58 protein-coding genes, 8 tRNA genes and 1 rRNA gene (2 of these 67 running past the window's edge) are annotated in these 57671 nt (G+C 42.0%); 21 read left to right on the forward strand and 46 right to left on the reverse strand.

Annotated features, from left to right (window positions below; translation table 11 throughout):
• The 8 genes from PHH40_02500 to PHH40_02535 all read right to left on the reverse strand — a co-directional run.
• Positions 1–154, reverse strand: partial view of a hypothetical protein gene (locus tag PHH40_02500; protein ID MDD2766618.1) — the 5' portion only. The gene continues 47 nt to the left of window position 1, outside the view; 154 of the gene's 201 nt are visible here — the first part of the coding sequence; its start codon is at positions 152–154; the stop codon falls past the left edge of the window.
• A 22-nt stretch (positions 155–176) separates the two neighbouring features.
• Positions 177–1736, reverse strand: a complete 1560-nt coding sequence (locus tag PHH40_02505) for an NADH-quinone oxidoreductase subunit C (GenBank protein MDD2766619.1) — start codon at positions 1734–1736, stop codon at positions 177–179.
• 10 nt (positions 1737–1746) lie between these two features.
• Positions 1747–3198: a proton-conducting transporter membrane subunit gene (locus tag PHH40_02510; protein MDD2766620.1), complete on the reverse strand. Its 1452-nt coding sequence runs from the start codon at positions 3196–3198 to the stop codon at positions 1747–1749.
• Between the two features lie 3 nt (positions 3199–3201).
• Positions 3202–3849 carry a hypothetical protein gene (locus PHH40_02515; GenBank protein ID MDD2766621.1) on the reverse strand — a complete coding sequence of 216 codons (648 nt, stop codon included), beginning with the start codon at positions 3847–3849 and terminating at the stop codon, positions 3202–3204.
• Entirely contained in the window at positions 3846–4778 is a 933-nt protein-coding gene (locus tag PHH40_02520) for an NADH-quinone oxidoreductase subunit H (GenBank protein ID MDD2766622.1), read from the reverse strand. Before PHH40_02520 ends, PHH40_02515 begins: the two co-directional genes overlap by 4 nt.
• A gap of 3 nt (positions 4779–4781) precedes the next feature.
• Positions 4782–6833, reverse strand: coding sequence for a proton-conducting transporter membrane subunit (locus PHH40_02525; protein ID MDD2766623.1), 2052 nt, complete (start codon positions 6831–6833; stop codon positions 4782–4784).
• 12 nt (positions 6834–6845) lie between these two features.
• Positions 6846–7385: an NADH-quinone oxidoreductase subunit B family protein gene (locus PHH40_02530; GenBank protein MDD2766624.1), complete on the reverse strand. Its 540-nt coding sequence runs from the start codon at positions 7383–7385 to the stop codon at positions 6846–6848.
• A 156-nt stretch (positions 7386–7541) separates the two neighbouring features.
• A tRNA-Ser gene (locus tag PHH40_02535) sits at positions 7542–7628 on the reverse strand.
• A gap of 193 nt (positions 7629–7821) precedes the next feature.
• On the opposite strand from PHH40_02535, the gene PHH40_02540 reads away from it, so the two are divergent.
• From PHH40_02540 to PHH40_02555, 4 genes are all read left to right on the forward strand, one after another.
• Positions 7822–8340 carry a hypothetical protein gene (locus tag PHH40_02540; GenBank protein ID MDD2766625.1) on the forward strand — a complete coding sequence of 173 codons (519 nt, stop codon included), beginning with the start codon at positions 7822–7824 and terminating at the stop codon, positions 8338–8340.
• A gap of 101 nt (positions 8341–8441) precedes the next feature.
• A tRNA-Arg gene (locus tag PHH40_02545) sits at positions 8442–8514 on the forward strand.
• Positions 8515–8928: 414 nt separating this feature from the next.
• On the forward strand, positions 8929–9168 hold the full coding sequence (locus tag PHH40_02550) for a hypothetical protein (GenBank protein MDD2766626.1): 240 nt from the start codon (positions 8929–8931) through the stop codon (positions 9166–9168).
• Positions 9169–9264: 96 nt separating this feature from the next.
• Positions 9265–9639, forward strand: a complete 375-nt coding sequence (locus PHH40_02555; GenBank protein ID MDD2766627.1) for a hypothetical protein — start codon at positions 9265–9267, stop codon at positions 9637–9639.
• A 184-nt stretch (positions 9640–9823) separates the two neighbouring features.
• Here PHH40_02555 and PHH40_02560 read toward each other — a convergent pair.
• Both PHH40_02560 and PHH40_02565 read right to left on the reverse strand, forming a co-directional pair.
• Positions 9824–9895: transfer RNA gene (locus PHH40_02560), tRNA-Arg, on the reverse strand.
• Between the two features lie 14 nt (positions 9896–9909).
• Positions 9910–10758: an aminotransferase class IV gene (locus PHH40_02565; protein ID MDD2766628.1), complete on the reverse strand. Its 849-nt coding sequence runs from the start codon at positions 10756–10758 to the stop codon at positions 9910–9912.
• 220 nt (positions 10759–10978) lie between these two features.
• Between PHH40_02565 and PHH40_02570 the strand changes: the two genes are divergently transcribed.
• Both PHH40_02570 and recG read left to right on the forward strand, forming a co-directional pair.
• Positions 10979–11329, forward strand: a complete 351-nt coding sequence (locus PHH40_02570) for a hypothetical protein (protein MDD2766629.1) — start codon at positions 10979–10981, stop codon at positions 11327–11329.
• Between the two features lie 142 nt (positions 11330–11471).
• A complete protein-coding gene (gene recG, locus PHH40_02575; protein ID MDD2766630.1) occupies positions 11472–13595 on the forward strand; it encodes an ATP-dependent DNA helicase RecG in 2124 nt (707 codons plus the stop codon).
• A gap of 170 nt (positions 13596–13765) precedes the next feature.
• On the opposite strand, the gene PHH40_02580 is transcribed toward recG, so the two are convergent.
• The gene (locus PHH40_02580; protein MDD2766631.1) at positions 13766–14146 is read right to left on the reverse strand and encodes a hypothetical protein; all 381 of its coding nucleotides are present in this window, start codon (positions 14144–14146) and stop codon (positions 13766–13768) included.
• A 16-nt stretch (positions 14147–14162) separates the two neighbouring features.
• Positions 14163–15872, reverse strand: coding sequence for a glycosyltransferase family 2 protein (locus PHH40_02585; protein MDD2766632.1), 1710 nt, complete (start codon positions 15870–15872; stop codon positions 14163–14165).
• Positions 15873–16057: 185 nt separating this feature from the next.
• Here PHH40_02585 and PHH40_02590 point away from each other — a divergent pair, with 185 nt between their 5' ends.
• The gene (locus PHH40_02590) at positions 16058–17329 is read left to right on the forward strand and encodes a family 1 glycosylhydrolase (GenBank protein MDD2766633.1); all 1272 of its coding nucleotides are present in this window, start codon (positions 16058–16060) and stop codon (positions 17327–17329) included.
• A 50-nt stretch (positions 17330–17379) separates the two neighbouring features.
• Here PHH40_02590 and PHH40_02595 read toward each other — a convergent pair whose 3' ends face one another.
• The gene (locus PHH40_02595; GenBank protein MDD2766634.1) at positions 17380–17655 is read right to left on the reverse strand and encodes a hypothetical protein; all 276 of its coding nucleotides are present in this window, start codon (positions 17653–17655) and stop codon (positions 17380–17382) included.
• 257 nt (positions 17656–17912) lie between these two features.
• Between PHH40_02595 and PHH40_02600 the strand changes: the two genes are divergently transcribed.
• The gene (locus tag PHH40_02600; GenBank protein ID MDD2766635.1) at positions 17913–18059 is read left to right on the forward strand and encodes a GIY-YIG nuclease family protein; all 147 of its coding nucleotides are present in this window, start codon (positions 17913–17915) and stop codon (positions 18057–18059) included.
• A 97-nt stretch (positions 18060–18156) separates the two neighbouring features.
• Positions 18157–18228: transfer RNA gene (locus PHH40_02605), tRNA-Glu, on the forward strand.
• 183 nt (positions 18229–18411) lie between these two features.
• Here PHH40_02605 and PHH40_02610 read toward each other — a convergent pair.
• Positions 18412–19014, reverse strand: coding sequence for an RNA polymerase sigma factor (locus PHH40_02610; GenBank protein MDD2766636.1), 603 nt, complete (start codon positions 19012–19014; stop codon positions 18412–18414).
• A 40-nt stretch (positions 19015–19054) separates the two neighbouring features.
• Here PHH40_02610 and PHH40_02615 point away from each other — a divergent pair, with 40 nt between their 5' ends.
• The 10 genes from PHH40_02615 (at position 19055) to PHH40_02660 (ending at position 27994) form a co-directional block, all read left to right on the forward strand.
• A complete protein-coding gene (locus tag PHH40_02615) occupies positions 19055–20245 on the forward strand; it encodes a tRNA (adenosine(37)-N6)-threonylcarbamoyltransferase complex transferase subunit TsaD (GenBank protein ID MDD2766637.1) in 1191 nt (396 codons plus the stop codon).
• The gene (locus PHH40_02620) at positions 20242–20979 is read left to right on the forward strand and encodes a coenzyme F420-0:L-glutamate ligase (GenBank protein ID MDD2766638.1); all 738 of its coding nucleotides are present in this window, start codon (positions 20242–20244) and stop codon (positions 20977–20979) included. Before PHH40_02615 ends, PHH40_02620 begins: the two co-directional genes overlap by 4 nt.
• A 56-nt stretch (positions 20980–21035) precedes the next feature.
• Positions 21036–23654 carry a valine--tRNA ligase gene (locus PHH40_02625; protein ID MDD2766639.1) on the forward strand — a complete coding sequence of 873 codons (2619 nt, stop codon included), beginning with the start codon at positions 21036–21038 and terminating at the stop codon, positions 23652–23654.
• A gap of 1 nt (position 23655) precedes the next feature.
• Positions 23656–24150, forward strand: a complete 495-nt coding sequence (locus PHH40_02630) for a hypothetical protein (GenBank protein ID MDD2766640.1) — start codon at positions 23656–23658, stop codon at positions 24148–24150.
• 96 nt (positions 24151–24246) lie between these two features.
• Entirely contained in the window at positions 24247–24783 is a 537-nt protein-coding gene (locus tag PHH40_02635) for an Hsp20/alpha crystallin family protein (GenBank protein ID MDD2766641.1), read from the forward strand.
• 9 nt (positions 24784–24792) lie between these two features.
• On the forward strand, positions 24793–26142 hold the full coding sequence (locus tag PHH40_02640) for a VanW family protein (GenBank protein MDD2766642.1): 1350 nt from the start codon (positions 24793–24795) through the stop codon (positions 26140–26142).
• A gap of 95 nt (positions 26143–26237) precedes the next feature.
• A tRNA-Lys gene (locus tag PHH40_02645) sits at positions 26238–26310 on the forward strand.
• Between the two features lie 33 nt (positions 26311–26343).
• Positions 26344–26416, forward strand: a tRNA-Arg gene (locus PHH40_02650).
• A 100-nt stretch (positions 26417–26516) separates the two neighbouring features.
• Positions 26517–26587: transfer RNA gene (locus tag PHH40_02655), tRNA-His, on the forward strand.
• 234 nt (positions 26588–26821) lie between these two features.
• The gene (locus PHH40_02660; protein ID MDD2766643.1) at positions 26822–27994 is read left to right on the forward strand and encodes a PilT/PilU family type 4a pilus ATPase; all 1173 of its coding nucleotides are present in this window, start codon (positions 26822–26824) and stop codon (positions 27992–27994) included.
• 71 nt (positions 27995–28065) lie between these two features.
• On the opposite strand, the gene PHH40_02665 is transcribed toward PHH40_02660, so the two are convergent.
• From PHH40_02665 to PHH40_02765, 21 genes are all read right to left on the reverse strand, one after another.
• A complete protein-coding gene (locus PHH40_02665; protein MDD2766644.1) occupies positions 28066–28872 on the reverse strand; it encodes an SIMPL domain-containing protein in 807 nt (268 codons plus the stop codon).
• Positions 28873–29320: 448 nt separating this feature from the next.
• A tRNA-Arg gene (locus PHH40_02670) sits at positions 29321–29394 on the reverse strand.
• A 172-nt stretch (positions 29395–29566) separates the two neighbouring features.
• Entirely contained in the window at positions 29567–30091 is a 525-nt protein-coding gene (locus tag PHH40_02675; protein MDD2766645.1) for a M23 family metallopeptidase, read from the reverse strand.
• Between the two features lie 96 nt (positions 30092–30187).
• A complete protein-coding gene (locus PHH40_02680; protein MDD2766646.1) occupies positions 30188–30706 on the reverse strand; it encodes a disulfide bond formation protein B in 519 nt (172 codons plus the stop codon).
• Positions 30707–30732: 26 nt separating this feature from the next.
• A complete protein-coding gene (gene lexA, locus PHH40_02685) occupies positions 30733–31386 on the reverse strand; it encodes a transcriptional repressor LexA (protein MDD2766647.1) in 654 nt (217 codons plus the stop codon).
• A gap of 118 nt (positions 31387–31504) precedes the next feature.
• Positions 31505–33655 carry a hypothetical protein gene (locus PHH40_02690; protein ID MDD2766648.1) on the reverse strand — a complete coding sequence of 717 codons (2151 nt, stop codon included), beginning with the start codon at positions 33653–33655 and terminating at the stop codon, positions 31505–31507.
• A gap of 46 nt (positions 33656–33701) precedes the next feature.
• A complete protein-coding gene (locus PHH40_02695) occupies positions 33702–34226 on the reverse strand; it encodes a hypothetical protein (protein ID MDD2766649.1) in 525 nt (174 codons plus the stop codon).
• Between the two features lie 152 nt (positions 34227–34378).
• Positions 34379–36025, reverse strand: coding sequence for a SulP family inorganic anion transporter (locus tag PHH40_02700; GenBank protein ID MDD2766650.1), 1647 nt, complete (start codon positions 36023–36025; stop codon positions 34379–34381).
• A 133-nt stretch (positions 36026–36158) separates the two neighbouring features.
• A complete protein-coding gene (locus PHH40_02705) occupies positions 36159–37031 on the reverse strand; it encodes an FAD:protein FMN transferase (protein ID MDD2766651.1) in 873 nt (290 codons plus the stop codon).
• Positions 37032–37044: 13 nt separating this feature from the next.
• Positions 37045–37485 carry an FMN-binding protein gene (locus PHH40_02710; protein MDD2766652.1) on the reverse strand — a complete coding sequence of 147 codons (441 nt, stop codon included), beginning with the start codon at positions 37483–37485 and terminating at the stop codon, positions 37045–37047.
• Between the two features lie 96 nt (positions 37486–37581).
• On the reverse strand, positions 37582–37884 hold the full coding sequence (locus PHH40_02715) for a hypothetical protein (GenBank protein MDD2766653.1): 303 nt from the start codon (positions 37882–37884) through the stop codon (positions 37582–37584).
• Positions 37881–38351 carry a hypothetical protein gene (locus PHH40_02720; protein ID MDD2766654.1) on the reverse strand — a complete coding sequence of 157 codons (471 nt, stop codon included), beginning with the start codon at positions 38349–38351 and terminating at the stop codon, positions 37881–37883. The genes PHH40_02715 and PHH40_02720 overlap by 4 nt, the downstream gene beginning before the upstream one ends.
• Positions 38352–38500: 149 nt before the next feature.
• Positions 38501–39400: a DUF2892 domain-containing protein gene (locus PHH40_02725; GenBank protein ID MDD2766655.1), complete on the reverse strand. Its 900-nt coding sequence runs from the start codon at positions 39398–39400 to the stop codon at positions 38501–38503.
• Between the two features lie 45 nt (positions 39401–39445).
• A complete protein-coding gene (locus PHH40_02730) occupies positions 39446–39943 on the reverse strand; it encodes a hypothetical protein (protein ID MDD2766656.1) in 498 nt (165 codons plus the stop codon).
• Entirely contained in the window at positions 39928–40470 is a 543-nt protein-coding gene (locus PHH40_02735; protein ID MDD2766657.1) for a sigma-70 family RNA polymerase sigma factor, read from the reverse strand. Before PHH40_02735 ends, PHH40_02730 begins: the two co-directional genes overlap by 16 nt.
• 76 nt (positions 40471–40546) lie before the next feature.
• Positions 40547–40915: a hypothetical protein gene (locus PHH40_02740; GenBank protein ID MDD2766658.1), complete on the reverse strand. Its 369-nt coding sequence runs from the start codon at positions 40913–40915 to the stop codon at positions 40547–40549.
• Between the two features lie 466 nt (positions 40916–41381).
• Complete coding sequence (locus tag PHH40_02745; GenBank protein MDD2766659.1) at positions 41382–42299, reverse strand: hypothetical protein; 918 nt, start codon at positions 42297–42299, stop codon at positions 41382–41384.
• 490 nt (positions 42300–42789) lie between these two features.
• Positions 42790–43197 (reverse strand): type II toxin-antitoxin system PemK/MazF family toxin, encoded by a 408-nt coding sequence (locus PHH40_02750; protein ID MDD2766660.1) that lies wholly within the window; start codon positions 43195–43197, stop codon positions 42790–42792.
• A 463-nt stretch (positions 43198–43660) separates the two neighbouring features.
• Entirely contained in the window at positions 43661–46030 is a 2370-nt protein-coding gene (locus PHH40_02755; GenBank protein MDD2766661.1) for a hypothetical protein, read from the reverse strand.
• 473 nt (positions 46031–46503) lie between these two features.
• Positions 46504–48000: ribosomal RNA gene (locus PHH40_02760) — 16S ribosomal RNA — on the reverse strand.
• A gap of 520 nt (positions 48001–48520) precedes the next feature.
• Positions 48521–49024: a hypothetical protein gene (locus PHH40_02765; GenBank protein MDD2766662.1), complete on the reverse strand. Its 504-nt coding sequence runs from the start codon at positions 49022–49024 to the stop codon at positions 48521–48523.
• A 138-nt stretch (positions 49025–49162) separates the two neighbouring features.
• Here PHH40_02765 and PHH40_02770 point away from each other — a divergent pair, with 138 nt between their 5' ends.
• Together PHH40_02770 and PHH40_02775 are read left to right on the forward strand one after the other, a co-directional pair.
• Positions 49163–50638, forward strand: a complete 1476-nt coding sequence (locus tag PHH40_02770; GenBank protein MDD2766663.1) for a PEGA domain-containing protein — start codon at positions 49163–49165, stop codon at positions 50636–50638.
• Positions 50639–50670: 32 nt separating this feature from the next.
• Positions 50671–51789: an HD domain-containing protein gene (locus PHH40_02775; GenBank protein ID MDD2766664.1), complete on the forward strand. Its 1119-nt coding sequence runs from the start codon at positions 50671–50673 to the stop codon at positions 51787–51789.
• 64 nt (positions 51790–51853) lie between these two features.
• Here the strand turns inward: PHH40_02775 and PHH40_02780 are convergent, their stop codons facing one another.
• The 11 genes from PHH40_02780 to uppS all read right to left on the reverse strand — a co-directional run.
• Positions 51854–52276: a hypothetical protein gene (locus tag PHH40_02780; protein MDD2766665.1), complete on the reverse strand. Its 423-nt coding sequence runs from the start codon at positions 52274–52276 to the stop codon at positions 51854–51856.
• 415 nt (positions 52277–52691) lie between these two features.
• Entirely contained in the window at positions 52692–53108 is a 417-nt protein-coding gene (gene rpsI / locus PHH40_02785) for a 30S ribosomal protein S9 (GenBank protein MDD2766666.1), read from the reverse strand.
• 120 nt (positions 53109–53228) lie between these two features.
• Positions 53229–53645: a 50S ribosomal protein L13 gene (gene rplM, locus PHH40_02790; GenBank protein ID MDD2766667.1), complete on the reverse strand. Its 417-nt coding sequence runs from the start codon at positions 53643–53645 to the stop codon at positions 53229–53231.
• A 9-nt stretch (positions 53646–53654) separates the two neighbouring features.
• A complete protein-coding gene (rplQ, locus tag PHH40_02795; GenBank protein MDD2766668.1) occupies positions 53655–54020 on the reverse strand; it encodes a 50S ribosomal protein L17 in 366 nt (121 codons plus the stop codon).
• 25 nt (positions 54021–54045) lie between these two features.
• Entirely contained in the window at positions 54046–54828 is a 783-nt protein-coding gene (rpoA, locus tag PHH40_02800; protein MDD2766669.1) for a DNA-directed RNA polymerase subunit alpha, read from the reverse strand.
• A gap of 91 nt (positions 54829–54919) precedes the next feature.
• Positions 54920–55552 carry a 30S ribosomal protein S4 gene (gene rpsD, locus PHH40_02805; protein MDD2766670.1) on the reverse strand — a complete coding sequence of 211 codons (633 nt, stop codon included), beginning with the start codon at positions 55550–55552 and terminating at the stop codon, positions 54920–54922.
• A gap of 31 nt (positions 55553–55583) precedes the next feature.
• Positions 55584–55967, reverse strand: a complete 384-nt coding sequence (gene rpsK / locus PHH40_02810; GenBank protein ID MDD2766671.1) for a 30S ribosomal protein S11 — start codon at positions 55965–55967, stop codon at positions 55584–55586.
• Positions 55968–56068: 101 nt separating this feature from the next.
• A complete protein-coding gene (gene rpsM, locus PHH40_02815; GenBank protein MDD2766672.1) occupies positions 56069–56458 on the reverse strand; it encodes a 30S ribosomal protein S13 in 390 nt (129 codons plus the stop codon).
• An 86-nt stretch (positions 56459–56544) separates the two neighbouring features.
• Complete coding sequence (gene rpmJ, locus PHH40_02820) at positions 56545–56658, reverse strand: 50S ribosomal protein L36 (protein ID MDD2766673.1); 114 nt, start codon at positions 56656–56658, stop codon at positions 56545–56547.
• Between the two features lie 30 nt (positions 56659–56688).
• Complete coding sequence (gene infA / locus PHH40_02825) at positions 56689–56910, reverse strand: translation initiation factor IF-1 (GenBank protein MDD2766674.1); 222 nt, start codon at positions 56908–56910, stop codon at positions 56689–56691.
• Positions 56911–57109: 199 nt separating this feature from the next.
• On the reverse strand, positions 57110–57671 hold the 3' portion of the coding sequence (uppS, locus tag PHH40_02830; protein MDD2766675.1) for a polyprenyl diphosphate synthase. Its footprint extends 167 nt past the window's final position; 562 of the gene's 729 nt are visible here — the last part of the coding sequence; the start codon falls outside the window, past its right edge; its stop codon occupies positions 57110–57112.

Consider the following 57671-nt stretch of genomic DNA (forward strand, 5'->3'; position numbering starts at 1 on the left):
TCAAAGCAATGACAGCCTGTTCTAGCGTCTCCCCTGCCTGCACCGTCATTTCTATCGTATCATCATTGATTTTCTTCACACCAAAACGTGCGATAAGTTCCTCGGTCGATGAAGAGAGAGGTGTGATGAGATCAAAAAGGAATGTTTTTTTCATACGCGTTCTCCTATTATAGACACTACAAATCATTTCCCGAATAGGAAAGATTGAAACTTTTGTTGATAAGTGGGAAATCTGGAACAACATTGTCGAAACCAGCACTCCGAAGAGCATTCCAGTTCACAAACGACGGGTCCCGAGGAAACACACGACTCACTCGTCCGTCACTATCAGTGGTGATGAAATACATAATCTCTCCTCGCCAACCCTCTACCGCACTCAGTGCAAGAGCGTTCTTCTGAAGAACAATCGGCTCTGTGACATCCGCACGAATCAGTCCGAGAGGAAGAGTTTCGAGAAGAGAGGTAATAATATGGAACGATGTGTATACTTCTTTCACGCGTATATGGAATCGAGCGAATGCGTCACCCTCTGATTCGATAGGGATATCACCAAGAGAAACCATAGTGTATCCTGCATACGGATAGTCCCATCGTGTGTCTTGTACGATACCGCTCGCTCGTCCTGCAACACCGATGATACCCATATCGCTCGCTACATCACTGACGAGTGTGCCGGTCTCTCTCATACGATTGAGAAGTGATGTACTGTTCTCTGCGACATCAATAATCTCTGTAAAATCTCGTTTAAGAGACTGTATCTCTTCTCCGAGCAGATGCTGTTGTTCTGGTGTCATGTCCCGAGTCACACCACCGACGACATTGACCCCGCGAAGAAACCGGCTTCCTGTCAATCGTTCATTGATACGAAGCACTGTCTCTCGAATCCTCGCACCCTGAGCCCCACCAAAATTAAATCCTGTATCCATCATCATCGCTCCGATATCTCCGAAATGATTCGCGAGTCGTTCGAGCTCTGCATAGATCACTCGAAGGGCGAGACCGCGTATTGGTACGGATATCGCTCCCAGTTGCTCGATTGCCTGACAGAATGCAAATGAATGAGAAAAAGAACTGTCTCCAGATATTTTTTCAGAAAGACGTACCTGATCACTCATTGACAACGCTTCGAACAATTTCTCAGTGCCTTTGTGAGTAAATCCAAGACGAGCTTCAAGAAGAACAATACTCTCCCCTGCTACACTAAAACGGAAATGTCCCGGCTCGATAATCCCCGCATGAATCGGACCAACGGGAATTTCATAAATACCCTCTCCGGATACTTCCTGAAAATCGTATCTCCCACTCACTCTCTCTGGTCTCGTCTGCATATCAAAATCCAGGCGGAGCGGGAATACGTCCTCTGGCCAATGCTCATGCAAGATGAGTGATCGCAGATCGGGATGATCGACTGGGGTCAGTCCAAAAAAAGTATGTACACGTCGTTCATAATTCCATGCCGAATGAATGAATGGTGCGAGTGAAGGAAAATCCGTGGTATCACGGAGGAGAGTCGAAAGAACAACAAAGGAATGCTGTTTTGCATCACCAAAGACATACCAAAGATTGAAACCGTTTTGTGTTTCACGTTCGTCCGTAGCAGTCATCAGTTTGAATACGAGATGATCTTTTTCTACAAGATCAATCGCTGTTTGTACGATATCAACAACCGGTACTTCTACAACAGTCATCGTACCAACAGTCATTGTTTTGAAATTTTTCGAAAATGAATAGGTCATAGAAAGTGTGTTAGTAATGAGCTACGACATCATCTATCAGTGTCTGGAGAAATGTCGGAAGCGTAAAACTCAAGACAATAATGAGAATCACGAAAAAAATCTGAGGAATAACAAGCCAGATATTTTTTTCTCCATGTTCTTGATCTCCTTCTTGCTCTGTACTCTCGGAAAGAAACATCGCAGTAATGTGCCGAAGGAAACCAATGAACACAAGTGTCATAAAGAAAATAGCAGAAAAAGTAACATACGGATGTTCTGCAATACCTGCAGAAAGAATATAAATCTTGCTCAAGAATATCCCAAACGGCGGTGTCCCTGTCACGATAAGAAAACCAAGGATGAAAAGCACACTCGTGACAGGGATGACGCGCAAGGCATTCTTTACATTACCTATTTTTGCCGATCCATACGTAAGGAGGAGATTGCCTGCAGAGAAAAACATCACGACTTTCACACAGGAATGATAGATCATGTGAAGCACTGCACCGAGCACTCCGAGTCCCCCGAAACCAAAACCAAGAGCGATGATACCAGCGTTTTCGATACTCGAATAGGCGAGAAGACGTTTGTAATTTCTCGCGTTGAACATGATAAGTGCAGCGACAACAATAGAGAGGAGACCAAAGACAAGGAAGAGTTGATGAGAGAATGACTGTCCGACAACAGCATCGGTGATTCTCTGAAATCGAAGAATAACAAAAAATGCGACTGGGAGGAGCGCTCCAGCAAGCAATGCCCCGAGTGGTGCAGGAGCTTTACTATACGCATCTGGCTTCCACGTGTGCATCGGAGCGAGTCCTACTTTGGTTCCATAACCGATGAGCACAAAAACAAAAGCGATCTTGGCAATAAGCGGATCGAGATGATCGGTATTTGAAAGGAGATCACTCCACCCAATAAAACCGCCATTAAGTGTCGATGGAACAGATGTGAAATAGAGCATCGTCCCAAAAAATCCGAGGAGGAGACCAACAGCATTGATAATGAGATATTTCCAAGCACCTTCGATAGATGATGGTTTGTTATAAAAACTGATGAGAAATGCTGTCGAGAGTGTCGTCGCTTCGATAGCGATCCAAGCAAAGATAGGACTCGTGGCTGTCGTTGCTAGATACATCGCCACAAGAAAGACAAAGAGAAGTACAAAATATTCCTTCACTCGTGTGAAACCGACAATCCCCTTCTTGGTTTCTTGATTGAAATAGGCAACCGAATAGAGAGATGTCGCACATCCAATACAACCGATAATAAGGATGATGATCGCTCCAAGGGCGTCCACCGAAAAGAAGAGAGAAGATGTATAGATACCCTCATTCGCAACCGAGAGAGCAATAAGGAAAGAATACACCAATACAACGACGCTCGAAAAAATAGAAAGGAGTTCGATGACACGTCGATTCTTGATCAAGACAAGAAGAAGAGAAGTAATAAAAAGTGTCGAAAGAAGAAGTATGAGGTACATAGATTAATCTGTTAAATTTTTCATAGTCGTTACATCGTGTGATCGAAAGTGTTTGTAAATCATCGAAACAAAGACCGTCGCGATCATAATCCACACAAAAATATTAAAGAGTATTCCTATCTGCAAGTTCGGAGATTGTTCAAGTCCGGCAAAAATGATGAATACGACGATACTGTTTTCGAGAGACAATATGCTCAGGATTTGAGAGAGAGCTTCTTTGCGATTGACGATGAGGAAGAGTGCAATGAAAATTGACGAAAGTGTGAGAGAAAGCAAGACTTGATGTTCTGGGACGATATGTGTGAGAGGAAGGAACTTGTTCGAGTGTGCCATAAATGTCAGTACGGCAATCAAGATGAGAGTGATAGGCATATTCAAATAGGTATTCACCGAAAAAGAAAGATTGTTTTTTCGTATCAGTCGGAAGAAGAACATCGGTGCAAGTACTACTTTGATCACAAAAGTAAAAAGCACCATCAGAAGAATAGAAGCATTTCCTGTCTCGAGAAAAGAAGAGAAGAAAAGAAGAGCGAGGACGAATGATTGTACACCAAATGCAACCACTGCGACAAAATTCTTTTTTGTCAGATGCATTACGACGAGTGTGAGAAATATCACATCAACAAGAAATTGGAGAAAAAGTATACTCATAAAGAATGGACGAGGCCGATAGCCACAGCGTTAAGGATGAACGATGCTACGAGGAGATCAGGGAGACGGAAAAATCGAAACTTCGCCATACTTGATTCTATCAGAGCGATGACAATACAAAATACAAACAATTTCAGAAGGAGCGCTCCAATACCGATCAGAAGAGCGCTCATCGACACGCTCGAAGAGAGACCGATAGGAAAGAAAATATTCGCCCCAAGGGCAAAGAACACGACAAGCTTGTTCGCTGATGCCCATTCCATCAGTGCGAGACGTTTACCTGAATATTCGAGAATCATTGCCTCGTGAATCATCGTAAGCTCGAGATGCGTCGCAGGATTGTCGAATGGAAAACGTGCCGTCTCTGCAAGGAGAACAATGAAAAATCCTGAGAATGCAAGTACAACAGGAATAAAGTATTGTCCATTATGAAAAAGCGGATGAGAGGCGATATCAAAAAGATCAGTCGTCCCCGCCATGAGTGCGAGTGTCAAAAGTGAGAAAATAAATCCCCCTTCAGCGAGAGCTGAAAGAGTCATCTCGCGACTCGAGCCAAACCCTCCGAAAGCTCCTCCAATATCCATACCAGAAAGAGCGAGGAAGAACGTTCCGAGAGCGAGTGCGTAGACAATTACAAGTGCATCACTTGTAAGAGAGAGTCCTGACACAAGAGAGAAGAGAGGTATGTTCCAACCGACAAAGATCGTCACAGTAAAGACGATGAATGGTGCAACAAAAAATATCCATGAAGCATCTCTACTCACACGTTCATCTTTGTGGAACAGCTTCCAGAGGTCTCGATATGGCTGTACGATACTGGCGCCCTGTCTGTTTTGCAACCTCGCCTTGATTTTTTTGATCACACCGACACACAGAGGTGAAACCACTGGAACAAACAAACCTTGAAGAAGAAAAAGAAAGAATGTCATAGGTTAGAGCACAACAAATAAAGAAAGAATCAACGCAAGAAAAATATATGAAATATACATATTGATATTGCCTCCCTGAATAGTTTTGGAACGGAGAGATGCTTCGTCAATCATTTTCTGAAGCGGTTGATAGAAATGCGTCAGATAAATATTACCGACACTCATCGTCACTGTTCGAGATTTCGGTATATAACGACTCTTGGCGTCATGGTATTTGACTGTTTGTTGGATACTTGGCTTCAAAACATTTTTGAACACAAGAATGATCGAGCGAGCAAAACCAGTCGTCGTAATCTCCATCCGCGTATCGAGATGTGTCCCACAGTCCCATGTGTCCCCAAATGATATTTTCTGAGTGCTATTGATACCGAATCGTACAAGAAGAAAAACTCCAAAAAGAATAATCGCCAAAAAAGAAAATATTGCTGGTGCTGATACGAGAGCAAATCCGTCAGTCAATTGAAGTGTCTGCATAGACGATACAGAGACAAACACTTTCACATTGTGAAAAATATCAAGACGCTGTCCGACGAAAGCAATCGTTTCTGTCACGAACCCCGCAAAAAGACCGAAAAGTATGGAGAGGAATGCGAGTCCTCCCATCGCGAGACGCATCGAGAGTACTGACTCTTTTACGTGCATCACTTCTTTACTTCGAGGTCGGGCGAGAAATATCCCTGCGAATGCTTTCACAAAACATGTGAGTGCGAGACCTCCTGTGAAAGCAAGTGATCCCGCTGCCAGCACGAAAATAAATTGGAGAGAAAAAGAAAGTGTCGCAATCCCCTGAAACAATGATTGGAACGTCAACCATTCACTGAAAAATCCATTGAAGGGAGGGAGGGCAGATATCGCCATCGAACCAATAAGAAAGAAGAGTGCTGTCTGTGGCATGTACCGGATGAGCCCTCCATATTCTTCCATATTCTTCGTGTGCATCTGATCAATGACCGAACCAGCACCGAGGAAAAGGAGGGATTTGAAAAGTGCATGATTGATCGTATGGAACAGTCCTGCAATCAGTCCAAGGAGGGCGAGTGATTTCATATCGAGAGCATAGAACGTGATCGAACTTCCGATACCGAGTAAGATGATTCCAATATTTTCGATACTATGATATGCGAGAAGTCTTTTGATATCATGTTCGGTTAGTGCATAGAGCACACCAAGGATCGATGACACCATACCGATCACGAGTACGACCTCTCCCCACCAGAGAGGTACTGGTGCGAGCACATCGAGGAAGAGACGAATCATCATATAAATACCTGTCTTGATCATCACGCCCGACATCATCGCGGACACATGAGAGGGAGCGGCTGGGTGTGCGGCAGGGAGCCAGATGTGAAACGGGATAATACCCGCCTTGGTCCCAAACCCGATAAGAGCACAGGCAAACATCGCATTCTGAATCATCTGTGGTATGAGTGCATGATGCAGTTTGATCACGTCAAACTGAAATGATCCAGTATATTTGTACGCCATGAGAAAAAACGCAATGATGAATGCGGTGCCGACATACGTCATAATGAGATACAAAAATCCTGCTTTCACATTGCTCGCATCACGACGATCATACACCACGAGAAAATATGATGCGATGGACATTGTCTCCCATGCAATGAGAAAGAAGAGCGCATTGGAGGTCGTCACGACGAGAAGCAAACTTCCCAGAAGAATATGGTAGAGAAATCCAAGTACTCCGATACTGTATTTTCCATAATAATGCTTCACATACCCGAATCCATAGAGGGAGCAGAAGAAACCAACGAGAGAAATAGCAAATATGAAAAAAGCTGACAACATATCAATACGAAGAGAGAACTGCAAAAATACAAATGATGTCTGAAAAAGTGAAAACGACATTTCTCGTCCTTGTATCAACATTAGAAGAGAAAAAATAATTCCCACGAGAGAACCGAACAAAGCAAAAAAACTACTCCAAACATTGGCCCATGTATCATGATTGCGAAACACAAGTGATCCGATCGCTCCCACAGCAAAAACAGAAAGTAATACGAGGAATCCTGCTTGCGATGAAATGAAGGCAATCATAATATGTCTGAATTATTTCGATGATTCATGCTCTATTGTCTGTAGAATATTGAGGAGAGCACACAAAATTTTCTTGGGTGATGGCGGATCCCCAGGAATATGATAGTTCACAGGTATTACAGCATCCACACCTCCGACCACGGCATACGAGTTGCGGAATATCCCACCAGAGAGAGCGTCGTCCCCTACTGCCACGACGATTTTTGGATCTGGAGTAGCATCGTATGCGGACTTCACTGCCTCAGCCATATTGCGTGTGATCGGACCAGTCACGAGAAGCATATCAGCATGTCGTGGAGACGCGACAAAATGAATGCCGAATCGTTCGACATCATAGAAACTATTCGAGAGTGCGACGAGCTCCTGTTCACACGCATTGTCCGAACCTCCATCCACCTGTCGTATAGCGAGTGATCCTCCGAAGAGTCGTTTCACAGAATTTTGTATTTGTTCACCGACGACGACAATATCTGCATCCTCGAGATCTGTTCGATCATCGATAGCAATAATATTGTTTTTGGTACGAAATATTTTCAAGAAAAGATTCATCATATCTGTTTGTCATTCTTATCCCTATTCAATCAAAACGACAAAGAAGTCTGCCTCTAGAGTATAAACGGATTTTTATTTTTTTCAAAGAAGTTGATATTTCTCTCAATTCCACTGCGGAAGCGGTGAGATTTGTTTTATTTTCTTATCCAGTCAAAGCGGAAGCGGTGAGATTCGAACTCACGATACCCTTCCGGGTATGATAGTTTTCAAGACTATTGCCTTCAACCGCTCGGCCACGCTTCCGCTTTGACAAGATATAATTTAGTTTTTCAGCCAGAGGCTGATCAGCCCTGGGCTGGGACCACGCTTCCAGATTTTATTCTTTTCTTATGGTAGCAAGTGATCGCATATTTGTACAGATAGGATCTCATTTACCCATTCGATCAGCATCCTCTCAGAACTGTGCTATACTGAGAGTAAATAATTTCAATTTTCTATGCAATATTCATCCTCATCACAGTCTCGAGAAGAAAAACCTGTTTCTTCGGCATATGGTCAAGTCCTCCTCCACTGGAGATCTCCCGAGCATGAGCCACTTGATCTCGGACCACGCTCCTCTATCGTAGTCACTGTTCTTCTCGTCTGTATTATTGCCTACGCTCTCTATACCAATAGTCCACTGATGGCTATTACCTTTATCTTGATCGGTATCGTCGGGTACCTGATGCTCTATCGAGAACCGAGTATTCTCGACTTCATGCTCACAAGTAAAGGCATCATCGCTGGGAAAGAATTTTATGAGTATGATACTCTTGAATCTTTCTTCCTTTACACAGAACCTCCTTTCGAAAATATATTAAGCATTCAAACAGAAGGAAAACTCGTTCCATACGTCCACATTCCCGTAATGAATGTCGATACAGACAAATTGCGAGATATTCTCGATGAGTTTGTTCCCGAAGAAAAGCACGAACCCGGACTAGTTGACACATTGGAGAAATTACTGCATATTTAGAGGTACTTTCCTCCTGTATCCAAAAGGAAGGTATATGTGTTTTTGCGCTTGTTCCGTTCCATCCGCCAGCTGGCGGAGGCGGATCAGTGGATAGTAAATATGCGCTTGTAGCTCAGTGGATAGAGCATCTGGTTGCGGTCCAGAGGGTCGCAGGTTCGATTCCTGCCAAGCGCACATTAAGTGAAACGAAATGGGAGATTGGAATAAGCCAACTGCTTGGCTTATGGAAGGAATCGAACGCCGGAATGATATTCCGTCAGCAGACGAAATCATGAGGCGATGCCCAGACAAACTTTTGTGTCGACAAAAGTTTAGTCGAGGGAGTTTCCTGCTAAGCTCTAACAATAAAATCTGTCAGGAAATTTACTTGTGACAGATTCCTGCCAAGCGCACATCATAATAAGAAAGAACTCAAGCTGGGTTCTTTTTTATAATGCATCCTCAATCATACAAGATAAACGTTTCTCATTATACTTGACTTTTGATACCGCCTATACCATAGTAATGACGTATCAGAATCACAAGAAACTGTTACTTTTTACGATAATAATGTCGTAGAAAATTGTACCTTTACAAGGAGTAGAAATAATGAAAGATTTCTTTTATCGTACAGCCTCCTACGCCGTCGCGTCCTGCGCTGGATTTACTGTTGTCAACTTTGGTGTTCAGTTTTTGGCCGATATTCCCCAATGGAACGTGGCCATCCATCTTACTCTCTTTGAATTTTTCATTACCGTCATGGTATGGACCATATTGGTGGTGTTGAAAATTTTCTGGCAGCCATCCAATGAGTATCCATCACCCGATGAATACCCGATGGAGCGTTAAAAAGAATATGGTAAGAAAACTTGCATTCTGACTGTGCTTTGGTGCGAATTGTTGTCTAGCAATCCGTTTATGTAAACAAATTCTTCTAGGAGATTTATGATGGTTTTCCTCGTCTTTGCTCTCTTTATCATCATGGGGCTATTCTTTGGTTCTTTGCCGTTGTTTGGCCCAATTATTCTTGGGTTTTTAGCTAGTTCTATTAATTCGCGTTTCAAACAAAAGTCACGAGATGAAGGGATTTCAAAACAATATATTCAGCTTATTTTGATGGTAAGTATCATCTGTTTCTTTATCGGAGTCTCGATTGGAAGCTTTTTTGCATTCGGTGACGAGAGTGTGGAGATGGGTTTGGACAAGATGGAGATGGTGTATTGGCAAGGAGGATTATTTCTTCTCGTGTACTTCTTTGCACGCATACGTGTCCGCGATCGTGTCTACAAGATGAGTAACGGATGGAATAAGGAAGGTTGAATTATTTCATATTCAGAAAACTATCCTTGCGATTGAGGTTATCATGCCTCGCACTCGAGCCACCTGCAGAATTTACTTCTGCTCGGGGCTCTGTTTTTTTAATATTGAAATTGCCAAGCGCACATCATAATAAGAAAGAATCCATCTCGGGTTCTTTTTTTTCTTTTCCAGATTGTATTAACAGTGTCCTCGCGTGGAATCGAACCACGATCTTCTCCTTCGGAGGGAGATGTCCTATCCGTTGAACTACGAGGACGGGATTTTTCTTTTTTAATAACGCTCTACAAACTCCTCAAAAGCGGTAATCAGCCTCTGTGTCATCTCTCCTGGCCTTCCATCACCGATGGTCATTTCATCGACTCTCACAACAGGGACGATGTGTTTGCTACTGCTTGTGATAAACACTTCATCTGCCGACAAGAGTTCTTGGAGAGTAATATTCCTTTTCTCAACAACAATACCACATTGTTCCGCGATATGGAGTGTCAATTTCTGGGTGATTCCCCGCAAGACATTGTCCCACGTTGTTACGAGCACATTCCCTTTCACCATAAAAATATTGCTCTGTGTCGCTTCTGATATGAAACCGTTCGTCACATAGAGTTCTTCGAAAGCGTTATTCTTTTCTCGTCTTGCAAGATCGCGTATCGCCATCACGTGATTGGCAAGCTTCACCTGTGGCAATATTCTCTCGAATGACAGGGTGATGATTTTCACGCCATCGGTATAGATGTTCGGTAAATAGATATGAGTTTCTTCAATACACACGAGGAATGTTTCTCGACCCTTCTCAGGGGTAAATGCATCCTGACTCGGTCCGCCTGAAAGCACGGTACGGAGAGACTGTTTCAGAGCGCTCGGATTTTTTTCGATAAGTGTATCGAGGATTGCATTGTAAGATTCTCGATCTACAGGAAGAGTGAGATGGAGAGCTTCAGCTGAACGACAGAGCCGTTCATAATGATCCTCCCACAAAAAAGGCTTGCCATGCTCTACCGGCATCACATCAAATACCGCATATCCACGAAGAAATCCGAGATCATATGGAGGAATCGCTATCTCTCGCAGTGGCATATAGACACCATTTATATACCCTATTTTTTCCAATACTGTGTCCATTTCTTTTTTTATTACTCAACTCTTTCGTCCATTATAGAGAGAAGTGAGAAGAAAGCCAAATATTCAAACAATATGGCAAAAAAGGAATACCCTCTTTTCAAAAATACATCCTAAAGAAATCAAAAAAATTCTTGACTTTTATATGATATTCTGGCAGTATATATAGGTTGTTTAAAAAAAGAGGTGAGAGAGAAACTCCATATAAACATAAGGAGTTCAAATGATAGTATCGGCAACAGGTCTATGGCTTCGCCCGTCAGAAGGCGTCGTCGCATGGGTAATTTGTGAAGAAGGTATCGACCTCAAAGAGGAAGATACCCTGCGTGCGATGTTGGAGAACTTTTACACCAAGAAGAATCCTCCATTTGCACGTCTCGCAATCCGGGTCGAAGGGAAGAAAATTTTTTTCCGCTCGAAACCGAATTGCAAACGACCTCCCAACGATGAAGAGGTGATTGCGCTCCTCAAGGCAATCAACTGTTATCCGCGGGAGACTCTGACAAGAGCTCAACTCAAAAAGGGCCTTAGTCAGGTGGATCTCACTCCATCTGGTTCGTTGGTAATCGCGTAAGTTTTCTTTTTTTGGTTTCTCATTTCACCTCCTTGGTCTCCTAGCTAGAGATCTTCAAGCCTAGAGTGTCACGTACATTCTAGGCTTGTTTTTTATCCTGAGTACGACTTTCCAAACAGACAATGAGTGATATACTGACACTATGTTTACTTTTGATACACCACTCTCACATATTCCTACCATCAAGGAACAGTCACTCGAAAAACTCAAACGTCTCGGGATTTTTACCGTGTCCGATATGCTCTACCATTTCCCAAGTCGCTACGAAGACTATTCGCACATCACGCCAATAGATTCTCTTGCATCCGACGCGAAATGTACCATAGAAGGAACAGTGCTCCATATCGAAGCTGGACAAACCTGGAAGAAGAAAATGTTTCTCACTGAAGTGACACTCGGAGACGAAAGTGGTCAGGTACGGCTCATCTGGTTCAATCAGCGTTTCGTCGCCCAGACACTGAGAGACGGTGCTCTTATCCGTGTTTCAGGAAAAGTCAGTATTGATAGCAAAGGTCTCGTCATGACCAACCCTGCATTCGAACGGGCCTCGCGTGAAGCGACCCATACCGGACGCCTCGTCCCTATTTACCCAGAGACAGCAGGGCTCACTTCTCGATTTTTTCGTTGGCAACTCGCTGGTATTTTTCAGAAGCTAGCTCTCTTTCCAGATCCGATACCAGAAGACATCCTCACAAAACTTCATCTCCCCTCTCTCAAACAGGCTCTTTTCTACATTCATTTTCCAAAAGATGAAAATCAATCCCTCATCGCTTTAAAACGTTTTGCTTTTGATGAAATGTTCTTCATCCAACTCAAATCCCTCGAACTCAAAGCGCTCTTTGAAACGGCAAAAGGAACACCTATTCCTTATGATGAATCCTCTCTCAAACAATTCATCGCATCATTTCCTTTCCGTCTCACGACAGCTCAAGAAAAAGCTTCTCAGGAAATCCTTCTCGATCTCAGTAAAACACACCCAATGAACAGACTCCTCAATGGAGATGTGGGGAGTGGAAAAACAATCGTGGCAGCCATCGCTTCGTTTGTCACAACAGAGGGTGGGTATCAGACTGCCATCCTCGCACCGACTGAGATATTGGCACGTCAGCATTTTGAGAGTCTCTCACGTATTTTCTCACATACTGGTCATACTCTTGCGCTCTTGACGGGGAGCTATCACATACTCGGAAGAGAGACGGTCAAAAAGCAAACACTCATCCAAGCAATCCACGCAGGTATCCCCTCTCTTGTTATTGGGACACACGCTATCCTCCAGCAAGACGTCGTCTTTCACAATCTCGCACTCATCGTCGTGGACGAACAACATCGATTTGGTGTGTCTCAGAGAGCACGTCTCCAGGAACTTTCTTTCAATAGTCATGATGGATCGACAGAACATATTCCGCATTTCCTTAGCATGACAGCTACTCCTATTCCTCGCACACTCACGTTGGCTTTTTTTGGCAATCTCGATCTCTCGCTTCTCGATGAACTTCCGAAAAATCGCAAACCAATTATCACCAAAATTGCTCGCACTGGAAGTGATCGAGAAAAAGTCTACACATTTGTACAGAGTGAAGTCATGAAGGGTCGTCAGGTATTTGTCATCTTTCCGCTTGTCGAAGAATCACTCGCTCTCAAAGATATCAAGGCGGCCGTCGCAGAGCACAAGCATCTTGCAGAAACTGTCTTCCCACATCTCTCTATCGGGCTCATCCATGGAAAACTCAAGGCCAAAGAGAAAGAAGAAATCATGCAAGATTTTCATGAAAAGAAATATGATATATTGGTCGCTACAGCGGTGGTCGAAGTCGGTATCGATATTCCCAATGCGAGTGTTATCATCATTGAAGAAGCTGAACGATTCGGTCTTGCACAACTCCATCAATTCCGTGGACGTGTCGGTCGTGGAGAACATCAGTCTTACTGTTTTCTCTTTCCTCACGAGCAAGCGAGTTCTATCAGTGAACCTGCCCGAAACGCTTCGCTTAACGATGCGGGCGGGCGACTGAAAATACTCGAAAAATCGACGAGTGGATTCGAGATTGCTGAAGCCGATCTCGGTGTGCGCGGTCCTGGAGCTTTCTTTGGTACGCGTCAGTCAGGTCTCCCTGATATCACGATGGAGAGCCTCACGAATATCAAACTTATCACCATCGCCCGTGATGAAGCACAAAATATCCTTTCCCAAGATCCGAAACTTGTTTCACATCCTCTTCTCAAAGAAGCTCTGAAAAAATTCGAAGAAAGAATTCATCTGGAATAACAGAGAAAACTGAAAAGATCTGATTGTTTTATTTAATCAGATCTTTATTGCAACAGATTGCAAAACTATAAAATACATTCCTTCATTTCTAGCCACTCGATTTCAGACATTAATCATTTTACGAATATGAACTTCAAATTCTAAAGCGAAATTATGCATTTTTTCTTAACTTAATTGCATAAATTTGCAGTTTTTCTAGGAATTACGACAGTATCGAATTGATTTCTAAACTCAGTAGTAAGATTTGCCGATTCATGGGCAAGATTGATAGCTTTTGAATATTCTCCATCTTTAAACGCTTTTTCTGATTGATCATATATATCATTCGCTTGCATAAATTGACGACCGTCATTTAATTTTGCATATGTACTCACATCTAAACAACTTTTAAATTCATCAAGATAATCCTTTGTTACATCAATGAGATTGAACGTAGCATCAATGTTTGCACGAGCTTCAGTTTTTTGTTTTTGAATATATTGACTCCACAAAAAACCAAACACACTAAAAACAATAAGTACAGAAAATATAATTATAAATATTTTTTTCATAAATAAAATTAATTTTTTAATTCTTTCTCATTTTCTCCGTTACCCAAAACTCGCCAAAATATTTTCCAAGGAGAATACGTGTCTGTGAATCAATAGCTGGGAAAGCAGAAAGAAATCCGACAATCGGAATGAGTATCCACTGAAACAACATCAGGAAATAACGAGACCAATGATACCGTTTCGGCCTGGGCGGGAGAGAGAGAAGTGACATCGGGATAGAAATGCAGAGCCCCATCATACCAAGTGTCATAAGTGTTTTGGTGATAAATGGCAGATTGTGAGCGAGAACACTTTCACGAAAGAGCGCCCCACCAAATACGAGAGGCAACCAACCAAGAAATGTCAGAATGAAAGAGGTTGTCGCCCATGAATAATGACCTTCGAGCATCTCAAATGTCACACGCATTTTCGTCCATACAGGAATGAGTTTGTCTGGCCAGATAGCACGCATCGTCACAGGAAAATTCTCGATACCATACGCCCAACGACGTTTCTGCTTGTACTGATTCACCAGTGTCTTCCAATATGTCTCAGCCAGCACTGCATCAAGAGAAATCGGAAGATGGATCGGTTGAACACGATAATCGCCATGGAAATATGCGAGACATTTCCAATAAATCACCGAGTCTTCACTGATCATATTGACTGGCCAAAATCCTACTTTCACAAGAGTATCAAAAGGCTCTGAATGCGATGAGAATGTCACCATTTCCTGACGGGTGCTCTGATAGAGGTGCCAGAATGATGATCCTGTCACAACGAGACGGACAAACGCATTCGTATCCCAGAGATTGTTATGATACATCGGGAGTGGCTGATAAGCTCTCTGGAGACGCTTGGGATCGATGATATATTCGTATGTCAGAGCCGCAAAATATTCCGGATGAGCGACACTATCGCAATCAAAATTTGAGAAAATAACTTTCTTATAATCGATATTTCGTGCATCGAGATATTTCATCAGTTCCCTCGCTGCAAAACGCGCGTTTGATGCTTTGCATTTCATCTCACCGCCTTCGACAATATGCGTTGTTACAATAAAATCACGGAAAATGCCATCGAATTTTTTCTTCAAATATTCCACTTTTGGCAGACGTGTCTCTGGATTTTCCCTTTCCTCTGTTGCAAGAAGTATGATCATTTGTTCTTTCGGAAAGTTACTCTCCACGAGTGACTGTATGGCTGGCTCAATAATATCCGCAGGCTCCCCTGCTGTCGGTAAGAGCACGACATGGAGTACTTCTCGCCAATCCATTATCTGATCTGTGAGAGGAATAAGAGACTTCGTTTCTCTCAAGATTTTTTTGGTACGACGAATTTCTTTACGAACAATATGTCGCTCACGAATATGAAACAAAGATATCTCTTTCAAACTCTCGCGCAAATGTACAAGACGATCTTCGAGAAGAGTGACATATGCCTCTGGATGTTCGATATTCTGACAACGCTCCCACCAATTGATACGTTTCCCCTCCACTACATCACGTTGTCCTGAAAGAGAAAAGATGGAGATATAGAACGCCTTGTGGATCCAATAGATATCAAAAACAATCACGGCAATAGCCGCCCAAATAGGAAGAAAAAATGAGAGTGCGACCATGCCGAGGAGAGTTGTCCATGTGAGAAGGCCTGGGATCATTTCTATCGCTCGCTGGACTCGACGTTTTTTTGGATCCGTTGTTTTGGGATCAGGAAAAACAAACGTTGGAAAAGTTGTCTCTGACATTGTTGTAATAGTTAATCAAATACTTTCTTTATAGTATAACACCTCTTCTCTCTTTCTGTGAGAAGTATGCTATACTACCAGAAACAAGCCATTCTGGCAATATTTAGATTCCTTTCTGAACATTCTTTCTCTTCTTGTTTTCTAGCTCTCATCACTTATCTTGCATCCATTATCATAATTTTCTTATGACCAAACTCACTTTTCCATCAGGTTTTCTCTGGGGTGCATCTACCGCCTCTCATCAAGTGGAAGGAAACAATACCAATGACTGGTCCGAGTGGGAGAAAAAGAATGCTCATCGTCTTGTACAAGAATCGAGACAATCTTTCATCACTAACCCACATTGGAAACAATTCAAACAAGAAGCAATCAATCCGCAAAATTATATTTCAGGAACTGCCTGTGATCACTACGCACGATTCGAAAGTGATTTCGATCTCATACAAGAGCTCGGTATGAATGCACATCGATTTTCTCTTGAATGGTCTCGTATCGAACCAAGTGAGGGTGTTTTTGATGAGCACGAGATAGAACATTACCGCACAGTACTTTCTGCCTTGCATAAACGAGGTATCACGCCTTTTGTCACGCTCTGGCACTGGACACTTCCTCTCTGGCTCGCCAAGCAAGGCGGGGTCGCCAATAAACGTTTTCCATTTTATTTTGCACGCTACACCAAGAAAATTATGCAGACACTTGGTGAGGATATCCCTTTTTGGATTACACTAAACGAACCAGATGTCGTCTCTGGGCACGCCTATCTGAAAGGCGCTTGGCCACCACAGAAAAAAAATCTCTTGTTATATTATCGTGTACTTCGTCATCTCGTCAGTGCTCATAAAGAAAGTTATACTCTTATCAAAAAATCTTTCCCTCATGCACAAGTTGGTATTGCCAAACACAATATTTGGTTTGAGGCAGTGGGCAATACATATATCAATCGTCTCCTCAAGAAAATTGCTGATTTCTTTTGGAATGATTGGTTTTTAAGGCAGATACAGAATGAACAAGATTTCATCGGTCTCAATCATTACAATCACCATCGTATCAACAATGGTTTTAACAAAAATGAAAATAAAATTCAAACTGATTTCGGTTGGGAATTCTACCCCGAGTCCCTCTATCATGCAGTCATCGAACTCAAAAAATATTACAAACCAATCTATATCACCGAGCACGGCATCGCAGATAGCTCCGATATGCTCCGTCCACGTTTTTTGAAGGAGTCTCTCACAGCTCTGCATCGTGCTATCGCAGACGGTGCTGATGTCAGAGGATACCTTCACTGGTCGCTCTTGGATAATTTTGAATGGGACAAAGGCTACTGGCTCCGGTTTGGTCTCATCGCTGTCGATTTCACCACACAAATTCGTACGCCTCGTGAAAGTGCGATTCTCTATGCTGATATATGCAAGAGTAATACACTCGAAACCGAAATAACAAAAGAAGAAAATTAAAATGAGGGACTTCCGAAGAAATACCCTCATTCATTGTGTTGCATTGCAACTTAGACTGATTCCAATGCCTGCTTGGACTGATCATTCGGTTGGGCTTTTTCTGCATCTATCTTGGACTGGGCAAGGCCGAGAGTTGTGAGTGAGAAACATTTTTCAGAATCTACCTTTACCAGACCAAAAGTGATCAATGTCTTCATATCACTGCCGATCAAACTTGGCGCATACCCCTTGTCGAAACGCTCGTTGAGCGCGTTTGTCAAAGGAACAACACTCATCGGTCTTTCGGACAAAAGAACCAGAATACGAAAACGGCGACTCGTTGACATCTTTATTACCTCTTTCTTGTGTAAAAAAACTCCAATGTTTTCCGAAAAGAAAACTCTTACAGTATACAGAATATGCTTCTTTTTGCAAAAACTTGATTTTTTTGTGCTTTCTGATAGACTCTCTATGCAGGTTGACCTGCTTTTTCTTTGTTCCACAAAAATCGAGAATATGGCCTCATCGTCTATCGGTTAGGACACCAGGTTTTTCACCCAAAGGGTGACCACCCTCTGGGTGGCATCTTCACGAGATCAAACTTATGTTCTATGTGTATGTTCTCAAAAGTACGCTAAAAGACTATCATTATATTGGTAGTACAACAGATTTACAAAAAAGAGTACAGGAACACAATCAAGGAAAGACGAAATCGATAAAACATCTTATTCCTTTTGAGCTTCAATACTAAGAAGCTTACAAGAGTAAGACTCTCGCAAGAAAAAGAGAGATAGAACTAAAGAACAACAGTTTCAAAAAGAAAGAATTATTCGACCGAATATAATTATGGCCTCATCGTCTATCGGTTAGGACACCAGGTTTTCATCCTGGGAAGAGGGGTTCGACTCCCCTTGAGGCTACACATGTATCAATAAAAACGCCCTCCACAAGGAGTGGTGTTTTTTGTTGGTATTTTTATCCAAGGGGAGGAGAAGGGCGTGAGTAGAAAATGAGCGAGCGTAATTTTCTGTGTGTAGCGCCCAGGCTTTTTGTCGGAGCAAAAAGGACCCCCTTTGGGCCTACTATCAAGAAACTCTCATTATTTACGGTGAGAGTTTTTTCTTCTCTAGAATATCGAGAAGTTTTTTCTTGGATCGAGAAAGCCTACTCGCGATGGTGTTTTCAGGGACAGCAAGAACATGACTCATCTCAGCATATGATTTTTCGAGATAATATCGGAGCTTGAGTAAACGTCGATCTTTTTCCGAAAGCATATTGAGCGCCTGTCGGACCGCGATGCGTGCCTCATCTCTCATCAGTGTTTCAAATGGTGTTCCACTATCATCTACCATCTTGAGTCTATCTTGAGTATCGACAAGGGATTCTTGGTCGATGAGATGAAGGTAGCTCTGTTTCCTCAAATAATTCATTGCTTCATTGTGGGCGATACGATACAACCACGGAGAGAGTTTTCGATCCGCATCAAAATCTTCGAGATGAGCAAATGCTTTGGAAAAAATATTTTGGAGAAGGTCTGCGATCTCATCATTCTTTCCGATGAGGTATCGGAGATACACTAGAAGTTTTTTCTCATAACGAAGAACTATTTCCCCAAAATATTTCTTATCTCCATTCAATACAAACCTCACCAACTCTTCATCGGTTTTTTCTTCTTTTGATTTGTTCTGAGACTTGCGCTTTATCATAGGCTTGATACAGTTATAGTATACTCTCATCAGAAATACTATGCATATACTCAGTATTGAAACATCCTGCGACGATACGGCTGTCGCTCTTCTCGACTGGAATGGACGTGATGCAACAGTCCTCGCTCATACGGTCTCTTCGCAGATCGCTCTCCATACACAGTGGGGCGGAGTTGTTCCTGCTCTCGCATCGCGAGAACATATGAAAAATATTGTACCTGTCATTGAAGAAACCTTCAGTAAATCTCATCTGACAAAAAATGATATCGATCTCATCGCTGTGACTGAAGGTCCTGGACTGATGCCGGCACTACTCATCGGTGTCAGTGCTGCCAAGACACTCGCTCTCGTCTGGAACAAACCCCTCATCGGCATCCACCATATCGAGGGGCATATCTATGCGAATTTTTTGGGAAAAAATATCGCAATACCTAATACCAAATACCTAATATCTAATGAATCTCCAAATTCTTCTCATTCTAAAAATCAAGCATCACTTATCAAGCATCAAGCATCCACTTTCCCTCTCATTGCGCTTGTGGTCTCTGGAGGACACACACAACTTGTACTGATGCAGAAACATTTCGATTATACAATTCTCGGTGAGACAGAAGATGATGCTGCTGGCGAAGCCTTCGACAAGGTGGCCAGACTCCTCGGACTCCCTTATCCCGGAGGTCCTGAAGTTTCTCGGAGGGCAGATACTTTCAGAAAAAGTCATACAAAGGAAGAGATAGAACCTCTCACAAAAAAATTTCCCCGACCGATGATAACGGCAGACAATTTTGATTTTTCTTTTTCGGGACTGAAAACTGCGGTACTCTATTATGTAAAGAAGCATGAAACAGAAATGCGAAATGAATCATTCATTGATGAAACTTGTCATGAATTTCAAGAAGCTGTCGTCGATGTCCTCGTTGCCAAGACAAAAAAAGCTCTCACAATGTATTCTCCCAAAACATTTGTTATCGCTGGAGGTGTTTCTGCTAACGTCCGTCTCCGTGAACAACTTAAGCAAACCATCGATTCCATTAATTTAGCGGTTGAACCGCTAAGTGAAAAAATTACCTTTCTGACGCCAGAATTTGCTTATTCACTCGACAACGCCGTAATGATTGGTGTCGCTGCTGCCTTCCGTTATGAACGAATGAGTGATGAACAAAAAGAGGCACTCATCCACACCTCACTCACCCTTGATCCCGATGCCAATTTGCCTTTACGAAATCTATGATTATCACTCCCATCAGAACTGAGAAGATTCTTCCAAAACAAATATCACTTATCGAACTTCTCGATAAAAATATCAAAAAATTTCCCGAGAATTCTCTTCTTGTGATTACTTCGAAAATAGTAGCGCTCTGTGAAGGAAGAACGCTGTCTCGAGAATCAATCGTTGATGAGACTCTACTTAGTAAAGAAGCTGATTACTATCTCCCGAAAAAAGAAAGTCGCTATGGCATTCCCCTCACTATCAAAGACAATACCTTTATTGCAAGAGCGGGTATCGATGGTTCGAACACTGGTGATATGTATTCCCTCCTTCCACAGGATAGCTATCGTACCAGTCGGAAAATCCGTACCTATCTCTGTACACGGTTCGGAATAAAAAACGCCGGCGTAATCATCGTCGACAGTCATTCTACTCCACTCCGCCGTGGCACAACCGGAGTCGCTATCGGCTGGAGCGGTTTCCGTGGAATCAAAAATTATGAGAATACTCCTGATATATTCGGGAAACATTTCACGACACATGCGAATCACGTCGATGCTCTCGCCAGCGCTGCCGTACTCACTATGGGAGAGGGTAATGAACAGACTCCTCTGGCACTCATTGAGAAAATAGATTTTATAGATTTTCACAAAACTTCTCCAACAAAGAAAGAACTCATTTTCTTCAAGCCATCATTTGAGAATGATCTCTTTGCTCCACTCTTTCATTTCAAACGATTGAGGAAAGGAAAATAAAGAGCAAAAATATTTTGCTTGAAATAAAGGGAATAAGGTGATATTCTAGGGAGTATATGGAAGAAAAACAGATCTCTACAGCATACAATGCAAACGAATGGGAAAATAACCTCTACGCCCTCTGGGAAGAGAGTGGTTTTTTTCGGCCTGAGACCGATCAGCCTTTGACTGACAATCCTCATGCAGAGGAACGCTACTGCAATATCCTTCCGCCACCCAATGCCAATGGAGAACTTCATCTCGGTCATGCTTCTGGTTATACCATCATGGACATTTTCGGACGTTTCGAGCGGATGAAAGGAAAAAGGGTATTACTTCTTCCAGGAAAAGATCATGCGGGTATCCAAACACAAGTCGTCTTCGAAAAAAAATTGAAGAACGAACAAAATATCACTCGCTATGATCTCGGCCGAGAAAAATTTTATGAGGCTACCTATGATTTCTGTATTGATCGAGCAGACTATATGCGTTCTCAAGAAAAACGCATCGGCCTTTCTGCTGATTGGGAACGAGAAACATTTACTCTTGATAAAGAAGTATCCAAGCGAGCCACAGAAACATTCGTCCAAATGTATAATGATGGGATGATTTATCGCGGAGAACGCATCATCAATTGGTGTACTCGTTGTGCAACAGCACTCTCTGATGTCGAAGTCATCCACAAAGACATACCAGGAAAATTGTATTCTCTTAAATATCCCCTGAAAGATTCAAAGGAATATATTGTCGTCGCTACTACACGTCCAGAAACGATGCTCGGTGACACAGCTATTGCTGTCCATCCAGATGATACACGCTATAGTACATTCGTAGGAAAAACTGTCCTCCTTCCTTTGGTAAATCGTGAGATTCCTATCGTTGCAAGTGCTCGTATTGATAAAGATTTTGGCACAGGCGCAGTAAAAATAACTCCTGCTCACGATCCTCTCGACTGGGAAATTGGTAAGGATCATTCACTAGACGTCTTGCAAGTCATCGATGAGAAAGCAACTATAACCAGTATTGGCGGAATATACGCTGGGCTCTCAGTAACAGAAGCACGTGTAAAAATTCTCTCAGACCTCAATGATCTTCATCTCCTCGAAGGTGAGCAAGACCATACTATCAGTCTCTCTCAATGCGAACGTTGTAAGACATCTATTGAACCGCTCGTTTCCAAACAATGGTTTATCAATGTTGATGCTCCAAAGTATTCACTCAAGAAAGAATCTATCAAAGCGCTCAAAAGTAATACTATTGTTTTCCACCCAGAAAACATGAAGGATCAAATGATACATTGGCTCGAGAATCTCCATGACTGGTGTATCTCTCGTCAACTCTGGTGGGGACATCGCATACCCGTCTGGTACAGGGGCACCGAGATATATTGTGGTGTGACTGCTCCGACAGAAGCAGGTTGGGAACAAGATCCTGATACGCTCGATACATGGTTTTCATCAGGACAGTGGCCATATACGACACTCGGATATCCAGATACTCCTGATGCTACAAAATTTTATCCTACCGATCTCATGGTAATGGGTCGCGATCTCCTCTTTTTCTGGGCAACAAGAATGGTAATGTTTGGTTTTTACAAAACACAGACCGCCCCATTCAAGCACCTCTACTTTACAGGGCTTGTTCGTGACAAAGAAGGTCAAAAAATGTCAAAATCTAAAGGTAATGGTGTTGATGTTCTCGAAATGATCGACCGTTTTGGCGCTGACGCTGTTCGTCTCAGTCTCACTCTGGGGGCGACACCAGGACTTGATTTTCGTCTCTATGAAGAAAAAATAGCTACCTATCGAAATTTTGCCAACAAACTCTGGAATATTGGTCGCTACATAACGAGTACTCGTGACCACAATGAAAGAGCGGACACTGACAATTCAGAAGCAAAAACTGATGCAGATCGATGGATTCTCGGACGGCTCAATACGATTGTCGGAGAAGTCACATCTCTTCTGGAAAATTATCAACTCTCCCTCGCAGGAGAAAAATTGCGTGATTTTACATGGAACGAATTTGCTGACTGGTACGTCGAGATTCATAAAATAGAAAAGAATGATGTCGTGCTTCTGTTCGTTTTTGAAACACTTTTGAAACTCTGGCATCCATTCATTCCTTATGTTACCGAAGCTATACATCAAACTTTTCATCCACAAGGAAAGACTTTTTTGATGGTTTCTCATTGGCCAACACCGGGTGAAAAATCTCACGAACCTGCAGATGGAAACACATTTGAGCTCGTGAAAAATCTCATTGTCGCTATCCGTAACACTCGCGCTACCTATCATATAGAGCCAGCGAAGAAAATAACTGTGAGCGTCAATGATACTTCAGAAAACATTATTCGTACCAATGAAGAAATGTTCAAACGACTCGCTCGTATAGAGGCTGTACAAAAAGCTGATGGAGAAAGTACAAAAAATACTATCCTTGTTCAGTCGGGACCACTCCAGATATTCCTTCATCTCGATGGGATTATCGATATCACCAAAGAACGTGGGCGTTTCGAAAAAGAAAAATCCGAAAAAGAGAGATATGCATCTTCAATCGAAGCAAAATTGAACAATCAAAATTTCGTCAGTCATGCCAAGCCAGAAATCGTCGAAATTGAACGCACGAAACTTGATGCAGTACAAAAAGAACTCGTTGAGATAGAACAACATCTCGCGTCCCTTCATTCCAATTAATATGCCTTTCATTCTTCTTATTTTTTTTGGCATTTTTGCTTCAGTCTGCGCCCTCATTCTTGAATTTTTTACACTGAGTATCTTCTCATCATTCTTGTTTCTCGAAACTGTTTTTTCTCTCAAAACATTTCTTTTCTTTCTCGTACTCGCTATCATTGAAGAAATATCAAAATACATTTTCCTCTTTCAATATAAGAAACGTACCTCTTTCGAGCATATTTCATTCTTCCGACTCATTTCTTATTCAGTATTCTTTGGAACAGGTTTTTCTCTTGTTGAATATATCCTTTCTCTTCCTTCTCTTTCTTTCATTTCCCCTATCCCTCTTGCATTTTTCCCGACATTCCTCCTCCATACCAGTCTGACTTTCTGTTTCATTTTTTTTCTCTCACGTTTTCATTCACAAGGGAAAACACTCACAAAAACGTCATTTTCTGTTCTTTTCGGTACCATTATCATTCATTTTCTCTACAATGTTTTTGTCTTTCTCCATTGAAATCCTCTGTTCTTCTTCAAACATTCTTTCTTGCAGATATTGGAGAAATCCTCTATACTGGAGATAATACTATTAAACTTTTTAAAGTTATTCTTTATGACAAAACAAAAAAGTTCTTTCTTCGAAAGACTGACTGGTGCAAAAAATATACAGGGTGATGAATATGGTGAACCACTTCCTGTATACACCGAAGAAAGGGAAGAAATTATTACCATGAGAGAGCCTTCTCCCGCTTTTGCTATACGCAACGAAGAATCATGGGAGCCTACCACACGTGAAGAAGTAGGCGAAAATGATAATGCTGAAGGACAACTCACTATCGATGTCTATCAGACCGAAAACGATATCGTCATCAAATCTACTATCGCCGGTGTCAAACCAGAAGACCTCGATGTTTCTATCAATAATGATATGGTGACCATCAAAGGTGAGCGTAAAAATGAAGAAGATGTAGAAAATGGAAACTATTATTACCAGGAATGTTATTGGGGATCATTTTCTCGTTCTGTATTATTGCCTGTTGATGTCCTTCCAGAAAAAGTCGATGCCGCACTCAAAAATGGCATCCTCACCATTCGCTTACCAAAAGCCGATACGACAAAAACTAAAAAAATTCAAGTACGGGGTTTCTAATCCATTCGTATGGATGGAGTACGTTTTTCCACGACTGATTCCATCCTCTTGGGATCAGTTTTGTTTTTTATGCAAATATATATCTACCCCATCTCCTCTATTCCTTTCCGAAAGACACTTTCTGTCGTCTTGTTTTCTGGTATGATATTCTTCGCACCACAACAAGTATCAGCAATCACTCCTGATACGCTTACTGTACAGGCTGCTGATTATTCTGAAACAATCGACGCGTCCGCTCTCACAGCACTTCTCCATCTCGAGACACATCTCACCTATTTCCCTTCGTATACATCTGAGATAGAAGACACATCCTTCTGTCCTACCGAAGATTTCTTTTGTCAGTTTTCTCTCTCTCGTGCATTTTCTCACCATCTCAAGACAGAAACTACTTATACTCCTGATACCGAAGCTTTGAAGAGATTTATCGCCCATCTGAGAGAAAAAGTAAATCAGGATCCTGTTGATGTGCGATTCACTGTCTCTGATGGACAAGTCATCGTAGCTGAATCAGAACGTACTGGACGACATTTGAATGAAGAAAAAAGTCTCATTCTTCTAAGAAACGCTCTCCAAAATACAACGAAAAAATCTGTCACAGTAACACTCGAGACTACTATCACGGAACCCAAACTCGTCGCTACTGATCGTGAACGACTTGGACTCAAAGAACTGGTAGGAGAAGGAACAACCAATTTTTCAGGGTCTACCAAAAATCGTATTTATAATATCAAACGTGCGCTCGAACAATTCCAGAATATCGTTATCGCACCGAACGAAGAGTTTTCTTTTATCAAATATCTCGGTGAAGTCGACGGTGAACATGGATATCTCCCAGAGCTCGTTATCAAAAACAATCAAACGACACCAGAATTTGGTGGTGGCATCTGTCAGGTATCAAGTACTGTTTTCCGTACCGCCATCTACAGCGGTATGAAAATAACCGCTCGTCGCAATCACGCCTATCCCGTACACTATTATGCTCCCTACGGTATGGATGCTACTGTCTATATTCCCAAACCAGATCTGACTTTCGTCAACAATACGCCTGGTGCCATACTCGTTCAATCTTCCATCGAAGGAACGAAACTCACCTTTCGTTTCTATGGTACCAATGATAAGAGAAACGTTGTAGTTGACGGTCCTCATATCCTTGAGCACAATCCTGACGGAAGCATGAAAACCGTTTTTACCCAAGAAGTAAATACTGCTGAAGGAGAGAATTTTATTCGTGATAGTTTTTGGAGCAATTACAAATCTCCAAGTCTCTATCCTTTGCCAGGACAAGAACAGGTGCTTGTTACCAAGCCAAATGGATGGTCAGAGAGAGAATGGACAGCCTACAAGAAAATACATCCTTAAATAACTTTTAACCATTCTTTTTCATTGACGAGCCTCCCATATTCTGATACGATGGCAATGCGTTTCTTTTTATCATAAACGCTTTTTGTTTCGTTGGGCGCATAGCTCAGTTGGTAGAGCAGTGGCCTCTTAAGCCAACGGTCGCAGGTTCGATCCCTGCTGCGCCCACACAAAGAGACAAGTGTCGTGTTCCCGGGCCTCGCTCCGGTAGCTCAGTGGATAGAGCAGTAGCCTTCTAAGCTATTGGTCGCTGGTTCGATTCCAGCCCGGAGCACACAATTACATCAAAAAATGAATAAAGGGGTGGCCATCGTTCAATGGCAGGTCCGCCAGTTGGCGGATTGTGGTACAAAATTTAAAAAGTGAATAAAGGGGTGGCCATCGTTCAATGGCAGGACAATGGTTTGTGGTACCATGAATCAGGGTTCGATTCCCTGTGGCCACCCCTTTGAACACTTTTTAACAAATTCTCGGATCAGGGTTCCTTGTGTTCCATAGACCTTTTTTCTTTTCTTATCCACTCCCATTTTTGGGAGTTTTTTGTTTTTTTCGAGCATCTTTTCTCGTCCAAAAACACTCCTTTCTTCTCTCTGTAGAGCTTTTTTCCATGTATTGACAAAACACATAAAATGTGCTATTATAAACGGTTGCATTGATCTGATTTTTTATTTCTCAATCTATGTACACTTCTCTTCAGACATCTCCAGTAAATACACAAACTCTTGATCAAGCAGTTGATACGCTTCTTTCACGTATCGAAAAATCAGAAGAGGAAACCCCTACTCTTCAAATATTTGATCAAACAGCCTTTGAAGCGGTGCTTCTCCTGGCACAACAGGAAAATGCTTCTGATATTCATTTTTCTGGAAATAACCGTATAGCAATTCGAGTCAACGGATCTCTCGTTTTCTTGAATTATGATACGATTGATCCAAAAATAGCAGAAGAAATCATTCTTAGCCTCATATCAGATACTGCCGTTCGTGATCAATTTCTTCTTGAAAAAGAACACGACTTCTGCTTTACACACAAAAATGGAGTGAGTTACCGTTGTAATGCATACTATAAAAATGGGTATCCTTCGATTTCTATGCGTTGTATCAGTGGCAATGTGCCATCACTTGATCAGATCGGAGCACCTCAAAAGATAAAAAGTCTCATTCAGAAAAAACAAGGACTCATATTCATCTGTGGTCCTACTGGCCAAGGAAAGACAACAACGATGGCTGCGATGATAAACGAGATGAACAAGACACGAAGTGAGCATATACTGACACTCGAAGATCCTATTGAATATGTTTTCGAGAGTGAGAAATGTATGATCTCTCAACGTGAATTACATACCGATACTCTCTCATTCGACAAATCTCTCCGAGCAGCGATGCGACAAGATCCAGACATCATCGTCATCGGTGAAGTACGTGATCGAGAAACCGCGGAAGCAGTATTCAAACTCGTAGCTACGGGCCACCTCGTCATCAGTACGGTTCACTCTACGAACACTGCTCAGACACTTTATCGTATCGTCCGCATGTTCACACCAGGAGAACGAGACCTCGTATTGTCTCAAATGGCAGATTCTCTGCTTGGTATATTGAATCAGCGTCTCATCCCGACAATCGATGGTAATCGCACGGCAATATTCGAACTCCTCCTTGCGAACTGGGCTTCACGCAATGCTATTCGCAATGGAGATATAGCACAACTCGAAAATACTATTGCCTCATCTGCCGATGAAGGAATGCTCACTTTCGAACAATCGCTCTCAGCACTCATTCGAGAAGGAAAAGTCAATTATTCTGATATTGCTTCTTCTCTCGAATTTGAACCGCATACTCACGTTTCTCTCTAAAAGAGAAATAATAAAATACCACACTCCTTTCCGGGTGTGGTATTTTTGTAACGATGATTCCCTCAACAAAACTATTGCACAATCTCGTATGTCAGATTGACATGTACCGTATCAGATTGTGTACCTGGTTCGATAATCGGTGATGCAAAAGACTTTGCTTCCATCACACCATTTCCTCCTGCACCATAACGAGGAGTATCAAGAGGAGAAGTGGGTATATCCTCATAAAGAGAAACAAGTTTCCCGACACGGAAATCGCCTGCGAGAGCAGTATCCTTGGCTTTTTTCTGAGCCTTTTTGATAGCTTCTGTACGAGCCACTTGACGTGCCTCAGTAGTATCGTCCACCGTAAAACTCACACCAGAAACAGTATTAGCACCACTACCGACGACACCAGACAAAATATCTCCCAAGGATTCAAAGTCTCGCACCTTGATATCAAGTGACTGTGTCAGAGTATATCCAACAATCATCGGTGGAGGACAGATATTTTTTCCGTTGCAATCAGCATAGCTATAGCGAGGATTGAGAGTATACTGACTCGTCTGCAAATCTTTTTTCTCTACACCTCGCTCTCCGAGAAACGTGTTGATCGTGTTCATTTTCTCTGTATTCTGTTTTTGAATAGCAGCAATATTTTTGTCACCCTCAGTGACAACACTCACGGTAAACGTTGCAATATCATTCGCTGTTTCCATCTTTGCTTCACCGTCGACAGAAAAAGTCTTGGTTGGGAATGTCTGATCAACTGATCGAGCATACTGATAGACATACGCTACTGCCGAAAATGCAATTACGAGAAAGGCGATATTCTTTGCTTGTTTGATAAAATCTTCTGACATAAGAAAATAATTACGGATATAGATGAAGTATATCATATATCTGCAAACGAAAAAACCACTCGAAGTGGTTTTAAACTGTTCATTTGTGCGCTCGGCCCGCTTCGACCGATATCTCATCGAGGCGAGAGGGGATCTCCTTCGACTAAACTTTTGAGGAGAATGGAATCGGTCACAGATAACTTATTCGCCGACGCTCATAAATTTCCGCGACCCCAGCTCGTGGTTTCGTGTACTCACGAAACATCACTCCGCTTTTCTCTCCCCTACGCAAGCCAAGCAGTTGGCTTGCTCCGAGCGACTATTCACTTTGTTCATTTGTGCGCTCGGAGGGGATCTCCTTCGACTAAACTTTTGTCGACACAAAAGTTTGTCTAGGCACCGTCTCACGATTTTGTCTGCTGACAAAATATCGTTCTGACGTTCGATCCCCTACGCAAGCCAAGCAGTTGGCTTGCTCCGAGCGACTATTCACTTTGTTCATTTGTGCGCTCGGAGGGGATCGAACCCCCGACCCTCTGGTTCGAAGCCAGATGCTCTAATCCACTGAGCTACGAGCGCATATAATTCATACTTTAATTGTCCCGAGAGACTCCTTCTTCCATCCTCTCATCCACTGATCCGTCTTCGCCAGCTGGCGGATGGAACGGAACAAGCGCATATAGGAGAGAATACAAGAGTAACCGTACCGCAAAAAGGATACAAAGTCAATCAAATAAAAAATACTCTCTTTTTATTTGTTGTAATGTACAATAAATTCACTGGGGTTTTCCCACCATTCTGGACGAGTACGCCTCTCACCTTCCTTCCAATATCCTGGTAAAACCTCCTTCTTCCATGGACCTGTATAAATAGCAAAATGGAGATGAGCCTTCCAGAAACCATTTTCTGGAGTAAAGCTTTCTCCAATGAAACCAAGCGGCTCACCAATTTCTACCTTGTCATCGATGCGTTTGAAACACGCTCCCAAATGAGCATACACAGAATAAAATACTCTCCTCGTTCTTGGTTGTTTATGTCGAATGATGAGAATATTTCCCCAATTTCCTTTTTCTGCTATTCCTGGATGGAGTGCAGCGTATACTACTTTGCCTCTCCCACAAGCACGCACATCAGTACCTGCCGGAGCTTCACAGTCTTCTCCGAGATGTATCCCCCACAGCACTCCATCATAGACAGAACGTTTTCCAAACGGCACACCGTTGACAGCATACTGATCTATAGGAAATACCAAAGATGGAGTAACGAGATGTGCCATAGTATATACTTTATTATGCACATTTTATCATGAAAACCACCTCTCGTCAATAATCACTTCCCCAATACAAGCCAAAAAAATAATAAATATTTTCCCTTAATCATTTTCTCGTGTGACTCTATAACGCGTCCATGCAAATCGAACGGTAATAAAAACGCTTACACAAAAAAGAAAGAAGAAGCACAAGAGAGACCAATCTGCTATCGAAAGACCAAAAATCGTGAAATCTCGCGAAACACAACTCCCGATACCTCCCAAGGCCAACATAACAGAATCAAAAAAGGAACCAAAAGGAACCACACATTTCGTTGCATCAGTCACAATGGAATACTGCTGTAACCACACTTGTCGTCCAGCGATTGCACCTCCGATAAGGGAAAGAAACATCATCAAAATACCGGAGAAATAAACACTTCTCTTTCTTGGCCAACCAAAAGAAGCGATAAGAGCAACAAGACCGATGAAAAAATAAAAAAAACGCTGCAAAATACACAGAGGACAAGGAACCTGCGAAACAAAATATTGCAAGAAGAATGCAGACAAAAGCAAACCTCCACAAAAAAGAGCTACAAGACGGAAGATGGTTCTATTGTCAATTTGAAAAATATTCATCATTTCTTCCTTCAAAAAAGTATTGTTTTTTATTGTTTTGGCATTTTGAGAACATCGATCACTTTTCCATTGATCACAAAATTGTCCTCAGGTGTGAGAAAAATAGGCTTATGTGCTTTATCTGTCGATTCTGGGAGGAGAGCAATTGTCTTTCCATCGACAGAACGATAGGTCTTGACGGTTGCGAGACCATCGATGACGACCAAAACCCTGTCCCCATTATGATACTCTTTTGTCTGTGCGTCTACAAGAATGAAATCGCCACTCTGAATAGTTTTCCCATTCACTTTTGCTTTGTTCATCGATGTTCCTGATATTTGTACCGCAAAAACATTTCTATCCTTGACGAGACGCTTCGAAACACGCATATAGCCCTCGATATACTGATCAGCAAACATCGTCGCTGCACCAGCACTCGATGCTCCAAAAACTGGCACATTGATAAAAGTATCTGCATTCACTCCCTTGAGAAGTATTCCTCTATCCTCTGATGTGCGTTCTATATACCCCTTTTCTTCAAGAGCATTGAGATAAAGAAAAAAACTTCGAAGACTTTTCAGCTTGAGACCGAGTTTTCCTGTCTCAGTCTTGATTTCTCGTATGGTCGGCATTTCACCATTCTCTGTGAAATACGTTTTGATAGCCTGCAAGACAATTTTTTGCTTTTGTGTGAGAATTTGCATATTTTTTGTTTACAATACTTACATACACTATGATACACTATCTCTCATCATCTTGTCAACCTGTTACATAATAATAAAAATACTCCCTTTTGAGAGCATTTTCATACACTATTCTATTTTACCAAAGTGTTGTCTCTTTCCAATTGAAATCACAATAACGTGTACCAGAAACACCGTTACAGTCGAGATTCACTGTTCCTCCACTACCATTATGACAATAAAGTTCTTGAGGAGAAGTTCCGCTTACAGTATTATGAGAACACACACCCGCTTGTTGCACACCACAATTGACTGTTTCATCACAGAGCACTTGTGCTGTCGTAAATACCGTCGGCAGAGGGAGGCTCGACTGAAACGTAATCCTTTCTCGTAATGTATCTCGTGTACCCAATGCTGAAGTAGACTTCACGACAAATACCGATGAAGAAGATCCTGTGGCCGGTTGTCGATTGATATCATTATCCAGAAGGTCTATGGCACTATCAGGAGTATCAGTAGCCTGCCACAATCCAGAAACAGAGATGTCTCCATTTCCTGAGCAATTTCCGATACCATAACACGCATAGAGAGTGACTGATGCGTTCGAAAAAGTCTGATTCGTACGAGTCACTCCATTTCCATCACACGGTGTCGAACAGATATTCAATACTTTTGGTTGACACGTCTGACTAGCACTGTCATATCCATAACCCGCATTACAAGAAAACTCGCAGACGACACCTGGTCTGTTTATTTCTGAAAAAACAGTGTCTCCGAATGCGATATCGCCTGGATAGAAAGAAGCATTTGTAGGAGGATTTCCGTTACAATATGCTACCGTGACTCCTACAGGACGTCTATCAGAAGGAAATCCCATTGAATCAAAACACCTCAAATAGAATGTTGTGTCTCTATCAACATATACCGTATCAGAACCTGCTAGGTTTGATCCAGATGTAGGTTTTACAGTCGGAATAAGTCCCCATCCTGCAACTTGTGGATCATTATTGTTTGAGTCAAGGGCTGCACCTTCACAATGCCCCCCCACAATGTTTGGATTTCCATTCGGCCACACACTCCAAGAGAGTAACACATTGCCAGGACCATTAATCTCGATGTCATTTCCAAGATATGATGATCCTTCCGGAGCGCCATCAAAATAAACAATTGGTTTGGGAGTCGCCTCTCTACAAACAGGACTATCGACACCTACAGGGTTTCCAGCACCAAGACATGTCCATCGGTACTCGCCCATGACATCAGCTGGATCTTCGGAACGGATACCTGATGAACATCCATGACTTTCTGGGTAACCAGCATTGTATCCCCCAGGATGACAGACTCCGTCTTTTGTGCCCAATCTCGCATCGTGACAGGACACTCCTATACTCGATGTGGGTGCGCTAAATCCCGTACTGTTCCATGCGTGCATCCAGAACCTATACTGTCCGTCGAGAAATTGACCATTGATACGATAGGAGAGTTTTCCTGCCGGATCTCCTGAGGCATGAATCCCTACTGGTGCTCCATCGTCGACAGCTCCGTTGCCGATTTGCATATCTGATCTATTTGCTGATGCTGGATATCTCACACGAAGAGGATAATTGATAGCTCCCTGTGATTCATACCATGAAACATCCATCCAGTATGATCCGGTGTTCATATTCGGTGTACACCGTACACTCACATTTGTCGGCGGACTCAGAGGCTTGGTTTCAGTACATTGTGCGTTTGTTCCTCCTCCTATGCCATTACACGACCATTGCCATTCTGTACCTGTCTCGCTCGGAGAAGCAGAATTTCCAGTAGTACAATTGTTATGAGTAGTCGCACAAGCACCATTAATAACAGATGTAACAGTATATGAAAGAGAGTGACTCTTATCTTGAACACCACTTATCCACTGACCAGAAGCGTGATAATAATTAGACCAAGCCCATAATCCAAGAGAGTATGTCCCGGGCACAGACTCGGCAGTCTTTGTGACAATAGCAGATTCAGAAAACCACGGCCTAGGCGTGCCCGTACTAATCCCCCTCCAAAGATACGGAGGCAAGGGAGCATTTACAACAAAAAACTCTTTCACATACCACCATCCTTGATTTGCATCTGCCTTCAGACTTATTTTTATAGTTTCACCAGGTAAATAAATATCCTTATCTGTATATGCTGTGAACGATGCATATCTATGTGGATCATCGATATTACCAGTCAGTGAAAATTGTATCGAAGATGCATAAACAACTTCCTTTTGAAAAATAAGTCCCAAAAATATAAGACATACGGACATCAAAAATTTTATTACAATGCACCTCATATTTTTTTATTGGAACTTCTCATAACTGCGGCTTTAACTCATCAGGAATAGGTATTTGAATTTGCACTTCTTTGGCAACAAACTCTGGCTGATTTTTTATATTCTCCTGTGATGTCACCACTACTGTATTTCCAAGAGAGATCTCTATGAAAGGTACGGGTACTGAACCGGTCTCAGTAGCTCTGAGTACCTGAGTATTCTCATTTATAGTCACCGTATAATCATTTATGGCTGGTTCTCGAGAAAAAGGATCTCCAATTATTGATTCAGAATGTATTACAATACGATTTCCTTCTACAGAATTCACAGTGCCTGCTATGAAACGAATATCGTCTAATTCTGTGTTGACAAATTCCCACAACCTACTCCCTTCAACAAGTTTTCGGGCGGCATGAAAACCAGCCTGATATGCAGGACTGTTTGTATCAATATTTGATTGAGAACTGTTTTTCAACGAATAAAAACGAACAGAAAGTAGACTGCCAGACACACAGCCGAGAAAAAACAAAACAATACCCAAAAGAATAAATATTTTCCAAGACATATTTTTCTTTTTACGCTTTTAATTTTGCTTCTATTGTACTCCTACCTAATAAAATTGCCAAATGTTTTTTCTTTATAAAAAAAATCAAGGAACTTACTAGAAATTCCTCGACTTCGATTTTCTTACTACTTTTACTAGAAAAGATTTTTTTTCTACTCCTTTATTGAAGCATTGATAGTGATCAATGCATCTTGCGTACTTTCAAATACTCGTTCATTATCATGCAATATCACAAACCATTTTTCCTTTTTGAGAGAATCATTAATAAGGCTTCCTACTGCTGTGATATAAACCTTCTTCCCCTTTGCTTCAAAAATATCGATTATCTCTTTGAGACCGGTCACGCCATCCATATCCATAAAAAACAGATTGCGCAGACTAAGTACTGCGAACTGCGCTCCGCCATTCATTGCTTCCACTGTATTGATATGCGATTGAATATTGACATAGGTGAGCTGTCCTGCAAATCGATAAACAATCACATCACCATGATCTTTGATTTTGATTATTTTTGCAGCATTTACTCGTTTAATAATTTTTTTATCCTTATTAATGGTAATTTCTGCTTCAGATTTCGATGTCTTGTCAACAAAGATAAGAAGGGCAACAGCAGAACCGATCAAAAGCCCAGCCATCGGATCCATCACGATAGTGACGAGAGCAACCAGCATCGAGACAAAAAGAGCTGACTTATCGTTATTATAAATATGGATATAGTGTTTCTTCTCGACCATCTGGATTGCCACAAATACGAGTACAGAACCAATCACTGGAAGAGGAAGAAAGGTAAAAACCGAGAGAAACAATATCGAGATAAGCAGAACGAAAATACTATTAATAGTTGCTGACATCTGATCATTGGCACCACTCTTGATATTGAGAGCGGTGCGCGCGAGAGCAGCTGTCGCCGGGATACCTCCGAATACACCCGATGCGACATTAGCGAGACCGACACCAAGCACTTCTTTTCGTACATTGTGTTTTGTCTTGGTCATACCATCTGCGACTTTGGCAGAGAGAAGTGTCTCGAGAATAGCGACAAGACTGATAGCAAGGGCCCCGACGATCACATCTTCATTGATCACAAAAGATATCTTTGGTATAGACCAGAGACTTCCAGAAATATCACCGAACTTCGTAAACAACGTCTGAAAATGAATATTAAAAAGCATACTTTTCTGAGAAAGATACCCAAGGAAGATACCTACTGGAGCAAGTACGATCACGCCTGGTATGGTAGGATAAAACTTCTTCCACACAAACAAGAATGTGAGACCGACAGAGAACAAAATAAGTGCACTCATCTGGAACGCGTCGATATGAAGCAATGTTTCATGAATATTTTCGATCAGTTTTTCATGAGAAACAAGGTTCTCCAGTCCCAAAGCAAAATTCAACTGCCCGAGTCCAATAATAAACGCTACGCCAAGAGTAAATCCATGTACAACGTTAGAAGGAACGAAAATGATGTACCGTTCCCAATGAAAAAGAAAAACAAGAAGAATAAATACTCCGGAAAGGATAGCCATAAACGGTAAAATAGTGATACCATACGTCATTCCATATACAATCAAGAGACCAGACAATGCTCCTGTTGGTCCGACGATATTGAATCTGCTCCCTCCGAAGAAAGAAGCAACGAGACCCGCCCAAATAGCCGTAATCACCCCCATAAGTGGTGTCGCCCCTGCCGCTACCGCGAGTGAGATAGAAAGTGGTACGGAAACAAAAGAAACAGTGAGACCCGATTTCCAATTTTGTTCAATTCTCTCTCGTATACTCATTTTTTTTCTATTCATAGAGAAAAAGTATTAAAAAAAATAAAACGGAGAAATATATATCTCTCCCCTTCCTTTATTTGAACAGTATAACGTCCTCAATTATACTCTCGCTCTATTCTTTGTCAATCGTATCTTGAGACAGTCTGTGTGATCATCCTAATACCTCTCCTGTCCAATTCTCACTAATACTTGCAGTACCGTCTTTATGAAAAACAATGTACGAAGCATCGAAAGTTTTGACAAGAAGCTCATAATTCTCAACTGGAGCAAAAAACAACCCAGAGGTCATACAATCAGCTGAAAAAGCACTTGATGCTACTGCTGTACAGCCAATGATATCGTCTACAGACTTCTTCTCTCGAACATCGATCAGATGATGCCATTTCCCGAAACGACGGCGAAAGACATCCGATACTGCTATCCCTTGATTCCCGAGATGGACGATACTTGCTGCGGTATCTGGTTTCCCTGGATATTCCACTGCTATTCGGAAAGGACTACCGTCAGCCTTTGTTGTTGCTACCATATCTCCACCACCTTCGACGAGAAAATATTCGTATCCGGCATGACGGAGAATCGAAGCAACACCATCAATACAGTACCCCTTCCCTATACCTCCCAAATCAAAAGCAATCGGTCCATCAATACTCAGATTCTTCTCCACAAGCGACCAATGAGGAATACCACTTCCTTCTTTCCTTTTTAGAGGAGTAAATCCTTTTTTGGTACCATAACCAGCATCTTCAAGCAGTGTTGCTACAGCAGGATCATATCTGCTATTCGAGAGCATACGGAGACGATCCGCTGTTTTGAGAAGCAATAAAAAATCAGAGGAAAGCGTATACTCACCTGCCTCTGATTCTCGAAAAGCATTGACTTCAGACTGTGGGAGAAATCGAGAGAAACGTTTCTCGAAAGTTTCCGTATAGTTCAAAATATCATTCTTCACTTCGGGACGAACAACATCTCCATCTATCATTACAGACCATCCTGTGCCCAATCCAGAGAAAGAAAATGCTTCCATTACAGAAATGTGTTTAAAGTTGTGCCTTCAAGATATCAATGACGCTATTGAAAGCATCGGTAGTATATGTCGAAGTACCAATCTTATCTACAGGACCAAGATCGCTCATTTTTTGTCCCTTGATAATCTTTACCAATCCTTCGTTGAAAGCCTTCTTCTTCTCAGGAACTTTTTTGGTTTCAGCATCCAATACGAGAACATCTGTAATTACTCCTTCTTTATCGACAGTGACAACAAACTGCAGTGTGTCTTCTTTGTCTTCCGTAGCCATGTACTTCTTGATAGCAGTGAGTTTCCTCGATTCCGGAACAGTGACACCCGAAAGAGGAACAGAAGCGCTGTCATCGGTATCAATTTTCACACCGAGGATTTGCGTCGCATACCAGTAGTAAATAAAGGCACTCAACACTACAGCACACAAAATCACTATCGTACTCTTTTTTATTTGTGACATATTTTTATTTTATAACAACACATTATTTTTTATTAGTATACACTTGTTCTGAAAAAAGAGAAAATGTTCTTCATTCTTCTCTTCGAAAAATATTTCTTACGATCCGAGAAACTCGTACAGAAAAAAGAAGAGTATTGTGAGCCCACCAAAAACAATACTCCAAACGACAGTCCAAGCACCTTTCAAAACACTTTCCGATTCTTCTCTCCTACTCAGAATGAAATAGGTCAGGAGAAATGTTGCGAGAGTAATGATTCCCTTGCTCGGCCAATGATGTCCTGTGAGACTCACAAGAAATGATTTCAATGGAGCGGAAATCTCCGTGAGAATCGTCAATAATACGATGAGCCATATCGATACCGTTGTAGCACATGTCAGTGCTGTATTGTGTATTTTCATAAGAATTTCATCTCAAGAGCGGCCCGGAACCCGCTCGAAATAAGAACTCCCATTCCGGCCATCGCAAATGCGAGGAGAACAACAAGAAACGAAGTGATGAGAATAGCTTTGCGTGCTTCGAGATTTTCTCTGAGCTCATCTCGGTATCGAGAGAGGAGGCCCCAGACGAGAAATGCGAGAAAAGGAATAAAAAGAAAAATGTGCTCTTTGGTCTCAGTGATGACGATATGTGCCCACGGAAATGGCCCCGCCTTGATCACTGGTTTGACGGCAACCGCATAGTCCGTCAAATAGTGCCATCCTCCTGCTATCCAGGCGAGGACGAGAAGCACAACACCAATCAATGCAGCCTGGCGAGCCCTCTTCACGCTTGCTTCAGAAGTATTGAGCACCTCTATAAAAACCCAGAGAAATGCCAGCGCTCCTGCTTCTCCTAAAAATGCGTGCAACCCTACAAGTGTATGCATATGTTTTTTCTCAAAAATAGAGAACGTATATTTTTGACCGTTCAATATATGTTCACCTCGATAATACACCTTTTTCAGAAAAACAAAAAGAGAGATTTTGTATTACCCCTCTTTTTTATGAGAATAAAAACTGCATCACTTTTATTTTTTTATCCACGGACGAGATACACTTTGACGAAACTACTTTTGAGTTCTGATGCTTTCGCTGGCAAAGCTTCGATATTTTTTTCTTGAGCCAGTTTGAAGATAGCTTCGAGGTTCGCTCGTATCGCTTGGATTTCTCCGTCATTTGCGATTTCTTCTACTGTCTGTAGTGCGATGTTTGCTTGCGGATACGCAGATATCACGCCAACGGCATCTTTTGCATTGGCAGGATCGAGGACTTGCTCCATCAGATCATGAAAATCTACCAGCGCGATAGAAAGCATCGAGAAGCCATTTCTCTTAAACATCTCCTGGGTGATCGGTCGGATCTTCTCCAATGTCAGATGAGCGTTTTTTAGATTACCAGACTCGATTTCGGTACGGAGACCAGAGATGAGAATCGCTACCGTATCGAGGTCCCCTACGAACTCTGTATCCCCACGCAGAGCAAATGGTCTGTATGTGGCATATTTCTCCTGAAACTGTGCGAAAGATGAAACGAGAGCGTCGTAATTCTTGATCGATTCTACTCGTTTCTCTTGTCCGGTTTCGAACAATGTTTGTTTGTAAAAAGCATTCATTGTATTGAAATCCTCAACAAAGAGTTTCTTGGTCAAGAAATGACTTGCATATCCTCCGCCAAATAATATAATAAGTAGAAATAGTGAAGTACCGATAAGAGACTTTCCTGTAAATGATGCGTTGTCCTTTGACCAATCGATACGAAGTACCGTATAGAGCGGACAAAATCCTATGAGAGCTGTCACAAGAAAGACAGACGCTATGAGAGCGAGTACGATACTCCACATCGTTGCGGTCCAGAAGAATGCTCCAAGAAACAATACCTCTGCTACCATTAAACGAAATACTCTCTCCTTTGTCCCTATATTTTTTCGCATTTCCATAAAAAGAGTTTTTATTCTGAATTATTTTTTAAAGAGTACTCATCCTTACCGACCCATTCTCCATCCGCCATTCAGTGAATTTTGCTGTATATTCTCCCCTGGTATATACTGTCGCATCATACTCTTCATCGGACCTCGACGAGAGAGGACGTCATTCAGTCCTGTCATATCAAGTATCCAGCCAGAAACAATGATAGCGAGAATGAATCTGAGAACGATCATTCTCACATCTCTTTTATATGAAAAATCATATTGCTTGAGACACCAAATGCCAATTATGATACCAAAAAAAGCGATGAAAAGCGCCCACCATGGGAAGCTCGTCGTCAGCTGTTCCCATCGATATTCTCCCATCGGACCGTGCGATCGGAGAGAAAATCGCAGCAAACTGAAAAGAAATATCGAAGTCAGTATCGATGCAACCAGTCCGACAAACGTCAGTATCGATCCCAGAACAAAATACGCCTTGGGACGCATCTTGATATGATCCGTATGGATTTTTTGCATCACAGATCCTGAGAGCGTTTCTAATTCTTTTGACATACGCGTTTCATTACTATTTTAGCTCGATTGATACGAGTAGCGACGGTTCCGAGAGGGATGTGGAGTATATCACTGATTTCTTCGTATGATTTTTCTTCTATATATCGAAGTGCGAGTGGTTCCGAATAGAGTATCGGCATTTTTTCGAGGCATTTTTTGACTGTCTCAGTGATTTCCTGCTGTTCGAAATCCTCTGCGATATTCTCATCACTCGGGAAATCAATATCATCGAGAATTGGCATTTCTTTTCGATATTTCTTGATCACATTCATCGCTTCATTGTGGACGATACGATATATCCAGCTCGAGAACTTTTTCTTCGTATCAAAACTCTGAAGGTTGACGAACGCCTTGATAAAAGATTCTTGGACAATATCAAGAGACGCGTGTTCATCTCGGATCAGACTCATAGCATAGCGTAAAAGCTTTCCCTGATACCGATCAACAATCACAACGTAGAGTTCCTGATCGAGAGATCTGACTTTTTCTACAATAACTTCATCGGTGAGATTTTCGTTTTCATCCATAATGGAAGTATAACAGAACAAGAGCCATTCTCCACAAAGCCCCGATTTCTCGGGGCCGTGTAGAAAACAGACTCTCTTAACGATTCATGCCTCTGCCCATTCCCATTCCTTGGCCAGAGCCGTTACGGAGTCCAAGTCCGAGTTCCTGACGAACCTTTTGTGCTTCAGCTGTTTTTCCATCTTCAGAAAGTTCATGCACTTCGGCAAACTTCGCAAAGTTATCCTGATTGATAACACGTGTCACGTTGCCTCTTCCCTGCATCAGATCTTTCCAAGCGTTATAATCCTTGTTCTCAAACGCTCTCTCCATCGCCTCATGACGTTCAGGAGTATAGTTCGGACCTTGAACATTCACATCTCCTCTATAGGCGAGTGCTGTGGCAGATATACCTGCTACACCCAAGAAGAGTGCGAGTGCTCCGAGTCCCAGTGTTGTTTTGTTCATAGTATTCTGTATTATTTCCTTATTAAGAGAGATTTCGCGACATCTCTACTTCTACTACAATACAAGCCCCTCTTTTCTTTCATTATAAAAAATCAAATATGAACCAAAACAAAAAAACACCACTTTGGCTTATCCAAGGGTGTTTTTGCAAAAAGACATATCAAAACTTTTGAGAGAGATGGAGGGGAACTGTTGGTTCCCCTCCACTCATATAGGTCAGCTCGATTGGTTGACGGACGTTGACACCCGCCATCGAGCCTTCCTCCAGCAATTGCCCCGAAGGTTTCTACATAAGATCCAACAAACCTCATTGCATCATTCTACCCCTGTAGCTAATGCACGATTGTTTCCGGGCCCGTCAGATTAGTACCGATACTTTAACGTGGGGTCGTTTCCTCTTTCTCGTAAAAAGAAAAAAGGCTACCAGGTTTAGAACCAAGTAGCCAATCGTGTACTCTTCGACGAGTCAAATGATTTCATTTTTTGCTCGCTTTTTGCTCGCTGCTTTTTCTTCGAGATACGCTTTATTTCGCCTATCGATCTCTCTGTTTTCAGCTTCACGTTTTTTCACAGCGATTTGATATTCTTTCTCTTCATTTCTCTCATCGTCAATGACGAAGATCCATCCCAACAAACACAAGACGCTGCAGATTCCTCCCATGAATACCTTCGTTAGATCAAACCGATGGAAATCATCAGTTAGTCCTGAAAGCAGGAATGACGCTGCTACAAAACTCAAAAAAAGCAGGAAGACATACACATGAGCCCTACTTGGGGGTGGAGTGACATCTGGCAATCGTTTGATCACGTTCTTGTCTTCAAACAGTGACGCAATGAAGCCTCCTACAACCACAACCGCGACAGCTCCGGCGGTAACACAAGCGATATCTCCCAAGCTCATGCTAGAAGCGCTTCCGGCATTGCTATTCGTGGATACGCCGGTACTTTTCCCAGATCGGGATTCTCGTACACTCACAGCAGTACCACTCCTCTTACACACGGGGTCCGAGCTAGTGCCTCCTGAAGAATATCCGTAGCTTCCGCCACTACCCAAAGGGGTATTCAGTGAACTACCCGATGATAAGTCAGAACTGTGTGCATTGGAATCATTGCCAATAGCACTTTCCCTCGATACTGGGTCCCACCAGAGATTGAGGAGACCCGACTGCTGTAGCTCGTTAGTCTCTGGGTCGGTGCGGGTCATTTTTCCAGCATCATTGATGACTGGACTCCAACTCAAGCCGAGTAAGTCAGACTGCTCCTTTATGCCAGTATCAGGATTTCTCCGACTCATTCTTCCTGATTCATTCGTCACTGGACTATAGAAAAGTCCAAGCGCATCTGACTCTTCAAGAACTCCCGTTTTCGGATTTTCGCGAAACATTGACATCTCCTGTAAAGAACTCCCTTGAACTAGATTCTCAGAATAGTGCACTAAAGTCAATACCCAAGTTTGAATACCATTCTAAGTGACAAAAAACAAGGCTTGTTACAGACTCTCCTCCTAGGTCATAATTACAGCGTATTATGTTCTGAAACACTGCAATTGGACAATACTCTCAATAGCCATTTCAAACCGCTCGCGATAATCCTTATTAAACAGATTCAGTCTACTCTGGATACTTTCTCGTGTAAAAAAACAAGAAAACCCATCTTGCGACGAGTTTCAATGTCCCTCCACGGCGGATAAACCTGCCCGAAATGCTACGCCCGCCAGAAACGCTGTATCTACTGCGGGCTGGCATAACGTTGCAGATGGGCTTACAGCACTTTCCTGAAGAAAATATTGACAAAAATCAATTTTAGGTGTATACTGTATCTATTAGTGGCTTCGGCCTCCGAGGACTCATCTGTAAAGGTGGGTCCGATTTTTTTTAGAAACAGTCTTTGAGTCGCTTCAATACTTCGATGAAACTTTCTTCTGAAATTACTCCAACTTTTCTGAGGATGCGTTTAGAGCTCCATAATCGCAATTGAGAAAGATTCGCATACGATACTCCTTTTGAATGTGCAACCTTCACTATATAAGGATTTTCTTTCGCCTTTGAAGTAAGTGGAATTCCCCAAAACATCAGTCCGTTAAACTTCTTCACAAGTAACACTGGTCGTTCAAAATCATTATTCTTTCCATCAATCTCTACACCAACATTGATCCCGATTGCACACCACCACACTTCACGTTCGTGAATAAAGAGATCTCGATCAACAGATTTTTTGTCTGTTTGCTTTTTCTTTTCATTCCACTTATCAAAGTTTTTTATATATTCGATAATGTGTTTCATATTTTTGTTTACACTACTTACATATAGTATAATACAACATTTCGAGAAAAAGTGTCAAGAGAGAAAACATTTTTTGAAAAACAAGAAAACCCATCATAAGATGGGTTTCAATGTCCTGCCCGCAATGCTACGCCCGCCAGAAACGCTGTATCTACTGCGGGCTGGCATAACGTTGCAGGCGGGCCCTCCACGGCGGATAAACTTACAGTACTACTTGAAGAAATTCCCCTCCATAGGTGGACTCTATCTTGGGGTAGAGTGCGTCCAAATTATTTACAGAATTATTCTGTTCCTTAAGTGTGGAAATACCTAATTCTTAGACTTTAAACTATCCAAAACTTCCCTAAATAAACGAATTTACATACTATTGGAAATGGTGTCCTTTGATGTTTTTTTACTATCTCCATGCAGAAACTCTACAATTTTATTATACACCCTCCCAATCAAAGCCACGAATCCATATTTATTGATAAAAACTTTTTATAAGGCTGTTGTATTTATTGTTCAATTGATTTCGTGTAACAATTCTTGCATTGAATGCCTTTCTATCCTTTTCGAAAGCATTATATGCTTTTTTATACTTGGAGAAATAATCGATATAATCATCATAATTGTTCGGCGTAAGATTTTTTTCGAGTTTTTTTATCTTATTTATCATTCTGCTGATTTCTTGATCTTGACTCTCTAGGTCCCTATCCGAAGCATACAGTTCCCTGTCCATCCTTCGTATCGTAGAGAGGAGGTTGTCGATTTCTTTTTGCGTATTTACCGTATCGATGATTCCAGTATAGACAAGTCCATTTGTCTTATTCAAAACCTCAATCTTCCCGAGAGGACTTGATGCATCTTCGGTTGCATCCGTTCCGTAATCATTGAGTACAATTTCCGATGCAGCGATTCCTGACTCCTTTATGATGCTTGGTGTAGATCCGATTTTATTCCCCAAACTTGTAGTCTCCAGGAAGCAGTACCCTGAATCATAATTTGAGTATTCCTGAGGGCATTCTACTCCTACTGCTATATGTTTATCTTCAGGAAAAAGGAAAAAAGAAGTACCGAACCCTAACTCTCTCAAAAGTAAGTAGGCGAGATAGCTTTTATCCTGGCAGACGCCTTTGTTTTCATAGAGAACTTCATATGGATACGTTGGTCTTTCGCTTATGCCGTTCAATCCTGCTTCTCTATTATTAAACTTCTCGAAATCGTACGGGATAGTTTGGACGAGTGAGGTGACAAGCTCAGCCAACTGATTGTCATTGAAGTTATTCTTGTCACCAATAGCTTTTAATGATTGTGCGAGATCTTTTATGGTTGCGTCTCCATTTACTTCTCTCAGATAGGCATCATTATTCTTTTCCCACCAACCGACTGCAGACTCTCCGTTAAAGAGAGCGCCACTCGGTGATGACTGATAAAAGTTATAGTATGAATCATATAAACTCAAATCTAAAGAGTAGTTTTTCCCCTTATACTTCCACGAAAATGGAACTACTTTTTCGCCTCCTGGATCTGGTAGAATTCGTCCATCTTCACCGCTTATAAACTCGAGCCCATTCACGATCCACTGATTCCTAGCCACACGAAGCATAGATATATCGAAACCACTTCCCGTTCCACTTTGTTCTCTACCGATTGCTATATGAGCCGAAGAACCATCTACTGCTTTTTTTTGAATCTTTAAACCGTGAATCATTCCGTTCTTCTCTTCATTGATTCGGACTACCATCGTATTCACCCACTCCTCCAGATCGTTATTTGAAAATGAAGCAGAATTTGACACAACTATCACTCCGTTGGTTATTTCAGACTGAATAGTGGCGGTACTCACGAGCTGACCACCGAAATAGATTGCGAGAGTGCTGCCTACATTTTCTTTCGTTACATCACTCAATATCGCACTCCCCTCACTATCAAACTCCAACAGTATCGCCATTTCCTTATTTGAATAATCAACCTGTGCAGACTTGAGCAGTTTTCCTGTAAGCCCAGTTGGAATAAATATTTCGGCATTCTTAGCAACTTCCGAATTCTGTTTTTTAATCTCTAGAAATGAAGTATTGAAAGTCTTGAAAAGAGAGGCAACTGATTGATCAGATGTTTCACCGAAAACTTTTGTAGTAACATCAGCGTGAAGATATTTCTCCACCTCAACAACGTTTTCCGAAACGATGGCTTTCTTTATTTGGTATAAAGTATATTCTGGAGTTCCTATGATGTAAAAGATCACGGCTACAGAAATGAGCACTATAACAATAACACTGCCGAAGATTACTTGTAACAATTTTATCTTCCCTTCTCTCTCTTTGCTGACATATGTATATATGAGCGCAGATATAATAGGAATGAATATCCCTATTAAAGTCGCAATAGGGGTATTCAACTGTAAACGCTTTGCTATCTTTCTACAGTAAGAAACGCTCAATATCCATAAAGAAAGAGCTGCTAAAATAAAAAAGGATATAACATCCTTCATTTCTGGCGAAGTCACTTTCAGTAAATCTGATATTTTCGGTATGCCGATATTCCAAGAAAGTAATATTGCAACAATTGTTCCTATTGCCCAAAAAAACCACAGGAACGATTTCACTCCAGCCATTCTCTTCTTTATTATTGAGAAGATGCTAAACCCTAGAGTCAGAAGCCCAAACACTATGACAACTCTCCAGATATTTATTACTTCTACAAACGCTTTGGTTTCATCATTCAAGTTCTGAGCATTCATTAGCAAGGTTGAACAAAAGAGAAGAAACCCAACAGAAAACACAGACGCTATAATGAAGGCCTTCACAATGTCTAATTTTTTACTCCAAAGAAGTTTTACGAACTGCAACATACCAATTCTCATTATTGACTATAAGCGTATGGCGTATTCTTTCTTATGACGTCTATCTCTACGCTGACCAGAAAAAATGACCTTCAGAATCTCCTTTCTACCCCACTGACGAATAATATTTTGGTAGCATTTTGATTCCGTAACATTAGCTATCTTATTATACACCCGAAATACTTCTAAACTAGTATATATCAAATTTTCTTCCAGAAAACAAGAAAACCCGTCTTGCGACGAGTTTCAATGTCTTACAGTACTACCCGAAGAAATTCCTTTATCTTGGGGTAGAATGCGTCCAAATTATAAACAATTCATAATCTTTTGCGGTTAGTCCTTTTCGTAAGGTCTCTAGTTTTATTATGTTTCATTGCTAGAAATGCTCTCGCCTAAGCGTCGGCACTTAATTATACAATGAACGACCATAATGGTTGTGAACCTGATTTTGAGTCAGAATTCGTACACCTTTATCTCCCTAGAAAGGAGGTGATTCATCCACAGCTTCCGCTACGGATGCCTTGTTACGACTTCACCCTTATTACCAACCCTACCGTCGTCCCCGATTTAACCCGGGGCCTTCTGGTATTGCCGGCTCTCTTGGTGTGACGGGCGGTGAGTACAAGATCCGAGAACGCATTCACCGTTGCGTGGCTGATCAACGATTACTAGTGATTCCAGCTTCATGCAGGCGAGTTGCAGCCTGCAATCCGAACTGAGACCGAATTTTTGGGATTAGCTCCATCTCGCGATTTGGCAACCCTTTATTCCGGCCATTGTAGCACGTGTGTCGCCCAAGGTGTCAAAGGGCCATGCTGATTTGACGTCATCCCCGCCTTCCTCCCTCTCACCTGATCACAAACAAAATTGTTTCTGAACAAATGAGAGGGCAGTCTGAAGTGACATATATAACACTTCACAGGGGTTGCGCTCGTTTCCCGACTGAACGGAACATCTTACGACACGAGCTGACGACAACCATGCAGCACCTGGTCTAGCACCCTCGAAGGACATCCCATTTCTGGGCTCTGCAGCTAGATTTCAAACCTTGGTGAGGTGCCTCGCTTACTGTCGAATTAAACCACATGCTCCACCACTTGTGCGGATCCCCGTCTATTCCTTTGAGTTTTAATCTTGCGATCGTACTTCCCAGGCGGCATACTTAACGCGTTAGCTCCGGCACAGAAAGGGTCGATTCTCCCTGCACCTAGTATGCATCGTTTAGGGCGTGGACTACTAGGGTATCTAATCCTATTCGCTCCCCACGCTTTCGCAGCTCAGTGTCAGATATGTGCCAATCAGTTGCCTTCGCCTTGGGTGTTCTTTATGATATCAACGCATTTCACTACTACACCATAAATTCCACTGATCTCTCACATCCTCTAGACATGCCGTTTCGAACGCCTGTTCGGGGTTGAGCCCCGAGATTTAACGCCCGACTAACATATCCACCTACCTGCCCTTTACGCCCAATAAATCCGGATAACGCTTGAGGTCTCTGTATTACCGCTACTGCTGGCACAGAGTTAGTAACCTCTTATTCTTCAGGTACTCTCATCGAAATTGCTCCCTGAAAAAAGCGGTTTACAACCCGAAGGCCTTCATCCCGCACGCGGCGTCGCTCCATCAGACTTTCGTCCATTGTGGAATATTCTCGACTGCAGCCACCCGTAGGTGTTTGGACAGTGTCTCAGTTCCAATGTTGGGGGCCGTGCTCTCACACCCCCTACCCGTCATAGCCTTGGTGAGCTATTACCTCACCAACAAGCTGATAGGACATAGGCTTCTCCTAAAGCGATAAATCTTTACTCCGTAGAGCATATCGTGTATTGTTCCAAATTTCTCTGGATTATCCACGACTTTAGGGAAAATTCCTATGTTATCCGAACCCGTTTGCCGAGGGTCTAAACCCTCTCGACTTGCATGCCTTATCCACGCCGCCAGCGTTCATCCTGAGCCAGGATCAAACTCTCAATAAGAAAATTCAATCCAATTCTACCCGAAGGTAGAAAAAAAATTCAATTTAGTTGATAGCATCACTGCTATCGAATAGAGATTCTTCCGTGTAATTCACCACGCGATTTACCGAAGTAAATTTTGCGTGGCTTCTTACAATTATTTTCTCTCTTCTGAGAATTGAATCTCTGAAGAAAAGAAAACAAGGACTAACCACAAAAAATTGTGACTATATTGTTTATTGTTTTGTTTTACTTCCTTCACGAGGGTAAATGAAGTAAAACTCTTTGGCTCAATTGTTAAAGAAAATTTCACCCGTTTTATCATTGAGATCTACTCAATAAAAAAGTCAGCCCGAGGCTGATCCGCCAACTGGCGGAAAAAACAAAGAGAAACAAAAGCAAACTTGAGCGTTTATCTCATAGGTTGCTTCACCAGTATAGCAACTTTTCAGGGTGTGTCAAGCCCCTGTCTTAGAGAAAGAGTTTACAGCATTTTTTCAACGGATTATATTTGAAAAAACCCTATTATAAAGCAAAAAACCTATTTCAAACGATTGTTGATAAACAGGAGTGAAAGGAGTGGCACAGCCATCCAGAAAATAAGTGCGATTGGTGAAGCAAAATAACTAAATGCCGTAGCAGAAATAAAGCCGAGAGCAACCTTATGTGGGAGAAAGGATAGTATCACACTGACGATCATCCCAGTCACAAGGATACTCGTCACAATAAGTCTCCAGAAAAAATCTGTTCCGACGTTGGAAAGATGTAGGTCAAAAAGACGTTTATCAATGGCGGTAAGAAAAATAAGAAGCGCGAGAAAAACTCCCGCTTTCATATAGACGGATGGTGAGAAAAAACTTTCTGGAAGCACACCGACAAAAGCGAGTGAGATATACACATTGATCAGTATATTGATCAGCTTGAATCGTCCAAAGACAAACCCGAGTGTCAGACTAAGACCGATAAAAGCAAACAGGAGAGAAACATCTCCTGCGATATTTTTTGGGAGTTGAAATGACGTCAAGAAATCAAAAAATTGTGACATAGGGAGTATTTTCTCACGAATCATTATCGTCTCAAGTGTACCCCGAGAGCAAGTCGCTGTCAAAAAGAAAAATACCTCTAGCTTCACAAAAAACCACTTTTGAGGGTATACTGAATACATACATAATATACACGCTCTATGAACCGTTTTCGTCCACTTTTATTCTGGATTTTTGTTTTCATGTTCTTCTCTACTACGAGTAGCGTGCTTTTCTACACCTTTGGTTATCGATTCAATTTTGATCGAGGTATATTCATCTACACTGGTTCCATCTCGATCAAAGCAGTGCCAGAGAAAGTAGATATCACTGTCGATGATGAATTCATTCCGGAGAAAAAACTCGGCATTCTCAATCGTTCTATCCATATCGGAGGCCTCATGCCAGGAGAACACTTCATCCGAGTATCTGCTCCGGGATACACCTCATGGACCAAGAAAGTCACTGTGCAAAGCGGACTTTCAGTAGAATTCTGGAATGTACTTCTCACAAAAGAAAATATCGTTCCCGAAAGAATACCTAGTACCGCATACGTCACAAAAATATTTCAATCACGTGAAAAAGGCATTTTTGCTCTCACCAAAAAACAAGGGGATATTTTTTCAGTAGATATCTTTGATACAGACACCAACACGAGCGAACAAGTCCTCTCGCTCGCTCATACGACCCTCCCTCTCGACATCTCTCTCAATATCGAATGGTCACCGGATAATACGCACATTCTCGTTCCGACAGAGAAAGATGGCATCGTCACCTATCTCATTGTCAATATCAAAACGAAACAAGTTGTGTCTCTCAATGATCTCACAGAGGGAGAAACGATTCATACTCTTCACAATCCTCGTTGGGATCCTGCTAATCGTGATTATATTCTTTACACCGAAGAGTTGTCACTTTATCGCGTAAATATCGCCACGACCGAAACCTTGCCACTTCTTATTCAAAAGGGTATCCGCGCATACAATTTTTCTGGTCAAAATATCTATTATTTGAACAATGAGAACGGTATTATTTATCGTATATCGAGTAATCTCATTCCTACCGAACCACTTCAAATAACCACTCTCTCACTCGATCTTCTTGATCAAAGCCCTTACACCCTCATTCTCTACGATGAAACAAGAATCGCTGTACAAGAGAACGCTACAGGAAAACTTTGGCTCTACAACACGATTCGTCCCGGCGAAACTTTTCTGAAAGAAATTGCTAAAAAAGATATTCGTGGAGTCCAGTTTTCTGACGATGGAAAGAAACTCCTTTTCTTCTCGGAGAATGAAATCGCTGTATATTTCGTACGTAACTGGGAAGTACAGCCAATACGGGAATACAATACTATTTTACAAATAGCACGCTTCTCAAATCCAATACGCAATATTGTCTGGGGAGCAGATTATGAGCACGTTTTGTTCTCGCTTGGTAATACTGCCAAAATGATTGAACTCGATAATCGGGATCAAAGAAACATCGCTGACATTATTACCTTCCCGACTCTCATACGTCAGATGCTTTCATATACTGAGGATAATTTTCTGTATTTTGTTTCAGATATCGATGGAAATACAGAGACACTGAGCCGTATCCCAATCACAGAAAAAACAGGAATACTTGGGTTCTAATCCATCCCTCATTAATATTTTTTCATACTCTTATGGTTTTTCATGAACAACCCTCTCCAAAACCTCTCTCTCAAAAAGAAGGAAAGTCTCTCGAAGGGTCCCCTAATCCAGAACTTGCCGAGCAACAGCTCTGTTCCGGTTTTGATACTATTTTAGAAAATTTGAAAAAGCATCCGGATCTCCTCCAAGCACAGATTGAGAGACTCAAATCTCTTCCTGATAACAACAATATTCTCGGAAAATTTATTCCCTATTTCACAGAGGCACACTGGGAAACCACAGCCGTACTCGAAGCATATGACAAACCGACGTTCGATCATTCTCTTCGAGTCGCTTCTTTCGTCTACAATCTGACGAGTGGTGGCGGTGAGACAGAAGCCTACATTAGAAATCGTGTCGATATGGAAGAGAGCTCTCTCGAAGAACTCTTCACTGCCGCCCTTTTCCATGATATCGGAAAAACAGCCATCCCTCATTCTCTCCTCCATGACAATCATTCGAGACGAGAATGGGCAAGAAGAGCGAATGAGTGGGCCAAAAAGAATGATAGTGAACACTATTTTGATCCCCTGAAAGTAGAAGAATCAAGCGAAGTGGATCTGGATCATTATTTCATGCAAGTCTATACAGAAGACGCTCTTGATCCGATCAATATCGTTCCAATCGAAGAAGTATTCAATTCCGAAACTCTTACCGAACTCAGTCGCCACGGTATTTCTCTTCAAGATACTTTCCGTAAAGTCCTCGAATGTCATGAGAAGGCTACCAAGGCCATCCTACGACGTCAGAAGATGTATGTCGCGTCTGATATCGCTTCACATCATCATGATTACGAGAAGCGACCAATCAGACTCGAACGCTATCAAACAGAAGTCTCTGCTGTCCGTCTCGGATTCGAGCTCTCTCTCCTCCGATCGATGGATCTTTTCGATGCTCTCACCTCAGACGATCGATCCTACAAAAACCCTTACCACCCCCTCCTCGCTCTCGAAATCCTCATTCGAGAAGCAGAAGCGGAGTTCACCGAACCCGAACTCACGAAATACGTCGTGCGTGATCTCTATGCAAAAATCCAATCTACAGAAAAAAACGAAACTCTTTCTCCTGCCGAAACGCGAGCTCAAGAAAAAATACAAACATTCATTGCTTAGAAAAAGAAAAAACCGCGTAGTGAGTGTCTCACATACGCGGTCTCTATCATCCAGACAAATTGCTCTAGACGATGCGCCCGTTCCTTCGACACTCTTCGAAAAGCGTGTCAATAAACTTGGGCTGTGGGACGATTTCTGTGTCCCGGTGATCAATAAATCTATTGATCTTTAACGCCTGCAACCCTAGTGTGAGTTGTCTCGCATCGTGTCCTGCAATAAGGAACAGGACTGACGTCACGGGCCGGATAACCTGCTTGATCTCAGGAAACCAAGCAGGAGTGACCGCATGCTCCAACGTTTTGAACGACTGAGCTATGATGTCATCATAACTCGTTTGGTATGCATGATGAGCTTCACATGCACGTTGGTGGAGATCTGAAATCTCCTCGTACGTACATCCCCATCTGCCACAATGCACCGAAGAGAGTGCAATCGCAGCCGCAGCTATTTCCCCTACACCAAACTTTCCTCCCGTTGTCACGTGCAACAGGGAGAACGGAAACTGCCTGAAATGCCCCAACAGTTTCTGCTCTTTAATCTTTAACCTCATTGTTTCTCCTTTTTTTTAAAAACACACAAACCACAAAATTTGTGCACGAACTTTATTGATAGGATCATCAATAATTATGTATTATACACCTTTTTATCAATCAAGTCAATACTCCGACTGCTTGAAACACCTCAGATAAAGCAAAAAAATATAAATTTCTCTCAATTACAAGAGTCCTATTTCTGTCATCCCCGAGAAGTCGGTGGTCCAGGAATATAGTTTATAGAAAGTCTAGATTCCCGTCTTCACGGGAATGACAACTAAAAAAATTAATTCTTAGAAAGAAAAAACCGCCCCGGAAAGGGCGGTATATATTCGATGGATTTACCACCGTCGCTCGCGAGCGACGTGGCTAGCGTTTTGCCCACTGTGGAGAACGACGAGCTTTCTTGAGTCCTGGTTTCTTACGTTCGACAGCACGAGCATCACGAGTGAGCATACCAGCAGATTTGAGCACCGCACGGAGCAAAATATCGTGTTTGATGAGGCAACGGGCCACACCGAGCTTGATCGCATCAGCCTGACCATGGAGACCTCCACCACGGACGACAACTGACATTCTGAAGGCAGTTTCGAGACCAGTCAGTTTCAGAGGAGAGAGGGCTATCGTTTCGAGAGCTGGAGTACCAAAATATTCACGAATCTTCTTATCATTGACGATGACAGATTCTGTCTCTGTGCTCGGATAGAGACGTACTTGTGCGATAGCTGTCTTGCGACGACCAACAGCATATACATAACGCTCTTCCGTAGTCTTCTTCTCCTTCACAACTTTTGGAACAGCTGGAACAGTAGCGACCTTTTTCTTGGCTACCACTTTTTTGACAACTTTTTTAGGAGCGTCTTTTTTCTCTTCTTTTGCAGTTGTTGCTTTCGTTACCATATACGTTTATTCGTGAGTCACGTGAATAATCTTCTCTTCATGTTCGCCACCCTTGTTGATATGGAGTCTGCGAAGCATTTTTCCTCGTAAAGCATTCTTCGGGAGCATATTGTACACTGCTTGCCAGAGAATTTTTCGAGAATCTTTTTTCATTTGGTCTTCGAAATTAATCGAAGTGATACCTCCAGGATATCCACTGAAACGATGGTACATCTTGTCAGTATTTTTCTTCCCCGTAACGACGAGACCATCGGAGTTGATAATGATAACAAAATCTCCTCCATCGATATGTGGAGCGTACCCTACTTTGTGCTTGCCCATAAGCAGGCGAGCGATTTGCGTCGACAAACGACCGAGCACCTTGTCCTTTGCATCAAACAGGTGGTATTTACGATCAATCATTGTTCTTTTATTCTGTGCCATACGTTTCGTTTATACAAACTCAATAATTGCTATTTCTGCACTATCACTCTTGCGTCGCTCGAGCTTCACTACCCGAGTGTATCCACTGACGCGTTCTTCAAAACGAGCACTGAAATCACCGAGTAATTTCTTGGATGCCATCTCTGGAATAAGACCCTGGAACTCACGGATGATAGCTGTTCGACGAGCAGGATCACGTCGCCCTACTTTGGCTTTATTCACGATTTGGTCAATAAAATTTTTGATTTCTTTGGCCTTCGCTTCTGTAGTAGTGATGCGTTCACGAAGAATAAGACTCCCTAACAAGGTCTTGATCAATGCTCTTCGTTGATTTCGTCCGCGACTGAGTACGCGTCCTGAATGTCTGTGTTTCATAATTCTTTACTCACAAAGGGATCATTTATGCTTCTTTCTCCTCTTTTTTCTTCTTGGATACCTTCTTTGCTTTCTTTTGAACAACTTCCTCTACGACAGCTTCTTTGATTTCCGGTACATCCCCTTCTGTTCCTGTCAGGGAAGAGAACTGGGAAACGAGAATGGCAACACTTTTTTCGAAGGATTCCACTGGAGACATACTGCCGTCAGTAATGATTTCAATCGTTACTTTGTCATAATCTGTACGCTTACCGACACGCATGTTTTCTATTTCATAATTCACACGCTTTACAGGAGTGAAGATAGAATCAATAGCGATAACGCCGATTTCACGATCTTCTTGTTCACGATTTTCAGCAGGAACATAACCAATACCGTTCTCGACTTCTATTTCCATATCGAGCTCGGTTTTCTTGTCAGTGATAGTAGCAATAATATGATCTCCATTTACTACTTCGACATCAGAAGTCGTCTTGAACTGTGATGCGGTGACAACACCTTCTCCTTTGGTTTTGAGACTGATTTTGACAGTCTCTGTGCCATGAAGACGAAAACGAATCTGTTTCAAATTCAAAATGATCTGTACAACATCTTCCATCACACCTGGAATTGTAGAAAATTCATGAGAAACACCCTTGATTTTCACAGATTTTGCAGCAGCACCTTCCAAAGAAGAAAGGAGTACGCGACGAAGGGCATTACCAACAGTAGTACCATATCCAGGATAGCATCCGAGGATTTCAATCTTTCCATGATTGACTCCGATGGCTGTGTACTTCGGCTTTTGAGGGGAAGTGATGATTTGCATACGGCTTTGATGGTTTCGGATGGACTGTCGGACCTGATCGCTATGGACCGTTCACCGGAAACACTAATGATTAGAAATAAATGAAAGAGATTTACTTGGAATAATATTCGACGACCATCTGAGCATCGACACGGACACCGACATCTTGAGGTGAAGGCATCGAGATCATTTTTCCAGATTGCTTGGCAACATTGAGCTCCAACCAATGTGGAACATCTTTCTTATTTTTGAGAATTTCTTCCTGATTTTTGAAAAATTGCTTTTCTTTCTTATTCTGCTTCAGTTCAATCATATCTCCTACGCGGACTTCGTATGAAGCAATATTGATACGTGTACCATTGACAGAAAACATTTTGTGACTGACGAGTTGTTTGGCTTGTGCACGAGAAGCAGCGAATCCGAGACGATACACGACATTGTCCAAACGACGTTCGAGTCGAGATACCAGCTGATCACCAGTGATGCCAGGCGTGTTGCGAACTTCATCGAAATGATGTCGGAATTGTCGTTCCATTACACCGTACAAACGCTTGATTTTCTGTTTCATTGCCAACTGTTTTCCGAATTCGCTTCCGCCACGAGACGGGTTATGACCATGCACACCAGGAGCGTACGGACGACGTACCATCGCACATTTTGGCGACAAACAACGATCTCCTTTGAGAAAGAGTTTTTCGCCAGCACGGCGACAGAGTTTACACTTGGAATCAATATTATTTGGCATAGTTCATTTTCACTAACTTATACGAGACTAACTAAATACGGCGAGGACGGCGAGGACGACAACCATTGTGAGGGATAGCAGTCAGATCTTTGATACCGACGAGATTGAAACCGTTGTTTGACAGAGCTCGGATAGAAGCTTCTCGTCCACTTCCTACTCCTTTGACAAATACTTCCAGTTCTTGAATGCCATATTTCTTCACTTTTTCAGTCACATCTGCAACAACCTGTGTCGCTGCGTACGGAGTAGACTTCTTAGCACCTTTGAAACTCATATGTCCTGAGCTGGACCAACCCAAAACAGCACCGTTCAAATCAGAAATGGTAATAATAGTATTGTTGTAGGTGCACTGGATATTGACTCGGCCTTTCAAAACTTGACGCTTTGATTTCTTGACCTTCTTTGCTGTTTCCACTTCTGTTTTTTCAGTAGAAACTCCAGTGTCTTCGATTTTCTTTACTTCTTCCATAATTATCTCTCTTGTAGGTTTTAGCTTATGAACTCACGGGGCAACTTTTATGTCTTGTCAGATGATTTCTTGCGACCGCTACCCATTGTTTTACGGGTATTACCGCGTACGGTTCGGGTATTTGTCTTTGTTCGTTGACCGCGAGATGGCAATCCTTTTGTATGTCGAGTGCCACGATAACAACCAATTTCTTTCAGACGTTTGATATTTCCTCTGACAACGTGACGAAGCTCACCTTCTACACGAAACTTTTTTTCGATTACTTCTCGGAGACGATTGGCATCTTCGGAAGAAACGTCTTTGGTACGAGTATTCACATCAATTGAGAGTTCTTCGAGGATCTTCTGACTCGTAGAAAGACCTATACCGAAAACATACGTCAATGCGATTTCTATTCTTTTGTTATCTGGAATGTTGATTCCGGCAATTCTTATCATAGTACTCTCAGTTGTAGGTTTTTAGCTTATATGTCTTACGACGACTCGATACTTAATTTATCTTCTCTGCAAACTTGTCAAAAGACTTATCCTTGGCGTTGTTTGTGTTTTGGAGTCACACAAATAACGAACACCTTTCCTCGGCGTTTTACAATTTTGCAGTGAGCACAAATTTTTTTTACTGAAGCTCTTACTTTCATAGATTCTTTTCAACTTTTTCAAAAATACGATTATTTATTGCGCAGTATGATTCTTCCTTTACTCAAATCATATGGGCTCATTTCGAGCGTAACACGATCACCTGGCAAAAGACGAATATAGTGGACACGCATACGGCCAGAGATGTGGGCGAGGACTTCATGACCATTATCGAGGCGAACACGAAATGTCGTACTCGGTAAAGTTTCCAAAACTTCTCCTTCGACTTTGATCAACTCCTTGTTGTTTCCCATATATTACTCTCTACTATAAAACGCAAAAATTCAAAAGATATACTTTCTTTCACTACGAAAAAAGAGGATATTTTACTTCGGAGAAAAGACCTTTATTCATAAAGATTATGACCAAAGCAAAACCTCTCTTCTGAATCTCTACAATTTTTCAAAATGTAGTCTTATTGTAGCAGGTATCGTATTCTTGTCAACCCCGCACCTAACTCCCGAACCGCCGTCCACGAGACGTGTAGTCAGTCAGAGCATCCCGTAGACAGGATTCATCGAAATCTGGGTAATATTTCTCCGAAAAAAAGAATTGGGTATTCGCGATATCCCACATCATAAACCCTGCCGAAAGATGAGGTTCTCCTCCTGTACGGATGAGCAGATCTACTGGTGGCAGATCCCTTGTCAGCAAAGCATTCTTGAGAGATTCTCGCGTTATCTCGGTGTCTTTCGACTGACTCAGAGTTTTCACTGCGTTTAGCATCTCATCATCTCCACTATAAGCAAGGAGAAAATTGAGAAAATGCTTGTTATAGTTTTTTGTTGCATCGATACACTCGTAGAGAATCTTCTTGAGAGAAGAAGGAAACTGCTCTTCCCACCGTCCTATAAAACGAATTTTTACCTCATCTTTATGGATATCATCACTCTCAAGCAATTCTTTGAAGTATGTCTCATAAATTCGGAGAAGCGCTTTGCTTTCCAGTACTGGCCTTTTCACAAGATTCTCGAGAGAAGATCCCCAAAACGTCATCTCCTGTATACCAAGACGT

This window comes from Candidatus Moraniibacteriota bacterium (assembly GCA_028688415.1).
GTDB lineage: Bacteria > Patescibacteriota > Minisyncoccia > Moranbacterales > UBA1568 > UBA1568.

Coding starts and splice junctions, on each gene's coding strand:
- PHH40_02505 (MDD2766619.1), bottom strand. CDS start 1,736: ATGACCTATTCATTTTCGAAAAATTTCAAAACAATGACTGTTGGTACG.
- PHH40_02510 (MDD2766620.1), bottom strand. CDS start 3,198: ATGTACCTCATACTTCTTCTTTCGACACTTTTTATTACTTCTCTTCTT.
- PHH40_02515 (MDD2766621.1), bottom strand. CDS start 3,849: ATGAGTATACTTTTTCTCCAATTTCTTGTTGATGTGATATTTCTCACA.
- PHH40_02520 (MDD2766622.1), bottom strand. CDS start 4,778: ATGACATTCTTTCTTTTTCTTCTTCAAGGTTTGTTTGTTCCAGTGGTT.
- PHH40_02525 (MDD2766623.1), bottom strand. CDS start 6,833: ATGATTGCCTTCATTTCATCGCAAGCAGGATTCCTCGTATTACTTTCT.
- PHH40_02530 (MDD2766624.1), bottom strand. CDS start 7,385: ATGATGAATCTTTTCTTGAAAATATTTCGTACCAAAAACAATATTATT.
- PHH40_02540 (MDD2766625.1), top strand. CDS start 7,822: ATGCAATATTCATCCTCATCACAGTCTCGAGAAGAAAAACCTGTTTCT.
- PHH40_02550 (MDD2766626.1), top strand. CDS start 8,929: ATGAAAGATTTCTTTTATCGTACAGCCTCCTACGCCGTCGCGTCCTGC.
- PHH40_02555 (MDD2766627.1), top strand. CDS start 9,265: ATGATGGTTTTCCTCGTCTTTGCTCTCTTTATCATCATGGGGCTATTC.
- PHH40_02565 (MDD2766628.1), bottom strand. CDS start 10,758: ATGGACACAGTATTGGAAAAAATAGGGTATATAAATGGTGTCTATATG.
- PHH40_02570 (MDD2766629.1), top strand. CDS start 10,979: ATGATAGTATCGGCAACAGGTCTATGGCTTCGCCCGTCAGAAGGCGTC.
- recG (MDD2766630.1), top strand. CDS start 11,472: ATGTTTACTTTTGATACACCACTCTCACATATTCCTACCATCAAGGAA.
- PHH40_02580 (MDD2766631.1), bottom strand. CDS start 14,146: ATGAAAAAAATATTTATAATTATATTTTCTGTACTTATTGTTTTTAGT.
- PHH40_02585 (MDD2766632.1), bottom strand. CDS start 15,872: ATGTCAGAGACAACTTTTCCAACGTTTGTTTTTCCTGATCCCAAAACA.
- PHH40_02590 (MDD2766633.1), top strand. CDS start 16,058: ATGACCAAACTCACTTTTCCATCAGGTTTTCTCTGGGGTGCATCTACC.
- PHH40_02595 (MDD2766634.1), bottom strand. CDS start 17,655: ATGTCAACGAGTCGCCGTTTTCGTATTCTGGTTCTTTTGTCCGAAAGA.
- PHH40_02600 (MDD2766635.1), top strand. CDS start 17,913: ATGTTCTATGTGTATGTTCTCAAAAGTACGCTAAAAGACTATCATTAT.
- PHH40_02610 (MDD2766636.1), bottom strand. CDS start 19,014: ATGATAAAGCGCAAGTCTCAGAACAAATCAAAAGAAGAAAAAACCGAT.
- PHH40_02615 (MDD2766637.1), top strand. CDS start 19,055: ATGCATATACTCAGTATTGAAACATCCTGCGACGATACGGCTGTCGCT.
- PHH40_02620 (MDD2766638.1), top strand. CDS start 20,242: ATGATTATCACTCCCATCAGAACTGAGAAGATTCTTCCAAAACAAATA.
- PHH40_02625 (MDD2766639.1), top strand. CDS start 21,036: ATGGAAGAAAAACAGATCTCTACAGCATACAATGCAAACGAATGGGAA.
- PHH40_02630 (MDD2766640.1), top strand. CDS start 23,656: ATGCCTTTCATTCTTCTTATTTTTTTTGGCATTTTTGCTTCAGTCTGC.
- PHH40_02635 (MDD2766641.1), top strand. CDS start 24,247: ATGACAAAACAAAAAAGTTCTTTCTTCGAAAGACTGACTGGTGCAAAA.
- PHH40_02640 (MDD2766642.1), top strand. CDS start 24,793: ATGGATGGAGTACGTTTTTCCACGACTGATTCCATCCTCTTGGGATCA.
- PHH40_02660 (MDD2766643.1), top strand. CDS start 26,822: ATGTACACTTCTCTTCAGACATCTCCAGTAAATACACAAACTCTTGAT.
- PHH40_02665 (MDD2766644.1), bottom strand. CDS start 28,872: ATGATATACTTCATCTATATCCGTAATTATTTTCTTATGTCAGAAGAT.
- PHH40_02675 (MDD2766645.1), bottom strand. CDS start 30,091: ATGGCACATCTCGTTACTCCATCTTTGGTATTTCCTATAGATCAGTAT.
- PHH40_02680 (MDD2766646.1), bottom strand. CDS start 30,706: ATGATGAATATTTTTCAAATTGACAATAGAACCATCTTCCGTCTTGTA.
- lexA (MDD2766647.1), bottom strand. CDS start 31,386: ATGCAAATTCTCACACAAAAGCAAAAAATTGTCTTGCAGGCTATCAAA.
- PHH40_02690 (MDD2766648.1), bottom strand. CDS start 33,655: ATGTCCGTATGTCTTATATTTTTGGGACTTATTTTTCAAAAGGAAGTT.
- PHH40_02695 (MDD2766649.1), bottom strand. CDS start 34,226: ATGTCTTGGAAAATATTTATTCTTTTGGGTATTGTTTTGTTTTTTCTC.
- PHH40_02700 (MDD2766650.1), bottom strand. CDS start 36,025: ATGAATAGAAAAAAAATGAGTATACGAGAGAGAATTGAACAAAATTGG.
- PHH40_02705 (MDD2766651.1), bottom strand. CDS start 37,031: ATGGAAGCATTTTCTTTCTCTGGATTGGGCACAGGATGGTCTGTAATG.
- PHH40_02710 (MDD2766652.1), bottom strand. CDS start 37,485: ATGTCACAAATAAAAAAGAGTACGATAGTGATTTTGTGTGCTGTAGTG.
- PHH40_02715 (MDD2766653.1), bottom strand. CDS start 37,884: ATGAAAATACACAATACAGCACTGACATGTGCTACAACGGTATCGATA.
- PHH40_02720 (MDD2766654.1), bottom strand. CDS start 38,351: ATGCATACACTTGTAGGGTTGCACGCATTTTTAGGAGAAGCAGGAGCG.
- PHH40_02725 (MDD2766655.1), bottom strand. CDS start 39,400: ATGGAAATGCGAAAAAATATAGGGACAAAGGAGAGAGTATTTCGTTTA.
- PHH40_02730 (MDD2766656.1), bottom strand. CDS start 39,943: ATGTCAAAAGAATTAGAAACGCTCTCAGGATCTGTGATGCAAAAAATC.
- PHH40_02735 (MDD2766657.1), bottom strand. CDS start 40,470: ATGGATGAAAACGAAAATCTCACCGATGAAGTTATTGTAGAAAAAGTC.
- PHH40_02740 (MDD2766658.1), bottom strand. CDS start 40,915: ATGAACAAAACAACACTGGGACTCGGAGCACTCGCACTCTTCTTGGGT.
- PHH40_02745 (MDD2766659.1), bottom strand. CDS start 42,299: ATGTTTCGCGAAAATCCGAAAACGGGAGTTCTTGAAGAGTCAGATGCG.
- PHH40_02750 (MDD2766660.1), bottom strand. CDS start 43,197: ATGAAACACATTATCGAATATATAAAAAACTTTGATAAGTGGAATGAA.
- PHH40_02755 (MDD2766661.1), bottom strand. CDS start 46,030: ATGTTGCAGTTCGTAAAACTTCTTTGGAGTAAAAAATTAGACATTGTG.
- PHH40_02765 (MDD2766662.1), bottom strand. CDS start 49,024: ATGTCACAATTTTTTGATTTCTTGACGTCATTTCAACTCCCAAAAAAT.
- PHH40_02770 (MDD2766663.1), top strand. CDS start 49,163: ATGAACCGTTTTCGTCCACTTTTATTCTGGATTTTTGTTTTCATGTTC.
- PHH40_02775 (MDD2766664.1), top strand. CDS start 50,671: ATGGTTTTTCATGAACAACCCTCTCCAAAACCTCTCTCTCAAAAAGAA.
- rplM (MDD2766667.1), bottom strand. CDS start 53,645: ATGGCACAGAATAAAAGAACAATGATTGATCGTAAATACCACCTGTTT.
- rplQ (MDD2766668.1), bottom strand. CDS start 54,020: ATGAAACACAGACATTCAGGACGCGTACTCAGTCGCGGACGAAATCAA.
- rpoA (MDD2766669.1), bottom strand. CDS start 54,828: ATGCAAATCATCACTTCCCCTCAAAAGCCGAAGTACACAGCCATCGGA.
- rpsD (MDD2766670.1), bottom strand. CDS start 55,552: ATGCCAAATAATATTGATTCCAAGTGTAAACTCTGTCGCCGTGCTGGC.
- rpsM (MDD2766672.1), bottom strand. CDS start 56,458: ATGATAAGAATTGCCGGAATCAACATTCCAGATAACAAAAGAATAGAA.
- rpmJ (MDD2766673.1), bottom strand. CDS start 56,658: ATGAAAGTAAGAGCTTCAGTAAAAAAAATTTGTGCTCACTGCAAAATT.
- infA (MDD2766674.1), bottom strand. CDS start 56,910: ATGGGAAACAACAAGGAGTTGATCAAAGTCGAAGGAGAAGTTTTGGAA.